Source organism: Chondromyces apiculatus DSM 436 (genome assembly GCF_000601485.1).
Classification (GTDB): domain Bacteria; phylum Myxococcota_A; class Polyangia; order Polyangiales; family Polyangiaceae; genus Chondromyces; species Chondromyces apiculatus.
Genome location: NZ_ASRX01000024.1, coordinates 57,672 through 113,302, shown reverse-complemented (window position 1 = coordinate 113,302; position 55,631 = coordinate 57,672). Strand labels below are relative to the sequence as shown.

General features: G+C 68.5%; 43 protein-coding genes, 34 tRNA genes and 1 pseudogene (2 of these 78 cut by a window edge). 22 read left to right on the top strand and 56 right to left on the bottom strand.

Annotated features, from left to right (window positions below):
* A protein-coding gene (locus CAP_RS17430) for a hypothetical protein (protein ID WP_044241934.1) crosses the window boundary here: on the top strand, positions 1-76 show its 3' end. 437 nt of this gene lie to the left of the window's left edge; the window shows 76 of its 513 coding nt (coding positions 438-513); its start codon lies beyond the left edge, outside the window; it ends in the stop codon at positions 74-76.
* A 395-nt stretch (positions 77-471) separates the two neighbouring features.
* Positions 472-2,523: a DsbA family protein gene (locus CAP_RS17425; protein WP_044241931.1), complete on the top strand. Its 2,052-nt coding sequence runs from the start codon at positions 472-474 to the stop codon at positions 2,521-2,523.
* A 167-nt stretch (positions 2,524-2,690) separates the two neighbouring features.
* Here the strand turns inward: CAP_RS17425 and CAP_RS48175 are convergent, their stop codons facing one another.
* Complete coding sequence (locus CAP_RS48175; RefSeq protein WP_197041218.1) at positions 2,691-5,732, bottom strand: GspE/PulE/PilB domain-containing protein; 3,042 nt, start codon at positions 5,730-5,732, stop codon at positions 2,691-2,693.
* Between the two features lie 148 nt (positions 5,733-5,880).
* Positions 5,881-6,720, bottom strand: coding sequence for a sensor histidine kinase (locus CAP_RS17410; protein ID WP_156040886.1), 840 nt, complete (start codon positions 6,718-6,720; stop codon positions 5,881-5,883).
* A gap of 285 nt (positions 6,721-7,005) precedes the next feature.
* Here CAP_RS17410 and CAP_RS17405 point away from each other — a divergent pair, with 285 nt between their 5' ends.
* The 3 genes from CAP_RS17405 to CAP_RS17395 all read left to right on the top strand — a co-directional run bounded on the left by CAP_RS17405 (position 7,006) and on the right by CAP_RS17395 (position 9,199).
* A complete protein-coding gene (locus tag CAP_RS17405; protein WP_044241925.1) occupies positions 7,006-7,470 on the top strand; it encodes a response regulator in 465 nt (154 codons plus the stop codon).
* A 298-nt stretch (positions 7,471-7,768) separates the two neighbouring features.
* Complete coding sequence (locus tag CAP_RS17400; RefSeq protein ID WP_044241924.1) at positions 7,769-8,182, top strand: response regulator; 414 nt, start codon at positions 7,769-7,771, stop codon at positions 8,180-8,182.
* Positions 8,183-8,341: 159 nt separating this feature from the next.
* On the top strand, positions 8,342-9,199 hold the full coding sequence (locus CAP_RS17395; protein WP_081864978.1) for a sensor histidine kinase: 858 nt from the start codon (positions 8,342-8,344) through the stop codon (positions 9,197-9,199).
* On the opposite strand, the gene dapE is transcribed toward CAP_RS17395, so the two are convergent.
* From dapE to ndk, 4 genes are all read right to left on the bottom strand, one after another.
* Positions 9,196-10,302, bottom strand: coding sequence for a succinyl-diaminopimelate desuccinylase (gene dapE, locus CAP_RS17390; RefSeq protein WP_044241922.1), 1,107 nt, complete (start codon positions 10,300-10,302; stop codon positions 9,196-9,198). The two genes, CAP_RS17395 and dapE, sit on opposite strands and share 4 nt — an antisense overlap.
* The gene (locus tag CAP_RS17385; protein ID WP_044241919.1) at positions 10,299-11,126 is read right to left on the bottom strand and encodes a 2,3,4,5-tetrahydropyridine-2,6-dicarboxylate N-succinyltransferase; all 828 of its coding nucleotides are present in this window, start codon (positions 11,124-11,126) and stop codon (positions 10,299-10,301) included. Before CAP_RS17385 ends, dapE begins: the two co-directional genes overlap by 4 nt.
* A 120-nt stretch (positions 11,127-11,246) precedes the next feature.
* Entirely contained in the window at positions 11,247-12,113 is an 867-nt protein-coding gene (locus CAP_RS17380; protein ID WP_044241916.1) for a hypothetical protein, read from the bottom strand.
* Positions 12,113-12,556, bottom strand: coding sequence for a nucleoside-diphosphate kinase (ndk, locus tag CAP_RS17375; protein ID WP_044241915.1), 444 nt, complete (start codon positions 12,554-12,556; stop codon positions 12,113-12,115). Before ndk ends, CAP_RS17380 begins: the two co-directional genes overlap by 1 nt.
* Before the next feature lie 162 nt (positions 12,557-12,718).
* On the opposite strand from ndk, the gene CAP_RS17370 reads away from it, so the two are divergent.
* From CAP_RS17370 to CAP_RS17335, 8 genes are all read left to right on the top strand, one after another.
* Positions 12,719-13,423, top strand: a complete 705-nt coding sequence (locus CAP_RS17370) for a response regulator (RefSeq protein WP_044241914.1) — start codon at positions 12,719-12,721, stop codon at positions 13,421-13,423.
* Positions 13,423-14,889 carry a HAMP domain-containing sensor histidine kinase gene (locus tag CAP_RS17365; protein ID WP_044241912.1) on the top strand — a complete coding sequence of 489 codons (1,467 nt, stop codon included), beginning with the start codon at positions 13,423-13,425 and terminating at the stop codon, positions 14,887-14,889. The genes CAP_RS17370 and CAP_RS17365 overlap by 1 nt, the downstream gene beginning before the upstream one ends.
* A 168-nt stretch (positions 14,890-15,057) precedes the next feature.
* A complete protein-coding gene (pstB, locus tag CAP_RS17360) occupies positions 15,058-15,852 on the top strand; it encodes a phosphate ABC transporter ATP-binding protein PstB (RefSeq protein ID WP_044241910.1) in 795 nt (264 codons plus the stop codon).
* Between the two features lie 11 nt (positions 15,853-15,863).
* Positions 15,864-16,592 (top strand): phosphate signaling complex protein PhoU, encoded by a 729-nt coding sequence (phoU, locus tag CAP_RS17355; protein ID WP_044241908.1) that lies wholly within the window; start codon positions 15,864-15,866, stop codon positions 16,590-16,592.
* A gap of 16 nt (positions 16,593-16,608) precedes the next feature.
* Positions 16,609-17,562, top strand: a complete 954-nt coding sequence (locus CAP_RS17350; protein WP_052375428.1) for a PstS family phosphate ABC transporter substrate-binding protein — start codon at positions 16,609-16,611, stop codon at positions 17,560-17,562.
* A gap of 4 nt (positions 17,563-17,566) precedes the next feature.
* Entirely contained in the window at positions 17,567-18,481 is a 915-nt protein-coding gene (gene pstC / locus CAP_RS17345) for a phosphate ABC transporter permease subunit PstC (protein WP_044241905.1), read from the top strand.
* Entirely contained in the window at positions 18,478-19,416 is a 939-nt protein-coding gene (gene pstA, locus CAP_RS17340; protein ID WP_231511534.1) for a phosphate ABC transporter permease PstA, read from the top strand. Before pstC ends, pstA begins: the two co-directional genes overlap by 4 nt.
* A gap of 67 nt (positions 19,417-19,483) precedes the next feature.
* Positions 19,484-20,008, top strand: coding sequence for a gamma-glutamylcyclotransferase (locus tag CAP_RS17335; RefSeq protein ID WP_044241904.1), 525 nt, complete (start codon positions 19,484-19,486; stop codon positions 20,006-20,008).
* A 531-nt stretch (positions 20,009-20,539) separates the two neighbouring features.
* On the opposite strand, the gene CAP_RS17330 is transcribed toward CAP_RS17335, so the two are convergent.
* The 39 genes from CAP_RS17330 to moaC form a co-directional block, all read right to left on the bottom strand.
* Complete coding sequence (locus CAP_RS17330) at positions 20,540-21,064, bottom strand: HNH endonuclease (RefSeq protein WP_044241901.1); 525 nt, start codon at positions 21,062-21,064, stop codon at positions 20,540-20,542.
* Positions 21,065-21,117: 53 nt separating this feature from the next.
* Positions 21,118-21,191, bottom strand: a tRNA-Leu gene (locus tag CAP_RS17325).
* 13 nt (positions 21,192-21,204) lie between these two features.
* A tRNA-Val gene (locus CAP_RS50525) sits at positions 21,205-21,276 on the bottom strand.
* 236 nt (positions 21,277-21,512) lie between these two features.
* Positions 21,513-21,599, bottom strand: a tRNA-Leu gene (locus CAP_RS17320).
* Positions 21,600-21,604: 5 nt separating this feature from the next.
* Positions 21,605-21,686, bottom strand: a tRNA-Leu gene (locus tag CAP_RS17315).
* 5 nt (positions 21,687-21,691) lie between these two features.
* Positions 21,692-21,764: transfer RNA gene (locus CAP_RS17310), tRNA-Val, on the bottom strand.
* 4 nt (positions 21,765-21,768) lie between these two features.
* Positions 21,769-21,843, bottom strand: a tRNA-Pro gene (locus CAP_RS17305).
* 19 nt (positions 21,844-21,862) lie between these two features.
* A tRNA-Pro gene (locus CAP_RS17300) sits at positions 21,863-21,939 on the bottom strand.
* An 18-nt stretch (positions 21,940-21,957) separates the two neighbouring features.
* Positions 21,958-22,031 (bottom strand) — tRNA-Pro (locus tag CAP_RS17295).
* An 82-nt stretch (positions 22,032-22,113) separates the two neighbouring features.
* Positions 22,114-22,184: transfer RNA gene (locus CAP_RS50520), tRNA-Arg, on the bottom strand.
* Between the two features lie 530 nt (positions 22,185-22,714).
* Positions 22,715-22,788, bottom strand: a tRNA-Gly gene (locus CAP_RS17290).
* A gap of 45 nt (positions 22,789-22,833) precedes the next feature.
* Positions 22,834-22,904: transfer RNA gene (locus tag CAP_RS17285), tRNA-Gly, on the bottom strand.
* A 2-nt stretch (positions 22,905-22,906) separates the two neighbouring features.
* Positions 22,907-22,979: transfer RNA gene (locus CAP_RS50515), tRNA-Thr, on the bottom strand.
* 23 nt (positions 22,980-23,002) lie between these two features.
* Positions 23,003-23,073 (bottom strand) — tRNA-Gly (locus CAP_RS17280).
* A gap of 4 nt (positions 23,074-23,077) precedes the next feature.
* Positions 23,078-23,152, bottom strand: a tRNA-Glu gene (locus CAP_RS50510).
* Positions 23,153-23,275: 123 nt separating this feature from the next.
* Positions 23,276-23,348: transfer RNA gene (locus CAP_RS17275), tRNA-Ala, on the bottom strand.
* A gap of 150 nt (positions 23,349-23,498) precedes the next feature.
* A tRNA-Ala gene (locus tag CAP_RS17270) sits at positions 23,499-23,569 on the bottom strand.
* A gap of 107 nt (positions 23,570-23,676) precedes the next feature.
* Positions 23,677-23,748 (bottom strand) — tRNA-Asp (locus tag CAP_RS17265).
* A gap of 17 nt (positions 23,749-23,765) precedes the next feature.
* Positions 23,766-23,888: transfer RNA gene (locus CAP_RS50505), tRNA-OTHER, on the bottom strand.
* Between the two features lie 70 nt (positions 23,889-23,958).
* A tRNA-Ala gene (locus CAP_RS17260) sits at positions 23,959-24,029 on the bottom strand.
* Positions 24,030-24,054: 25 nt separating this feature from the next.
* Positions 24,055-24,126: transfer RNA gene (locus CAP_RS17255), tRNA-Asp, on the bottom strand.
* Between the two features lie 247 nt (positions 24,127-24,373).
* Positions 24,374-24,445, bottom strand: a tRNA-Asp gene (locus tag CAP_RS17250).
* A gap of 8 nt (positions 24,446-24,453) precedes the next feature.
* Positions 24,454-24,578, bottom strand: a tRNA-Asn gene (locus tag CAP_RS50500).
* Between the two features lie 80 nt (positions 24,579-24,658).
* Positions 24,659-24,730: transfer RNA gene (locus CAP_RS50495), tRNA-Arg, on the bottom strand.
* 465 nt (positions 24,731-25,195) lie between these two features.
* The gene (locus CAP_RS17245) at positions 25,196-26,908 is read right to left on the bottom strand and encodes a TROVE domain-containing protein (RefSeq protein ID WP_044241899.1); all 1,713 of its coding nucleotides are present in this window, start codon (positions 26,906-26,908) and stop codon (positions 25,196-25,198) included.
* A gap of 108 nt (positions 26,909-27,016) precedes the next feature.
* Positions 27,017-27,088: transfer RNA gene (locus CAP_RS17240), tRNA-His, on the bottom strand.
* A 109-nt stretch (positions 27,089-27,197) separates the two neighbouring features.
* Positions 27,198-27,269, bottom strand: a tRNA-Glu gene (locus CAP_RS17235).
* 8 nt (positions 27,270-27,277) lie between these two features.
* Positions 27,278-27,348, bottom strand: a tRNA-Thr gene (locus CAP_RS17230).
* 43 nt (positions 27,349-27,391) lie between these two features.
* Positions 27,392-27,462: transfer RNA gene (locus tag CAP_RS17225), tRNA-Thr, on the bottom strand.
* A 39-nt stretch (positions 27,463-27,501) separates the two neighbouring features.
* Positions 27,502-27,576, bottom strand: a tRNA-Asn gene (locus tag CAP_RS17220).
* Between the two features lie 103 nt (positions 27,577-27,679).
* Positions 27,680-27,759, bottom strand: a tRNA-Tyr gene (locus CAP_RS17215).
* A 585-nt stretch (positions 27,760-28,344) separates the two neighbouring features.
* Positions 28,345-28,416 (bottom strand) — tRNA-Gln (locus CAP_RS17205).
* Between the two features lie 4 nt (positions 28,417-28,420).
* Positions 28,421-28,493, bottom strand: a tRNA-Lys gene (locus CAP_RS17200).
* Between the two features lie 176 nt (positions 28,494-28,669).
* Positions 28,670-28,825 (bottom strand): hypothetical protein, encoded by a 156-nt coding sequence (locus CAP_RS52365; protein WP_197041217.1) that lies wholly within the window; start codon positions 28,823-28,825, stop codon positions 28,670-28,672.
* 226 nt (positions 28,826-29,051) lie between these two features.
* A tRNA-Gln gene (locus CAP_RS17195) sits at positions 29,052-29,127 on the bottom strand.
* Positions 29,128-29,138: 11 nt separating this feature from the next.
* Positions 29,139-29,211: transfer RNA gene (locus CAP_RS17190), tRNA-Lys, on the bottom strand.
* A 678-nt stretch (positions 29,212-29,889) separates the two neighbouring features.
* A tRNA-Lys gene (locus CAP_RS17180) sits at positions 29,890-29,961 on the bottom strand.
* 790 nt (positions 29,962-30,751) lie between these two features.
* Positions 30,752-31,270 (bottom strand): GNAT family N-acetyltransferase, encoded by a 519-nt coding sequence (locus CAP_RS17175; RefSeq protein WP_044241895.1) that lies wholly within the window; start codon positions 31,268-31,270, stop codon positions 30,752-30,754.
* On the bottom strand, positions 31,267-32,520 hold the full coding sequence (gene moaC / locus CAP_RS55560) for a cyclic pyranopterin monophosphate synthase MoaC (RefSeq protein WP_275936516.1): 1,254 nt from the start codon (positions 32,518-32,520) through the stop codon (positions 31,267-31,269). The genes CAP_RS17175 and moaC overlap by 4 nt, the downstream gene beginning before the upstream one ends.
* A 644-nt stretch (positions 32,521-33,164) precedes the next feature.
* Here moaC and CAP_RS48165 point away from each other — a divergent pair.
* Positions 33,165-34,247 carry a type VI secretion system Vgr family protein gene (locus CAP_RS48165; RefSeq protein ID WP_081864977.1) on the top strand — a complete coding sequence of 361 codons (1,083 nt, stop codon included), beginning with the start codon at positions 33,165-33,167 and terminating at the stop codon, positions 34,245-34,247.
* 6 nt (positions 34,248-34,253) lie between these two features.
* Entirely contained in the window at positions 34,254-35,150 is an 897-nt protein-coding gene (locus CAP_RS48160; protein WP_052375426.1) for a type VI secretion system Vgr family protein, read from the top strand.
* 194 nt (positions 35,151-35,344) lie between these two features.
* Here the strand turns inward: CAP_RS48160 and CAP_RS44830 are convergent, their stop codons facing one another.
* Positions 35,345-36,913: a DUF2169 family type VI secretion system accessory protein gene (locus tag CAP_RS44830; protein ID WP_052375425.1), complete on the bottom strand. Its 1,569-nt coding sequence runs from the start codon at positions 36,911-36,913 to the stop codon at positions 35,345-35,347.
* 154 nt (positions 36,914-37,067) lie between these two features.
* On the opposite strand from CAP_RS44830, the gene CAP_RS44825 reads away from it, so the two are divergent.
* Both CAP_RS44825 and CAP_RS17145 read left to right on the top strand, forming a co-directional pair.
* Positions 37,068-39,152, top strand: coding sequence for a PAAR-like domain-containing protein (locus CAP_RS44825; RefSeq protein ID WP_052375424.1), 2,085 nt, complete (start codon positions 37,068-37,070; stop codon positions 39,150-39,152).
* A 139-nt stretch (positions 39,153-39,291) separates the two neighbouring features.
* Positions 39,292-40,044 carry an SDR family NAD(P)-dependent oxidoreductase gene (locus tag CAP_RS17145; RefSeq protein ID WP_052375423.1) on the top strand — a complete coding sequence of 251 codons (753 nt, stop codon included), beginning with the start codon at positions 39,292-39,294 and terminating at the stop codon, positions 40,042-40,044.
* Between the two features lie 24 nt (positions 40,045-40,068).
* Here the strand turns inward: CAP_RS17145 and CAP_RS17140 are convergent, their stop codons facing one another.
* On the bottom strand, positions 40,069-40,875 hold the full coding sequence (locus CAP_RS17140) for a beta-ketoacyl synthase N-terminal-like domain-containing protein (protein WP_197041216.1): 807 nt from the start codon (positions 40,873-40,875) through the stop codon (positions 40,069-40,071).
* 87 nt (positions 40,876-40,962) lie between these two features.
* Here CAP_RS17140 and CAP_RS52360 point away from each other — a divergent pair, with 87 nt between their 5' ends.
* Positions 40,963-41,253, top strand: coding sequence for a hypothetical protein (locus CAP_RS52360; protein WP_044241893.1), 291 nt, complete (start codon positions 40,963-40,965; stop codon positions 41,251-41,253).
* 168 nt (positions 41,254-41,421) lie between these two features.
* On the opposite strand, the gene CAP_RS17130 is transcribed toward CAP_RS52360, so the two are convergent.
* The 3 genes from CAP_RS17130 to CAP_RS44820 all read right to left on the bottom strand — a co-directional run bounded on the left by CAP_RS17130 (position 41,422) and on the right by CAP_RS44820 (position 46,635).
* Positions 41,422-43,695 (bottom strand): hybrid sensor histidine kinase/response regulator, encoded by a 2,274-nt coding sequence (locus CAP_RS17130; RefSeq protein WP_044241891.1) that lies wholly within the window; start codon positions 43,693-43,695, stop codon positions 41,422-41,424.
* 115 nt (positions 43,696-43,810) lie between these two features.
* Positions 43,811-44,368, bottom strand: coding sequence for a hypothetical protein (locus tag CAP_RS17125; protein WP_197041215.1), 558 nt, complete (start codon positions 44,366-44,368; stop codon positions 43,811-43,813).
* A 77-nt stretch (positions 44,369-44,445) separates the two neighbouring features.
* Positions 44,446-46,635, bottom strand: a complete 2,190-nt coding sequence (locus CAP_RS44820; protein WP_081864976.1) for a DUF2169 family type VI secretion system accessory protein — start codon at positions 46,633-46,635, stop codon at positions 44,446-44,448.
* 101 nt (positions 46,636-46,736) lie between these two features.
* Here CAP_RS44820 and CAP_RS17115 point away from each other — a divergent pair, with 101 nt between their 5' ends.
* The 4 genes from CAP_RS17115 to CAP_RS17100 all read left to right on the top strand — a co-directional run bounded on the left by CAP_RS17115 (position 46,737) and on the right by CAP_RS17100 (position 50,666).
* Positions 46,737-48,662: a type VI secretion system Vgr family protein gene (locus tag CAP_RS17115; protein WP_081864975.1), complete on the top strand. Its 1,926-nt coding sequence runs from the start codon at positions 46,737-46,739 to the stop codon at positions 48,660-48,662.
* A gap of 79 nt (positions 48,663-48,741) precedes the next feature.
* Positions 48,742-49,848 carry a DUF2169 family type VI secretion system accessory protein gene (locus CAP_RS17110; protein WP_044241889.1) on the top strand — a complete coding sequence of 369 codons (1,107 nt, stop codon included), beginning with the start codon at positions 48,742-48,744 and terminating at the stop codon, positions 49,846-49,848.
* The gene (locus CAP_RS17105; protein ID WP_044241886.1) at positions 49,845-50,192 is read left to right on the top strand and encodes a PAAR-like domain-containing protein; all 348 of its coding nucleotides are present in this window, start codon (positions 49,845-49,847) and stop codon (positions 50,190-50,192) included. The genes CAP_RS17110 and CAP_RS17105 overlap by 4 nt, the downstream gene beginning before the upstream one ends.
* Positions 50,193-50,249: 57 nt before the next feature.
* Positions 50,250-50,666, top strand: a complete 417-nt coding sequence (locus CAP_RS17100) for a hypothetical protein (protein WP_044241883.1) — start codon at positions 50,250-50,252, stop codon at positions 50,664-50,666.
* Between the two features lie 33 nt (positions 50,667-50,699).
* On the opposite strand, the gene CAP_RS17095 is transcribed toward CAP_RS17100, so the two are convergent.
* The 6 genes and pseudogenes from CAP_RS17095 to moaA form a co-directional block, all read right to left on the bottom strand.
* Positions 50,700-50,975, bottom strand: coding sequence for a hypothetical protein (locus CAP_RS17095; RefSeq protein ID WP_044241881.1), 276 nt, complete (start codon positions 50,973-50,975; stop codon positions 50,700-50,702).
* Positions 50,976-51,411: 436 nt separating this feature from the next.
* Positions 51,412-52,314, bottom strand: coding sequence for a hypothetical protein (locus CAP_RS17090; protein WP_044241879.1), 903 nt, complete (start codon positions 52,312-52,314; stop codon positions 51,412-51,414).
* A 420-nt stretch (positions 52,315-52,734) separates the two neighbouring features.
* Positions 52,735-53,772 (bottom strand): Rpn family recombination-promoting nuclease/putative transposase, encoded by a 1,038-nt coding sequence (locus CAP_RS17085; RefSeq protein ID WP_044241878.1) that lies wholly within the window; start codon positions 53,770-53,772, stop codon positions 52,735-52,737.
* Positions 53,773-53,902: 130 nt separating this feature from the next.
* Entirely contained in the window at positions 53,903-54,280 is a 378-nt protein-coding gene (locus CAP_RS52355; RefSeq protein WP_052375419.1) for a hypothetical protein, read from the bottom strand.
* A gap of 49 nt (positions 54,281-54,329) precedes the next feature.
* Positions 54,330-54,494, bottom strand: a pseudogene (locus CAP_RS53695) (contractile injection system protein, VgrG/Pvc8 family); the annotation flags it as partial.
* Between the two features lie 524 nt (positions 54,495-55,018).
* Positions 55,019-55,631: the 3' portion of a GTP 3',8-cyclase MoaA gene (gene moaA / locus CAP_RS17070; protein ID WP_231511533.1), read on the bottom strand. Its footprint extends 554 nt past the window's final position; only the last 613 of its 1,167 coding nucleotides appear in the window; the start codon falls outside the window, past its right edge; it ends in the stop codon at positions 55,019-55,021.

Below are 55,631 nucleotides of genomic sequence, written 5' to 3'. Positions count from 1 at the left end.
GCTCGTCCCATCGCCGCCTGTCACCGGCGCTGCGCTTCCGGGTTTCCGTCAAGGCATCTACCACCCGCCCCGCTGATTCCGGGCTCGCTGGACCACCCTTCCCGAGGAGAGAGAGGTCCGGCTGAGCCCCGAGGCACACCGTCAGGGTGGCATCGGGCGTCGAGGTTTCATGCCGCGCGCGCAGTCTCCCTGAGGCGTGTCTCCAGCGCTGGAGGACCGGGAGCCAACGCACCACGCGCTGATCCGCGGGGTGATTGCCAGCCTCGCAGGAACCACACCTCACCGGGCGTGCCTGCCACGGAGGGCGCCCCCGGAGGAGTGCACGGCAACGGCATACGGCTGCACCGACCACGAGGGAGGAGCAGCCCCTGAATGGGTTGAACAAGGACTTACCCTGGGGCGGCATGCCGCTCCGGGGCAGCAAGGAGCCCGGATTGGTCCGGGCGCCTTGCATGGAGAGGAACGAAGGACATGAACAAGGGAACAGCTATCGTCGGCTTCCTTCTCTGCTTCATTGCAGGGATGGGGCTGATGTTCAGCATCGACCGGAGTGCTGGCAGAAGCGCCAGCATCACGGCCGAAGCGTACTCGGATGGGGAGGCCTGGAGCGATGAGGACGGCTTCCCCGCCGTCACGTCGAAGGACCCGATGTGGGGGTCTCGAAACGCGCCGGTGACCATGGTGGTCTTCAGCGATTTCGAGTGCCCCTTCTGCTCGCGCGTCGAGGCGACGATCAACCAGCTCAAGGAGAAGTACGGCGCTGACAAGCTCCGGATCCTCTGGAAGAACAACCCCCTGCCGTTCCACAAGAACGCCCGCCCGGCCGCCGTGGCCGCGGAGACGGTGTTCCGGCTCGGCGGCTCGAAGGCGTTCTGGAAGTTCCACGATCGCGCCTTCGAGAACTTCAAGGGCGGGCTGACCCCCGAGAACTTCGAAGCGTGGGCCGCCGAGGCCGGCGTGGACCGCGCCAAGTTCAAGGCCGCCTACGACAAGCAGGAGTACGCCGCGAAGATCGACGCCGACATGGCAGTGGGCAAGACCGCTGGCGTGACCGGTACGCCGGCCGCGTTCATCAACGGCGTCTTCCTCAGCGGCGCGCAGCCGATCGACAAGTTCAGCGCAGCCATCGACGAGCAGCTCAAGGCAGCTCAGACCGCGGCGGCCTCCGGCACCAAGCCCGACAAGGTGTACGCGAAGGTCTCGCAGGAGAACAAGGCCAAGGCGCCGCCCCCGAAGGAGCGCGCGCAGAAGCCGGAGCAGGACGACAAGACCGTCTGGAAGGTGCCCGTCGGCGATTCACCGGCGAAGGGCCCCGAGACGGCGCTCGTGACCATCGTGGAGTGGTCGGACTTCCAGTGCCCCTTCTGCAGCAAGGTGGTCCCCACCCTCGACGAGATCAGCAAGACCTACGGCGACAAGGTCCGCATCGTGTGGAAGGACAACCCCCTTCCCTTCCACCAGCGCGCAGAGCCCGCCGCGGAGCTCGCGCGTGAGGCTCGCGCTCAGAAGGGCGACAAGGGCTTCTGGGCTGCGTACGACCTCCTCTGGAAGAACAACCAGAAGCTCGCCGACGAGGATCTCCTCGGTTACGCCAAGGAGCTGGGCCTCGACGTCGAGAAGGTGAAGGTTGCCATCGCCGAGAAGAAGTACGGCGCCGGCATCCAGGCCGACCAGGACCTCGCGGACGACCTTCAGGCGTCCGGCACCCCCCACTTCTTCATCAACGGCCGCCGGCTCGTCGGCGCGCAGCCGATGGAGAAGTTCAAGGCGCTCATCGATGAGGAGAGCAAGAAGGCCGAAGCGCTGCTCGCCAAGGGCGTCGCCGCGAAGGACCTCTACAACGAGATCGTCAAGGACGGGAAGACGCCGCCGCCGCCCGAGCGCAAGGAAGTGGCTGCTCCCGGCCCGAACAACGCCTGGAAGGGTGGTGAGAAGGCCAAGGTCGTGATGCAGGTCTTCTCGGACTTCGAGTGCCCCTTCTGCAAGCGCGTCGAGGACACGGTCACCCAGGTCGAGAAGGCCTACGGCGACAAGATCAAGATCGTGTGGCGCCACCGGCCGCTGCCGATGCACAAGAGCGCGCCGCTCGCGTCGGAAGCCGCTCAGGAGGCGTTCGTGCAGAAGGGCAACGCCGGCTTCTGGGCCTTCCACCAAGCGCTCTTCAAGAACGCAGGCACCGGCCCGGACGTGCTGCAGCGGCCCGCGCTGGAGAAGTACGCCGAGGAGCAGGGTCTCGACCTCGCCAAGTTCAAGAAGGCGCTCGACAGCAACGCCAACAAGGCAGCGGTCGACGCTGACAACGACGTCGCCGAGAAGGCCGGCATCAGCGGCACGCCGGCGTTCGTCATCAACGGCTACTTCATCAGCGGCGCTCAGCCCTTCTCGAAGTTCAAGAAGGTGGTCGACACCGCGCTCCGTGAGGCCGGCGACGCCCCCCCGAAGGGCGGTGCCGCAAAGGTCGAAGCGCCCAAGAAGCCTGCTGCCCCCGGGGCCGCCAAGCCGAAGGGCGACGACGCTTACTGAGCCACGTCTCGCGCACGGCGGGGGTGCACACCCCCGCCGCCCTGTCTAGCCAGGCGGGTCGGATTTCAGGCCCGCCTTCCCCTCCAGACACCCCCGGATGCGGCGCTCTTCATGTGAGAGCGAGAGGCCTTCGCCTCGATGAGCGCCCGAAACCCTGACAGCGCCTGTCAGGATCGGAACCCTTGCGCCCTGTCCTCCTGAGGGATCACCTTGAGCGCTCGCGCTGCCGCTTCGGCGAGAAAGGCGTGGGAATCCGTCAGGATGGCCTGCAGTGCCGGAACCAGCTCCCGGGCGCGAATGGCAGCAGCCGTCTCGATCGCCATCAGCTTGCGCGGTAGTGGCTCGTCCATGTCGAGCAGGATGTACTCCAGCCCCTGAAGGATGGGTGCACCCGGCGCCGCAGCACGTTTCGCTCCGTTCGCGGTGGGCGGCATCCACGAGGAGCCAGGAGTCGCCGAGGGTCCCCCGTCGTGCACGAGCGCTGCGGCTGCGCGGCGCGCGACGCGGCGGATCGCGGCGTCGTCATCGAAGAGGCGGGGCAGGATGGCATTCGCTGCCTCCGGGAAACGCAGCTCCCCGAGCACGTGCGTGGCCCAGAATCGTGTATCCGCATCAGGAGACGCGGCCCTCACCGTCATGAAGGGCAGCGAGAATCGCTGGACGGCGATGACCAGTGTCAGGAGCGGTCCACACTCCGACGCGGGCGGGAGCTTGTTGAACTCTTCCTGACCGCGTACACCGGCGAGCAGCTCGCGCATGCGCCGCTCGACCCGAAGTGGACCCGGGAAGCGAGCAGCAATCGCCTTCGCCGCGAGCTCTCCATCCCGTACCAGCTCGGCGAAAGCGCGCGGGGCGTCATCACCATCGTCGAGGACGAGTTGCACGAGCGCAGCATGGTCCCGGGCGAGCCCCTCTCTGCTCCGGTCACCGCGCCCAGCCCAGCGCTGCTCACTGCCTTGCAGCGAGATATGCTCCGGGAGCGAACCAGGATGCACCGCGGGAGACGACGAGCTGCTGTCCCCTGGGGTGTGAAGCGCATGCTCCGTGGGGTGCAACGCCTCAGGTCGCAGCAGCGCGCCCTGTTGAGGCGTGGGGCGGCCTGTGCTCTCGAACCGCGCGTCGGACGCTCCGTACTCTCCAGCGTCGACGCTCTCCCGGTAGCGGTACGGCGTGACCAGCTCCTGCGTCGGGGCCGTGGCAATGTCCCGCAGGCGCGGTGCGGATGCCGCGCTGGTTCCCGAAGCCGGCGCGCTGCCCCTGAAGGCCCCCGCCATCGATGCCATCGAGATCGGTTCGAGATCCTCGACACCGGTCCCCCTCAAGCCGAAGGCGCTCGCCACCGTGTCGAACGAGCTCAGATCTGTCTGGCTCTCCAAGGCACCGTCAGCTCCAGGAGTCCCCGCCGAAGGGGTCGTCGTGGGCGAATCGTCTCTTCCCGCGGGTCTGCCTCCTCCTCCTCGGGAAGCCGCGTCTCCCACGGCATCGCGCCATCCACGAAGCTCCTTGAGCAACATGGAGCGCGTGCGCTCGGAGAGCGGTCCCTGGCCAGTTTCATCAACCCTGGATGCCTCGGGTGCGTGCTGCTCTTCGCCGCCCGGCTCGGGCTTCACGCCACCCTCTGGCTTCACGTCCAGAGCTGCGACGGCCGGGAGCGAGCCTTGCTTGCTCTTCTTCTTGCGCAGAATCAGCCGCTCGAGCACCTGGCTCGCAAGCGCCGACAAGGCGATCAGATCACCGATTTCTGCGAGCTGAGCCGCTACATCTCCATCATCTCCGTAGATGAGCGCGACGACACGCCCGCGCACGGACAGAGGCAGGATGGCGGCCCCCGCCACGGCTGGTCGACCCAGCGCGTGCAGCAACGCCTGATCTGCATCGGTGCGTGGTAGCGAGGCCACCCGCACGACCGCAGAACGCCGAGCCTCCTCGAGCCCTCCTGGAGCATCGAGCGCAAACCGTAGAGACCCGATCTCGGCAGCGGTGGCCCCTGGTCCTGCGGCCCGACGACCGTGAGCCACGTCTGCTTGAACGGAGAAGAGGGCCGTGTACGTGAAGTACTGAAGCGCAAAGTCGAAGAGGACGTCGAGCACTGCCTCCGTGGTCTCGACCCGCGCGAGATCCTCCTCGGCCATCGCCAAGGTGAAGGGCCCGCGGCGACGTCCTCGCGGCGCCAGCGAGGAAAGGTGGGCCAGTGGGGCGCCTGAGGGATCCACCCCGTCGCGCTCCTCGCCCGCTGCCTCGGACAGCGCTGCCGGAGTCGCAGGGGTCCCAGGATCCTGGCCCGAGAGTGCCCGCTGAACCCAGCCATCGAACACACGCGCCGGGGGCAGCGCTGGTGGATGCACCGAGGTCTGCTCCTGAGCCGACGCAAGAGGCAGGTCCGAAGCGGCACTCTCGGCTGCCGGCGAGACATCAGGGTCCGGTGCCGGTGGCGTCGGAGTCGGCCATGCCGAGGGCACTGGCGTTGGGATCATGGAGGCCGTCGTCGACTGCGGAGGCAACGTGGGCCCCGCATGCTGCGCGGGCCCTTGAGCCATACCGGCCGGGTGCCCTGGCGACGTTTCCTCTCCGGTGAACGTTTCCTCTCCGGTGAACGTTTCCTCTCCGGTGAACGTTTCCTCTCCGGTGAACGTTTCCTCTCCGGTGAACGTTGCTTCCTCTTCATGCCAGGGAGGAATGGACAGACCGCGCAGCGTCGGTCGCGGCGGCGGGATCGCCGGCTCTGCAGCTACCTTCTCATCCGCCGCAGCGGGAGCAGACCCCACGGCAGCCTGTGCCTGCTGGTCCAGCCTTCCTGCGAGCCGTAGAAGCCGGCCCTCGATGGTTGCGCCGTAGTGCTGCGCCTGCGCTTGCCGGATCCGCACCAGCGGCGCAGCGACGAGCTCCAGCGCTGCCGCGAGCGCAAAACCCAGGTCCTCCTCGACCGCTGCCGGGAGCAGCTCCGATGTCGCGATGAGGAGCACATCCTGCTCACCGCGCCGGAGCTCCAGGGGGAAGAGGCGGTGCCGCACCGCGAGGTCGAAGGGCAAGGCGCGCAAGACCTCAGGAGAAGCGGGAGAGAGTGCGCCCACGGCCGGCGGCAGTCCCAGGCTCTCGGCGAAGAGGGGCGTCAGCTCCCGTTCGCTCGCAGCGCCGCCTTCGAGCAACGCCGTGGCGAGATCTCCACCGTGAAGCACCTGCCTCGCGATGGCTGCTTCGACTGCGCTCATCGAAGCCACACCGCGCTGCACCAAAAGTGAGCTGAGCGTCAACATCCGTATTCGCTCGTGGCAGGAGAGATCCGCACGCGGATTGAACGGTACCGGACCGGGTCCGTTCCCGTCGAGACTCTTCGTTTCACTCCTGGAGGCGACACGTTCAGAGAGAGGCTCCCCCAGCCGGTGGAGCATGGTCCTGGTCCGTGCTGCCCTCCTGCTGGTGAGGCGCCGATCCCAGGACGCAGGCGAAGCACAAGCCCGCCGTCTCGCGCTCGCCAGCGACCGTGACCAACAGAGTGCCGCAGTGCGCTTCAAGGATTCCACGTGCGATGCCGAGGCCCAGCCCCAGGCGCTCGCGACGGCGCGGCGGCGGCGGCTCACCGCTAGGGCTCGGGATCTTCACATCGAGCGCAACCCGCTCGACGAACGGCTCGAAGATGCGCTGGAGAACTTCCGGGGGCACTGGCCCTGCTTGATCCGAGATGGTGACCGTGGGCCGCCCATCCCCCCCCCAGGCCAGCCGCACCCGGACCGCTCTGCCACGCGATCTCATGAGGGCCAGTGATGCCACATATCCGAGCGCCACCTTCAGGAGCGGTGCGTCTGCCGCGAGGCTCACCTCACCCTCGCGCAGCTCGTTGTCCACGATCAAGCGCACCTGCCGGACCGCCGCAGCTTCGTACAGGTCGGCCGTGATATCCTGGATCAGCACCACTGGATCGCACGGGCCGACCAGCATCGCCCTCTGCGGGTTGGGATAGAGCCACACGGCGTGATTCAGCTCGTCGAGGAGGGTCGTGAGCCGGTCACCTGCCCCGCGAACCCGATCCAGCATCTCGCGGTGGGAGGGCTCGATTCGCTTGTTGTACCTCAGGAGAAAGTCGACGCCGGCCAGCATCGTCGCAAGCTCACCTCGCAGATCATGACCAACGCGGGCGAAGAACTCATCATCCAGGATGTTCATGAGGCTCCTACCAATGCATAGTCTCCTGATCTTCACCCGGGCAGGCACGATTCAGCCGCAAATCGTGTCAGGGCGGGCCGCAGTGCAGTGCTCTCTGCAGTCGGCTCACGCACCTGGTCCCTCCCCCGATGCGCCCGTGATGCCTCAGGGAAAGCCGCTTCCCCTCACCGGTGGACGACCGGGCTGCAACCTCGAGGCGGTGCTGAGCCGTCGACCTCCCCGTGCCGAGGGGGGACATATCCGCCCGCTGCCAACAATCCCACCCTCCACGGGTGGTGGTTGCGGCCAAGTCGCCACACACTGAACCATGAATAGAGGATCATGGCCACAGCGAAGCAGAGCGAGATTCCTCCGCCTGAACGCCACATGAGGGGAGACGACGGGGTGAGCGAGCAACAGCGGCGTGTCCTCATCGTGGACGATGATCCTGATTTCCTCGCGATTGCAGAGGCTCACCTCGCCGAGCACGGTTTCGCGGTGGAGCGCGCCTCTGGAGGACTGCGGGGTGTCTTCCTGGCGACTCAGGTGGTGCCGGACGTGATCCTCTGCGACCTGCGGATGCCTGGCATCGATGGCTTCGTCGTGGCCGATGCGTTGCGCGCGGACCCCGCCACCCAGAACACCGTCATCTTCGCGTGCACAGGTCGCCGCGACCTTGAAGCCAGGGCAGCCCTGCACTCTTCGTCGTTCGATGGCGTGCTGGTGAAGCCCGTGGACTGGGACGCTGCCGCTGGCCTCATCGGAGAAGCCATCACCCTGCGTGGCAAACCACGCTCGCTCTTCTGACGAGCGCCGCGACGAGCACCGCGACGAGCGCCGCGATGAGCGCCGCGACGAGCGCCGCGACGAGCGCCGCGGGGGCGGGTAAGGGCTATCCCGAAGAGAGTACGGGAAGCATAGGACGCGGCATCTCACCTGAATCCTGCGGCATCACCCTGAGGACTCGGGTATACACGTCAACGACTGCCAGTGCTCTCGCAACGGCCTCGCGGAGTCGACCAGCCTTCCGAGGTCGACCGACTCCTCCCGGAGCAGCGCGCTGGATCATCCCTCAGAGAGACCCAAGCCGAGAAGAAGTGATCTGATGGACCCCACAGGCAACCACGACAACGCGCCGCTCGTGTTGGTGGTCGACGACTTTCAGGACAACCGCGAGATGTTCGCGGAGTACCTCTCGTTCTCGGGATTTCGCGTGGCGGAAGCCGCCACCGGTCGTGAGGCGCTCGATCGGGCTTTCGAGCTGATCCCTGATCTCATCCTCATGGATCTTTCACTCCCCGAGATCGATGGCTGGAAAGCGACCCGCCTCCTCAAGGGCGATCCTCGAACCAAGGACATCCCCATCGTCGCGCTCACCGGACACGCGCTGGCGGGTCATTCACGCGAAGCCAAGGACGCCGGCTGCGATGCCTTCCTCACCAAGCCCTGCCTGCCCGACACCCTGGTGGCGGAGATCCGACGCGTGCTCGCCACCCGTGGTGGTACGAGCGCGACGTGATCGAGCCATGCTCTCCGGCTCGCTGACGTACCTCAGCATTGTGCCCTCGGCAGGTACGCTTACGCGGGGGGACGGGGGACGTCGGGCACAGGACTCCGGCCGCGCCTGACTTCCACGCTGGGCTCTCCTCTGGCTAACTCGGGGACGAGGTCGAGCAAGATGGCGCGGGTCACACGCAAGAAGGTCACCACCAAGCGAGACAAGCCGAGCGCGCGCTCTTCGACATCGCTCGAGAGTGAATGCGAGCGGCTCGAGCAACTCTGTCATGCGCTGGAAGAGCGCGCGGAGGCGATGGAGGTCGCGCACCGACAGACCGTCTCCACGGTCTCTCATGATCTGTGCAACGCCCTGAGCGTCATCGTCATGAGCGCGCGGCTGCTGCTCCGCACCGTTGCCCCTGATGCCCCGGGGCGCAAGCAACTCGACGCCATCCTGCGAGCCTGCGATGAGATCGAGCAGCTCGCGCGAGACCTCGTCGATGCCAACCATGTCGAGGCAGGCACCCTGCGCGTGGATCATCACCCGCAGGACATCGCCCCGCTCGTGGAGCAAGCTCTGGAGATGGCGGGCCCTGCAGCGGCAGCAAAGCCCGTCACGCTGTCCAGCGACGTGGCCCCCGGGCTCAGCGCGGTGGCAGCAGATCGCGAGCGGCTGCTCCAGGTCCTCCTCACGCTGATCACCAACGCGGTACGGTTCACACCGCGAGGCGGCCGCATCACGCTCCGGGCCGAGGCTGCAGCGCCGTCGAGCGGGCGTGGAGTCCAGTTCTCCATCGTCGATACGGGCCCCGGTATCCCGGTCGACCAGCAGGACCGCCTCTTCGCGCGCTTCTCGCAGAGCCGCCGGCCTCCCTGTCAGGTCGTCGGACTCGGGCCGTACGTCGCCAAGGGCATCGTCGAAGCCCACGGTGGTACCATCTGGGTCGACAGTCAGGTGGGCGTCGGCACGACCGTGCGCTTCACCATGCCCCCCGCCGACTCCGTCCAGCCCCCTGCCGCCATCGCGGCCGCAGTTTAGCCGCGCAGAGCCAGCCCCGACAGCCACCGGCGCAGGATGTGGCGCCCCTCGACAAGGTGGGCGAGGGACGTCCATTCATTCCGCTGGTGCGCCTGCTCGTTCACGCCCGGACCGAAGTTCACGGCTGGCACACCGAGCGCTGCAAACCGTGCCACGTCGGTCCATGCCTGCTTCGGCTCCACGGCCGTGACCCCAGCATCCCGCAGACGAACGACCAGCGGATGAGAGGCGTGCGGAAGCGCGGAAGGGCTGAGATCCATCCAGGCGATGTCGCCGCGACCTCCGACGAGCGCTTCCACATCACGCTGCGCCTCCTCGATCGACGTGCCCGGAGGAAAGCGGTGGTTCAGGTTCAGGCTGAACTCGTCAGGGATCACGTTGCGCCCTCGTCCTCCCTGCGCCAGGGTCGCCGAGGTCACCGAACGATAGAGCAATCCGTCCACGACCACTTCCCGCGGAGCGAGCGCTGAGAGGGCGGTGAGCAGCCCTCCCGCCTTGTGGATGGCATTCTCTCCCTGCCAGGGTCGCGCACTGTGTGCCGTCCGACCACGGAATGTCACGGCTGCGTGCAGCGACCCGCTCGCCCCCAGGCTCAGCCGGTTGTCACTCGGCTCGAGGCATACCGCGAGGTCGACAGAAGCGAGGTCCGGTTCCCGCTGGAGAACCAGCCCGAGTTCATTGTCCTGAAAGGGCCCCTCCTCGCGCGCATAGAAGACCAGGGTGAGGTCGAGCCTGTCGAGGTCCACCGGCGCGTTCAAGGCGACGTCGAGCATCAGCGCCAGGCCGGACTTCATGTCGCTCGCACCGGGCCCGTACAGGCGGTCGCCTTCGATGCGCGGCGGCCCATCGTGCGCTGTACGCACCACGTCGAGGTGCCCGGCGAGCACGATCTTCGGCCCACCAGAGCTTCGCGTCACCGGCACGACGAGGGAGTCGCCGTGCCTCCGGGGCGGCTCGGCCAGCCGAGCGCCCTGCAAGCGCTCAGCGACCGCCCCGCAGAGCGCGCTCTCTTCACCCGTGGGAGACGGAATCTCGCAGAGCCACAGCAGCAGCCTGGACAGCCACTCGGCACGGTCCTCGTCGTGCCCTCCTTGCGTCGTCATACCGCCACACCGAAATCACGCAGCGCCGCGTTCAGAGACACCTTGCGGTCGGTCGCCTCCGAGCGCTGACCGATGATCAGGGCGCAGGGCACGCCAAACTCGCCTGCGGGGAACCGCTTCGGCCGGGTGCCCGGGATGACCACGCTGCGGGGCGGCACGTAACCGCGGCGCTCGACGACCTCACTCCCGCTCACGTCGAGGATTGCCGTCGACGACGTGAGCACCACCCCTGCACCGAGCACTGCTTCTTCACCCACCACCACGCCCTCCACCACGATGGCGCGTGATCCGACGAAGACCCCATCTTCGATGATCACCGGCTGGGCCCCCGGAGGCTCGAGCACGCCACCGATGCCAACGCCTCCCGACAGGTGGCAGCCACGCCCGATCTGCGCGCAGCTCCCCACCGTGGCCCAGGTATCGACCATCGTCCCACCACCGACCCACGCCCCGATGTTCACGTAGCCCGGCATCACGATCACCCCCGGCTCGAGGAACGCACCGTAGCGAACCGCTCCGGGAGGGACGAGGCGCACCCCTGCCCTGTCGAGGCCATGCTTGAGCGGGATCTTGTCATGGAACTCGAAGGGGCCAACCTCCATCACCTCCATCTTGCGCAGCGCGAAGTAGAGGAGCACGGCCTGCTTCAGCCACGCATGGGTCACCCACGCGCCGCCCACCCCGCCGCGCTCGGCGACGCGCAGCTTTCCCTGGTCCAGCCCCTCGATCGTGCGCAACACGGCCTCCTCGTGCGTCGCCGATCGGAGCAACCCCCGGTCTTGATAGGCCTCTTCGACGAGTGGTTTCAGCGCGTCGATATCCATGCTGTTCGGCCTTTATCACGTTCCTCCGGACGCACGTGCGCCCGTTCTCAAGATCGGCCGCACCGGCACGGAACGCGTGCCCGAAACAGATCTCGCGCCGTCAGGAGAGACGTCTCGCGGTCACGCGACCAGCGTGACCACGGGTGCCTCGGGCTCCGGCAACGTCAGCTCGATCCGCGCCCGCTTCGCCGTCGCACAGGCGACGGAGCGCGCGAGCATGCCGCTTTCACGCAGCGGCACCTTCAGCTCCACCGGGCTCCCGGACGGCCTCGTCGCCTTGAGGCTGTGGGCCGCAAGCACCGTCATCACCGCCCGCCCATCGGGGCGGCGATGCACCTGGATCTGCGGGCTGGTCACGCCCGCAGCCCCCAGGATCCCCATGGCGATCTCGAGCAACCCGCCCACGAGCCGCGGATCGGCATCGATGTTGTCGCAGTCCTGCCCGCAGGCGATGGTGACCTTCACGGCGGGCTCCCCCTCGGAGAGGCCGGAGCCACGCTCTCGCAGGAGATCCGTCAGGTTCAGGGGAGTGGGCCTCAGATCCAGCGAGGCGACCACGAGATCCAGCAAGGGAAAGGTGCTCTCCAGCGCGCGCGAAGCCCGACGGACCTGCGACTCGAGTGTCAGCCGTTGCCGGGCGTCGATGCCTCGCTCCGCGGCCCCCTTCCCCTTGCCGCTCTTCCCCCCCTCGTCCGCGCCTTGCGCAAGCTCTGCTTCGAGCCTGGTGACCTCGGCGACGGCATGCTGGATCACGGCTTGCGCCGCGGCGATCCCCTCGGCATCTCCGGCAAGCTCGTCTTGAAGTGCGGCGTCGAGCTCCTTCAGGTCGACCCGCAGCGTCGCGCAGCCCTCCCGCACTTCGGGCAGGGCCCGCAGGATCCCCCGCGGCCCCACCCGGCGTGAGCCGAGGAGCTGCACGAAACTCTCCACCGCAGCGACGCCATCACACACCGCGCCGCGCGCGGCACCGAGGCGCTCGCGGGGCATCAGGACGCCGAGGCGGACGCGACAGGCGACACCTCGTAACCCGCGAAGAAGTACGCGATTTCCCGCGCCGCGGTCGAGGTTTTGTCCGAGCCGTGGGCCGCATTCTCGCCGACGCTCGCCCCGTACAGCTTGCGGATCGTACCCTCCGCCGCCTTCCCCGGGTCCGTCGCGCCGATCACCTCGCGGTAACGCGCGACCGCATCCTCGCGCTCCAGGGCGAGGACGATGATCGGGCTGCGCGACATGAACGCGCAGAGCTCGTCGAAGAACCCGCGCCCCCGGTGCTCCTCGTAGAAGCCCTCCGCTTCATTGCGCGTGAGATGGATGCGCTTCATCGCTTTGACGGTGAATCCCTCCGCCTCCAGCCGGGCGAGGATCGCACCGGCATGGTTCTTCTCAACGGCGTCAGGCTTGATGATGGAAAGGGTTCGCTCCAGGGCCATGATGGGGGCCGGGATAGGCGAATCTTCACGCCTTTGCAAGCATTTCTGCGCCCGACGGCTGGCCCGGTCCAGATGCTCGCCTGGCTCCCCGGGGCGGGTCAGCGACACCCGCGGCCAGGCCACGCCATGAATCTGTAACATTGGCCTGCTAGAAACGAAGCCATGCCCAGCCACGTGCTCATCGTCGAGGACGAGAGCGATCTGCAGCGCGTCCTCGCCTACAACTTCCGTCAGGCCGGGTTCGATGTCGTCTCGGCCATCAACGGGGAGACCGCCCTCCGCGCCCTCAAGGAGGAACGCTTCGATCTGATCATCCTCGATCTCATGCTGCCCGATGTGTCCGGAACCGAGCTCTGCCGCCGCATCAAACAGAACCCCCAGACGGCCCAGACCCCCATCGTCATGGTCACCGCCAAAGGGGAGGAGGTCGACCGGGTGGTCGGTTTCGAGCTCGGCGCCGACGACTACGTGGTCAAGCCGTTCAGCGTCCGTGAGCTCATTCTCCGCGCCCGCGCCGTGCTGCGCCGCTCGGAGGGCACCAGCACCGCACCCGAGCGGTTCGACTTCGGCGGGCTCCGGATCGACCGCGCCGCGCACCGCGCCTGGGTGGAGGGACAGGAGGTGGCGCTCACGGCGCTCGAGTTCCGGCTCCTCATGATGCTCTACGACCGGCGTGGCCGCGTCCTCTCGCGCGACCTGCTCCTCGACGAGGTGTGGGGCTCCCACGCCGACGTGACCGCGCGCAACGTCGACACCCACGTGAAGCGGGTGCGCGAAAAGCTGGGCTCTGCAGGGGAGTACATCGAGACGGTCCGCGGCGTCGGCTACCGGTTCCGCTCCGACGCCAGCGAGGAAAGCGACGGCTGATGTGGCAGCGACTCGGCATCGGCGGCAGGCTGGTGCTCGCAACCGCGGTCGTCCTCCTCGTCGCCGGCGTCATGCTCGAGCGGCTGAGCTCTCGTGAGCTCGCCTCCATCCTGGACGCCCACGCCGCTCCCCCTGCCGCCATCGAGGCGGCCCTGGACCGCTCGCGCCAGCTCGTGCTCGTTGGCGTCGGAGCTGCCATCCTGGTCGCCGCGATCGTCGGAGCGGCTGCCGTGTTCCTGGTCACCCGCCCGGTCCGGCGCCTCACCCGGGTTGCGCTCGCCATGGCCGAAGGGAACCTCTCGGCCCGTGCCCCTGACCGCGGCTCCGGCGAGGTCGAGCAGCTCGCCCAGGCCCTGAACCAGCTCACTGGCAAGCTCTCCCGCTCCATCCGCGAGCTGCGCGCCGAGCGCGACGTGCTCGCGGGCATCCTCGACGGCATGCGCGAAGGCGTCCTCGTGCTCGACGGTGGTGCCCTCATCGTCCTCGCGAACCGCGCCGTGCGGGGGATGGTCTCCGTCGGGGAAGAGTCGGTGGGCAAGACCGTGCTCGAAGCGTTCCGGAACGCCCGCCTCGCGGAGGCCGTCGAGCGCGCCCAGAACCAGGGCGAACCGGTCGACATCGAGGTCGAGCTCGGGCACCTGTTCGGCCTCGGCCGGAGCACCGCCTTTGCCATCCCCGCGCCGCGCCGCATCCTGGTCCGGGTCTCCCGCCTCCAGGGAGACGGGGCCCGCCCGGGCGTCATCGCCGTCTTCCACGACGTCACCGACCTGCGGCGTCTCGAGACCATCCGCACCGATTTCGTGGCCAACGTCTCCCACGAGCTGCGCACCCCGGTGACGGCGATCAGCACCGCCGTCGAAACCCTGCAGCTCGGCGCGCTCTCCGATCCTCACGACGCGCCCGAGTTCGTGGCGATGATCGACCGCAACGCCCGGCGCCTTCGCCAGCTCGTGGACGACCTCCTCGACCTGTCGAAGATCGAGTCCAGGACCCACAAGCTGGACCTCCAGGACCTCGACGTCACCAGCGCGGTGGAGCACGCCGAGCACCTCTGCGCAGAGCCGGCACGCCGCCGGCGAGTCACGGTCACCCTCGATCTCCCCCCTGAGCTTCCCCTCGCCCACTTCGACCAGCGCGCGCTCGAACAGGTTCTCACCAACCTGCTCGACAACGCCATCAAGTACGCCGGCGAGGGCGCGCACGTCACCATCTCCGCCCGCGTGGAGGAGCGGCTCGTGGCGCTGACCGTGGCCGACGACGGCCCTGGCATCCCCGCCCAGCACCTCGGCCGCATCTTCGAGCGTTTCTACCGCGTCGACGCCGGACGCTCCCGTGACCTCGGGGGCACCGGCCTCGGCCTGTCGATCGTGAAACACCTGGTCGAGCTGATGAACGGCACCGTGGATGTGGAGAGCGCCCTCGGAAAGGGCACCAGGTTCACCGTGCGCCTCCCGCAGGCGAAATGATCCCCTGTCCTGACCCACCCCTCCGCCCCCCATCCACCCACCTGTCACGTTCCCGTCACCGGGCACCGGTAAGCATGAAACCTCGGATGAGGGGGCTTCCGTGACGACGTTCCGGGGTACGCTCCCTGCCCGCCCGAGCGACCCCGAGCCACGACCATTCCCCTGCAGATGAGTGCCCTGGAGAGCGAGATCGATCCCGACGCGACGCCCGAACCCAAGCTCCAGATCTCTCACCTGGATGCCTACTTCAACGATCGGCACGTCGTCCGCGACATCACCCTGAGCGTTCCCCAGCGCCGGGTCACTGCCATCATCGGCCCCTCGGGGTGCGGCAAGTCCACCTTCCTGCGCTGCCTCAACCGCATGCACGAGCACGTCCCCGGGGCCCGGGCCAGGGGCGCCGTCATGCTCGATGGGGTGGACGTCTACCACCCCTCGATCAACCCCGCCCGGCTCCGACGTCACGTGGGCATGGTCTTCCAGAAGCCCAACCCGTTCCCCACCATGTCGATCCGCGACAACGTCCTCGCTGGCCACCGCCTGAACGGGACCCACGTCGACGCGCCCGGAGAGCTCGTGGAGCGATGCCTCCGCCAGGTGGCCCTCTGGGACGAGGTGAAGGACAGGCTCGGACGGCCCGGCGTCTCCCTCTCCAGCGGACAGCAACAGCGGCTTTGCATGGCCCGGGTGCTCGCCGTCGAGCCGGAGGTCATCCTGCTCGATGAGCCCTCCTCCGCGCTCGATCCCATCGCCACGGCGCACATCGAGGAGCTGATCGAGGAGCTGAAGGAGAGGTATACTCTCGTCCTCGTCACCCACAACCTCCAGCAGGCGGCTCGCGTCTCCGACTACATGGCCTTCTTCTACCTGGGGAACCTCGTGGAGTTCGACCGGACCGACGTCATCTTCACCAATCCCAAGGAAAGCCGGACCGAAGACTACCTGACCGGCAAGTTCGGTTGAGAACCAGCCCGATGCCCACGCACACCAGCAAGGTCTACGAGCACGAGCTGCGAACACTGCGCGACAAGCTCCTCCTCATGGGGAGCCTCGTCGAGGAGATGATCCACAAGGGCCAGGCGGCGCTCTCCACGCGCGACTCCGGGCTCGCCAAGGCCACCATCCGCCTCGACCGGCGGTGTAACCGCCTCGAGTGCGAGGTCGACGAGCTGTGCATGCGCATCCTGGCGACCCGCCAGCCGGTCGCCTCGGATCTGCGCTTCGTCACGGCAGCCCTGAAGATCGTCACCGATCTCGAGCGCATCGGCGATCTCGTGGTGAACATCTGCGAGCGGGTCGAGGAGCTGAACGAGGAGTCCCCTCTCCAGGTCACCGAGGAGCTCACCAGCCTCTCCGAGGAAGCCGCCGCCGTGGTCCGTGAAGCGCTCGATGCGCTGGTCTCTCGCGACGTCGAGCGCGCTCAGAAGCTCCTGTCCCACGACGACCACATCGACGACCACTACGCGCGGATCTTCCAGGACGTCCTCGCCCTCATGAGCCGCGACCCCTCGACCGTGTACCGGGCCACCCGCGTCCAGTCGGTCGCGAAGTACCTGGAGCGCATCGCGGACCACGCGATGAACATCGCCGAATCGGTGGTCTTCCTGGTCAACGGACGGGACATCCGCCACTACAACCGCCTCAAGGAGAGCGACCCGCTCGAGGTCGATCACGACGTGAGGCCTCCCCAGCGCAGCCGCTGAGGACGAGGAGCCCTCCATGCGCGGCCTGACCCCCCCTGCGGCCCTCGTGGCCCAGGTCGCAGCCGGCACGCTCGCCTGCGCCCTCGCCGGCTGTGGCAGGCCCGGAGGCGGCGCAGTGGTCACCGCCGACGGCTCCAGCACCCTCTACCCCCTCAGCGAAGCCGTCGCGGAAGATCTCCAGCGCGCACACCCCACCACGCGCGTCACCGTGGGCATCTCGGGCACCGACGGCGGCCTGCAGAAGCTCTGCGCGGGCGACGTGGACATCTGCGCGGCCTCTCGCACCATCCGCCCCACCGAGGCCCAGGCCTGCGACCGCGCCGGGATCACGTACGTCGAGCTCCCGGTGGCCTTCGACGGCATCGCCCTCGTCGCCAACAGGAAGAACACCTGGGCCGATCACCTCACCACCGCCGAACTCCGTCGGATCTGGGAGCCTGCCGCAGAGGGACGGGTCTCCCGGTGGAGCGACGTGCGCCCCGGCTGGCCAGAACGACCGCTGCGCCTCTTCGGCGCAGGTGTCGACTCCGGGACCTACGATCACTTCACCCACGCCATCGTGGGCCGCATGCACGCCAGCAGGAGCGATTACACCTCGAGCGAGGACGACAACCTCCTCGTCACCGGCGTGACCGGCGACGAGCTCGCCCTCGGGTTCGTCGGCTATGCCTACCACGAGCAGAACCGTGACCGGCTCAAGCTCATCCCCATCGATGACGGCGACCCCTCGAACGGCGCAGGAGCCATCTCCCCCACGCCCGACACCATCACCCGCGGCACCTATCAGCCGCTCTCCCGCCTGCTGTTTCTCTACGTCTCCCGCCGGTCCCTGGCGCGTCCGGAAGTGGACAGCTTCGTCACCTTCTACCTGCAACACGCTGCCGACCTCGCCAGGGAGGTCGGCCTCATTCCTCTTCCCGAGAGCGCCTACACGCGCGCACGAGCGCGGGTGACGAGCCCCACCGAATGATCTCATGAAGAGAGATCTCGCTGCCGAGCTGCGTCGACCGAGCGCCCTCTCCGAACGCGCGGGAAAGCTGGTGTTCTCCCTCTGTGCGGCCGCGTCCCTCGTGACCACGGGGGGCATCGTCGCGGTCCTGCTCCACCAGACCATCGGCTTCCTCCAGGCAGTCCCCTTCACCCGGCTCCTCACCGACACGCACTGGACCCCGCTGTTCGCCGAGCCTCGCTTCGGGCTCTGGCCCCTCCTGTGCGGCACCCTGCTCACCACGGGGATCGCCATGATGGTGGCCATCCCCTGCGGCGTGCTCGCGGCCATCTACCTGAGCGAGCTCGCCGGCGAACGTCAGCGCCGCATCGTCAAACCCCTCGTCGAGCTCCTCGCCGGCATCCCCACCCTGATCTACGGCTACTTTGCCCTGAGCCTGGTCACTCCGGCGCTGCAGCAGATCATCCCCGGCCTGAGCGGCTTCAACGCCCTCAGCGCCGGCTCCGTGATGGGCCTGATGCTCCTCCCCGTGGTGGCGTCGCTCAGCGAGGACGCCCTCTCCGCAGTTCCCACCGGGCTGCGTGAAGCTTCCCACGCGCTTGGCGTGCGCCGGACCGCCACCATCTTCCGGGTGGTCATCCCTTCCGCCTCGCCAGGCATCGCAGCGGCCGTGCTCCTCGCCGCCTCCCGCGCCCTCGGCGCCACGATGATCGTGGCCATCGCCGCCGGCCAGCAGCCGCAGCTCACGCTCGACCCGCGCGACTCCGTGGAGACCATGACCACCTACATCGCGCAGGTCAGCCTGGGCGACATCCCCACCGGCACCCTCGAATACCGGACCATCTTCGCCGTAGGCCTTTGCCTGTTCATGATGACCCTCGTCCTCAACGTCATCGCCCACAGGCTCCGCCGCCGCATCCACAGGCAGGAGCGTCCGTGAGCGCTCCCGTCTCCGGCCTCCCCCCCGATCTCCCCTCCGCGCCCGCTTCCGGGCGTTCCTCCGCGAGCTCGGACGACCTCCGCGCGCCCACCGCTGGCGCCCCGGTGGAGCAAGCCTTTCACGCCATCGGCTTCCTGGCGCTCCTCCTTCCCCTGCTCGCCTTCCTCGTGCTGTTCGTGAGCGTGCTCGCCGACGCCTGGCCCAGGCTCGGCTGGGGTTTCCTCAGCGGCATCCCCTCGCGTAAGCCGCAGCTCGCAGGCATCCTGCCCGCGCTCGTGGGCAGCGCCTCGCTCATGGGGCTCACCGCGCTCATCGCCGTCCCCGTCGGCATCGGCGCCGCCATCTACCTCGAAGAGTACGCGCGCCGGAGCCGCCTCACCTCGCTCATCGAGCTCAACATCTCGAACCTCGCCGGCGTCCCCTCCATCATCTACGGCCTGCTCGGCCTGGAGGTCTTCGTGCGCGCCATGCACCTCGGCCGCAGTCTGCTCGCCGGAGCGCTGACGCTCTCGCTCCTGCTCCTGCCCATGGTGATCATGACCTCGCGCGAGGCGCTGCGCTCCGTCCCCCTCTCGGTCCGCGAAGCCTGTCACGGCCTCGGCGCCGATCGCTTCTGCATGCTCCGCCTGGTGATCCTGCCGATGTGCTTCCCCCGCATGCTCACCGGCATCATCCTCGCGCTGGCCCGCGCCATCGGTGAGACCGCGCCCCTGCTCACCATCGGCGCCCTCACCTACGTCGCCTTTCTCCCCGACTCGGTCCACAGCGCGTTCTCGACGCTCCCGCTCCAGATCTTCGCCTGGATCAGCCGCCCCCAGACGTCCTTCCACGAGAACGCCGCGGCCGGCATCGTGGTCCTGCTCGCGGTGATGCTGCTCATGAACGGGTTCGCCCTCTGGCTCCGTGCCCGCCTCCAGCGCCGCCTCCCTGGCTGAGCGCGGATCGCCCCGGCGCGCCTCACTTCCGGGCCGCAGCCCAGCGCGCTACGCTGGCCCGTCCTCCATGGACCGCGAGATCTGGATCTTCGGCTACGGCTCGCTGGTGTGGCGCCCGGCGTTCACCTTCAAGCGCCGCCACCCCGCCTACGTGGTCGGCTGGGCGCGCCGTTTCTGGCAAGGCTCCACCGACCACCGCGGTATCCCCGGCGCCCCCGGGCGGGTCGTCACGCTCGTCGAGGAGCCTGGCCACCGCTGCTGGGGCATGGCCTACGAGGTCGCCCCCAAGGACCTCGACGAGGTGCTCGCCGCCCTCGACCTGCGCGAACAGGGCGGCTACGCGCGCCTCGATCTCCCCCTCTACCTCGCTGGCGACGAGCACCCGACGCGCACGGCCACGGTCTACATCGCCACCGCCGACAACCCCGCCTACCTCGGCCCGGCCCCGGTCTCCGACATCGCCCGGCAGGTGCTCGCCTCCCACGGCCCGAGTGGCCCCAACATCGAGTACGTCCTCCGCCTCGCCGAGGCCCTCGCAGCCATGGAGGCCGAGGACGAGCACGTCAACGAGCTGCTGCGCCTGGTCCGCTGAGCCAGGGCACCGGGTGTCACCGCGCGCCATGCTGGCGTCGAGGAGGTGATCGCGCCCATGGCGCGTGGCATAGCGTGGCGGAAACTGGGTGAGTCGAACACCATGCCCGAAGGGCACGCACCGGGTAGCAACCGGGCTCGGCACCGCTGCCGATTCTAGCTTCCATGTACTGGCGGAAGTCGGAGGTCTCGATCCCCACACCCCTTCTGGAGGTGCGCACTGCTTTCGAGGCAGGCCCGGTCCCCGACCGGTTCGGCTTCCAGAAACCCGATCTCACGCACGGAAGAGCGCAGAGGAGTCGAACCCCGCACCTGTCGGTGCCCTCCGCTTTCAAGGCGGCGCCGGGTCCACACCCGGGATGCACTCCATGCCATCTCTGCGGAAGAAGGAGGTCTCGATCCCCACACCCCTTCTGGAGGTGCGCACTGTCTTCCAAACAGTCCCGGTCCCCGACCGGATCATCTTCCTCGACACTCCGACGCACGCCCGCTCCCTCCCCTGCCCGCAGGTCCAGGAGGGAGCGGTCCCACGTCATGCAGCCGTGACGTCACCGCAGTAGCCGGACCACACCTCCGGGATGCGTCGCTGTCCGAGCTGCACCACCGGCACCTGGGGGAGCCACTTGGGCTTCACCGGCAAGCGGAGCAGCTTCATGCCCGCCTGCTCCGGGGTCCGTCCGCGCTTCTGGCCATTGCAGCCATAGCAAGAGGTGACGATGTTCTCCCACACCGTCTTGCCGCCCTGCACGCGCGGGATCACGTGGTCGTAATTCAGCTCGTGGGCCGACTTCCGCGCGCCACAGTACTGGCAGCGAAAGTCATCCCTGACGAACACGTTCCGGCGCGAGAACTTCACGCCGCGCTTGATGTGCCCCGGAGTCCGCTTCAACCGGACCACCGCCGGCGCCCGGATCGTCAGCGATGGCGAGCGAATCTCGTCGTCATACGTCTCGAGCACGTCAACCTTGCCCAGAAAGCTCAAGGTCACAGCGTCCTGCCAGGGAATGATCTGATGGGGAACCATCCACGGTGTCAGCATCAGGGTAAGCGCGGTCATGAGCCACCTCTCTATCTCCTCTTCTTCATGGTCTTCTCCGAAGGTACATCCGGTGCTCGGAGAGGGATTCGAACCCTCAATCAACCAGGTTTGAGCCGGCCACGTTTGCCAGTTACGTCACCCGAGCCACGGGCAATCAGTACGGGGCGTGGGAATCGAACCCACCTCGACCGGCCTGTCGAACCGGCACTCTCCCAGAGAGCGAGCCCCGCATCACGCAGCACGCCAGGCACTCCCGGCACGCGGTGGGGTATCCGTGAGTTGAACACGGCACAGGCTCCATATCAGGGAGCCCAGATCGACCGGATCGTCCTACCCCATACTGCGGTACTGCGTACCCTGGAGCAGGGGCCTCGCAGCCCCTACGCTCCCGTTGGTCGCTACCCTTCTCTTCGCCACCGAGGGAGCGAAGACCAGGAACGACCGAGAGAGCCGAAGTGCGCAGTCATGGTGTCGCCGGTGGGAATCGAACCCACAGTGCCCTTGCGGGCCCAGGTTCTCAGCCTGGTACGTTTGCCATTTTCGTCACGGCGACAGGAGTGTCCACGGAGGGAATCGAACCCTCATTGCCTCAAGGCACGGTTTCTGAGACCGCTGCGTTTGCCAGTTTCGCCACGTGGACAGGAATGCGGGGTCAGGGGATCGAACCCTGCGAGATCGGTGTGTGAGACCGGTGCGTTCACCAGCTCGCTCACCCCGCACAGTCTGGGTGGAGGGATTTGAACCCCCAATCTTCGGTTCCCCGAACCGACGCTCTGACCAGATTGAGCCACACCCAGAGGAGATTCACGTTCATAATGGTCTGGGTGGAGGGACTCGAACCCCCAATCCCCGGCTCCCGACGCCGGTGCTCTGCCAGATTGAGCCACACCCAGAAGTGACACGTGCCGCAGTCTGGGTGGAGGGATTCGAACCCCCAGTCCCCGGCGCCCAAGGCCGGTGCTCTACCAGGTTGAGCCACACCCAGAAAAACCGAAACGCGGCGGAGGGAGTCGAACCCTCTCGGACAGCCTCATGAGGACCACCGCCCGCACCACGGGCCACCGCGGCGCCCCTGCCAGGAGTCGAACCTGGGCGTCAAGCTTCGGACGCTTGCGTCTGGCACCGCCAGAACAGGGGCAACACTCACCCATCAGCCTCCCTGCGAGGAATCGAACCTCGACACCCGGGTTAGAAGCCCGGCCCCTGGCCCACCAAGACAGGGAGGTACTACGGTACTGCGTACCCTGAAACAGGGGCCTTGCAGCCCCCACGCTCACGTTGGTCGCTACCCCGCGGAGACGCGGAGAGGGCCGCGCCGAGGAGCAGTGACCGAGAGGGAGTGGCCTCCCTGCGAGGAGTCGAACCTCGCCAATCGGCTTCGCTGACCGATGCCTGATCCACCAGGACAGGGAGGTACTACGTACCTTGAATCAGGGGCCTCGCGACCCCTACGCTCCCGTTGGTCGCTACCCTGCAGAGAGGCGGTTGCCGCCGCGCCGAGGAGCAGTGACCGAGAAGGAGCAGCCTCCCTGCGAGGAGTCGAACCTCGCCGGTCGGGGTCGAAGCCCGACGCCTGGGCCGCCAGGACAGGGAGAGAAAGAGCCGGCCGGGAATCGGACCCGGAACCGCGGTTTTGCAGACCACGTTCCTCGCCAGAGATCCGGCTCATGGTGCGGTGGAGGAGAATCGAACTCCCATCACGAGCTTGGCAGCCTCGCACTCTACCGTTGAGCTACCACCGCAATCGATCGCCCCCCCTTTCAGGGCGACGACCTACTGGAGAACGGAGCGGACAGCGGGACTCGAACCCGCACATACGGTTTGGAAGACCGTGGTCCTACCATTGGACGATGCCCGCATAGCTGCTCGCGAGAATCGCACTCGCCATCTTCTGTTTACCAAACAGGTGCCCCGCTATCTGGGCCTGAGCAGCATCACGCACACACACGTCACGAGAGCGGTGAAGAAGAATCGAACTCCCGTCTCGAGCTTGGCACGCTCGGGCTCTACCATTGAGCTACCACCGCAAAGTGCCCCCAGCGGGATTCGAACCCGCGTTTCCGGAGTGAGGGTCCGGCTGCCTGGGCCATCTAGCAAGATGGGGGCGTACTGCGTACCCTGAAGCAGGGGCCTTGCGGCCCCTACGCTCCCGTTGGTCGCTACCCTGGTTCTTCGTCGCCGGAGCGCGAAGGGCTGGAGCGCGAGACGCAGGGATCCTTCAGAATACGGTGGAGTCGGCCGGGATCGAACCGGCGACCTTCTGACTGCCAGTCAGATGCTCTCCCAACTGAGCTACGACCCCAGAATGGAGTGGGCCCCAGGTGCGCGGCTTTCCCTTGAAGAAAACGGAGGCCCTGGACCCACCCCGGCAACGACACGGAGGACGGGCAAGCAACGTTCGTGGGATGGGTTCAGTTACGAGCTGATAACCCACGATCTCCGGCCCGACCAGTGGAGTGACGAGGACTCGAACCCCGATGTCTGCTGTGCAAGAGCAGCGTTCTTCCTTTGAACCATCACCCCGAAACGCGGACGAGGGTCTAGCCTGGGCGAATGCGGGAGTTGAACCCGCGCCCCGCCCACCTGGGGCAGTGCTCTACCAGCGATAACCCAGACCTTTCGGCCCGCAGCGCCCCCGAGGAGGATCGAACTCCCCTCACCTGATCGACAATCAGGCTGCTTCACCAGATGCATACGAGGGCACACAGAGAGACAACCGTGCCGCCGGCGGGACTCGAACCCGCATCTTCACCGTTCGAGGGTGGTAACCGTCCTCTTCCGGCCCGTGACCGGGCAAAGGTGCGAAGACGGGCTGTTGCTCTGCCAGTTAAGCTACAGCGGCATGACGGGCAAAGATTGCTCGTGGGACGTTCAGTTTGCAGTTGATAACCCACGAGCCACGGCCCGATCAGTGGAGTGGCGGGGAATCGAACCCCGATCTCTGCCTTGCGAAGGCAGCGTTCTCCCGTTGAACCATCACCCCGAAACGCGGACGAGAAGGTCCGCAGCGCCCCCGAGGAGGATCGAACTCCCCTCACCTGATCGACAATCAGGCTGCTTCACCAGATGCATACGAGGGCACACAGAGACAACGGAGCCACCGACGGGATTCGAACCCGTGACCACCTCGTGGGAAACGATAACCGTCCTCTTCCGGCCCGGATCGGGCAATTGATTTGAAGACGGGTTTTTAGGTGCTCTACCAGACTGAGCTACAGCGGCACGTCGGCCCGGCGCGCGCCGGACCTGGCGGGGCGTGAAGGAATCGAACCCTCTCGCAGGAGTTTTGGAGGCTCCGCGGTCACCATGACTCTACTCCCCAATGAGCGCCCCCGAGGAGGATCGAACTCCCCTCACCTGATCGACAATCAGGCTGCTTCACCAGATGCATACGAGGGCAAAAAAGGCGCCGCCGGCGGGACTTGAACCCGCGCCTCCACCTTAACAGGGTGATAACCATCCTCTTCCGGCCCGTGACCGGGCAAAGATGCGAAGACGGATAATGTTGCTCTGCCAGTTGAGCTACAGCGGCATGGTCGGAGCTTGCGATAACCATCGGCCCTCGGCCCGGAGCGGGCAAGGCGCGGCAGATGGAGAAGTCAAAAGCTCCGGAGCCCCCGGCGGGAGTCGAACCCACCTGTACCGGTTTAGGAAACCGGCCCCTCTCCGATCGGGATCGGGGGCAAAGAGCGGGGTATTGGAGTCGAACCAAGATAACCGTCCCTCGGCGGCCCGCGCGCGGGCAAAGGGTGAAGAACGGACACGCCACCCATTGTGGCAACACCCCGCAGAAGAGAGCCCCATCGCTGGAGCCCCCACACGACACACGTCCCTCCCGGAGACCGCTCCCCCTCACCAGGAAAGCGGTCCCCGGAAGTCTCGACATCGCGCCCCTAGCCCCCTCCTGTCGTCTACACCTCACGGGGTAGCGACCATCGGAAGCTCAGGACCACACTCCCCGGTCCCCATTGCCACTGCCCCTCACGGGGTAGCGACCATCGGGAGCGTAGGAGGCGCAGCCCCCTAGCCCCTTGCCACTGCCCCTCACGGGGTAGCGACCATCGGGAGCGTAGGAGGCGCAGCCCCCTAGCCCCTTGCCACTGCCCCTCACGGGGTAGCGACCATCGGGAGCGTAGGGGGCGCAGCCCCCTAATTGGCAGCCGGCCCTGCCGGCGCCGGCCCTGCCGGCGTCGGCCTTGAGAAGTCGGCCATGACCCGGGGGGCGGCGGCGTCGAAGCCCACCACGTCGAGCATGCCGGGGTCGGACGGGTCGGCGATCGTGAACTTCGTCGCCGTCATACCCACCACGATCAGCCGCGCGGGGCGGCCCATCGCCTGTCGGTAGTCACGGAGTGCCTGGAAGGGGTGCACGTTGCCCGCCCAGGTCTCGTTGTCCGTGTAGACCACGAAGGTGTCCACCTCGATCCGGTTCTTCTGGGCCCAGATCATCGGCAGCGCGCAGTCCGTTCCGCCGAACGGCAGCCCGTCCACCGCCTTGAGCACATCGTCGAGCCGCTGCTTCGGCGAGATCGCGAGCGGCCGCAGCCCCTCGACGCCCTGCGAAGAAAACGGTCCCGACAGACCCTGACCCGAGGCGAACCCCACCGCGGTGAACGCCGGCTCGAGCCGCGCCGTGGCCATGGCCATAGCAGCGCTCGCCACCCGAGGGTTGAGCCCGGGGACGCCAGCGATCGTACCGCAGGTCATCGACCCCGACACGTCGAGCGCCAGGAGGTGCTTCTTCCCGGTGGGCTCCATGGCCTGGAACGCCAGGTAGAAGGCCTCGTTCAGCGCGTCGACGATCTCCCGCGCAGGTGCCCAGGAGAGCGCGTTGGCGCGCTTCTGCGCCCGCTCACCGTGGCCCTGCTCGTAGACCTTCAGCGCCGACAGGAGCGCCACCGGGTGGACCCGCGCCTTCCGCAGCCGGTCCTTGTCGACGAGCTGCTGCGCCACCTTGCGGCACGCAGCGCTCCCCGGCACGAGCAGGCCGACGGCAGTCATCTTCCCGAGGTTCCGGACGAGCGCCGTCTGGGGCATGTGCTCCAGGAGCGCCTCCCAGACCGCGGGATCGTTCTTCCACTCGGAGAGCAGCATCTCGTGCGTGAAGCGGTGCTGCCGGATGAGGGCCACCACCTGCTTCCGGTTCGTCGACGCGCGCAGCGCCTCGAACCCCCGCACCAGCTCCGGCAGCGACGCCGGGCTCAGCGCCCCGCCCTTGGCCGACGGGTTGACCATGCCTTCCATGCCCTGGGTGATCCAGCGGAAGAGCGCAGCCTGCTCCGGCGTCCGGGCCACCGGGTGCGACAGCCGCAGCATGTCGCGGTGGCTCCAGCCGTCACGCTGCTGGTACTTGATCGCCTGGTACGCCAGCGCCTCGGCAGGCTTGTCGAGGTACCAGCCGGCGACCGCGTTGCGCAGCCCGCGGCCCCACCGGCGGAAGCCCTCCACCGCGCGAGCGAAGTGGAAGAGGTCCGTACCGGTGCGGCAGACGAGCGGCAGCGCCTGCAGGGCCGCCTTGCGCGTCTCGGGCTTCGCGTCGCCCGCGGCCATCGCCAGGGCGAACAGCGCCGGCTCGTTCTTGGGCGCCCGGCCCGAGGTGCTGATCTCGACGATCCGCTTCACGGTCCGCGCCCCATCCGCGACGAGGCACGCCTGCACCGCCCGCGCATTGTCGACGGTCAGCGCCTGCTCGGAGGCGTAGTACGTGCCGCCGTCCGCGCCGAGGACGAGCCAGCGGTCGAGCCGCGACCAGTCATCGAGCGCGAAGACGAACCCGCCCGCGCTGTTCTGCACCTGCTCGGGCCGGGCCTTCTCCCCCTGACGGGTGAAGAGCGAAGCGAAATGCTGAAGATAATTTGCCATGACGAACCTCCGGCCCATCCTTGCGGACAGGGCGAAACAGGGACGGATGAATGCATGGCCTCGGGTTTAGCCACCCAAAGGATAACCGAGGCCTCACGACCCGTCCGGGTGGACGTACGGGAATCGAACCCGCCTTCGCAGGGTCACAACCTGCCCTCTTCACCAGATGAGTAACGCCCACATAACCATTCACACCACGCAGTGGGTCGTCCTGGAATCGAACCAGGTTCACGGGATTTTCACCCCCGCGCAATCACCAGACCTGCTCACGACCCATGAGAACATGCGGTGACCCGTGGGGGAGTCGAACCCCCCTTGCCGGCTTGAAAGACCAGCATCCTGACCGCTGGATGAACGGGCCTCGAACGGAGCCCCCCTCCGGACTCGAACCGGAATCGACCGCTTACAAGGCGGGTGCTCTACCCTTGAGCTACGGAGGCGCGCTCTCCCCCGCACGCCAGAGGCGCCAGGGGGCGTTCGCGGAGCCCTCTCTCGGAATCGAACCGGGATCACCTGCTTACGGGGCAGACGCTCTACCATTGAGCTACGAGGGCATGGAGCCTGTTCCCGGGAGGCCTCCCGGGGCAGGCTCTTGGCTTCAACGGGGGGAGTCGAACCCCCAACCTTCCGCTTAACAGGCGGTCGCTCTGCCATTGAGCTACGTTGAAACGAGGGGGGCGCACGGTGCGCCCCCTTCAATCGCGTGAGATCAGGTTGTCAGAGATCAGGGCGGAGACGAGTCTCCGCAATGGCCCACCAGAGGCAGGCCGGTGTGGACGGGAGGATTCGAACCTCCACAGCCGAAGCGGGCGGGTTACAGCCGCTTGAGCTCACCAGTGCTCAGCATCCACGTACTAGGGTACTGCGGTACTACGTACCTTGAATCAGGGGCCTGCCGGCCCCTACGCTCCCGATGGTCGCTACCCCCATTGACGACCGTGAGCAGTGAGCGAGGGACCCGGCACGATGGCCGGTATTCGAGTGCGCTTTTCGACGGGCTTCGAGGTCCAGGCGCGAGCCTGAAACGACAGAGGCCACCTCGGGTCTCCCCGGGCGGCCTCTGCAGACGTCTCGAAAGACGCCGGCCTATGCCGTTCGGGGACTTCTCTTCTTCTCGACCAGGCTCCGCTCCGAGCCCGCAAGCCGCATGAACCGATGAGGTTCGGGGCGCACGTCGCCGTCACAGGTGCCGCTCGCCGTCGCTCCCTGGAGAGTTCCGGTCCGCCGCGCGTCGAGCTGCGCAAAGAACAGCTCGCTCCACCTCTGCCGGCCATCGATTCGCCCGTTCATTCTCGGTTCCTCTTCATTCTATCTATCTCATTCGCTGTCGAAGTCAATCTAAATTCTTTCGACCAACCGATTTCGTTTCCTTCGTCAATCGGTCGAACCGCAATCACACGTCACCCACGCACCCTTCTCCAGGAGGAGGAGGGCAGTACCGGGAGCAGGGTTCGAACCTGCCAGGGCGGCTTCAGAGACCGCTGTCTTGCCGACTAGACGATCCCGGTAGGGTGGATCCGGGAGGACTCGAACCTCCACACTTCCGCTTAAGAGGCGGTTGCTCTGACCATTGAGCCACGGATCCAGGCGCGGAGATCCATCTCCGCCTTGCCTGCCAAGAGCAGGCCGGGAATGCCCGCCATGAGCGGGGCAAGGGTGGGTGCCCCGAAGTCTCCGTGGCCCAGGCGTGAGCCCGAAACAACGGAGGCCACCTCGGGTCTCCCCGGGCGGCCTCTGCCAACACCCGCACTGGATGTCGGCCTACGCCGTCCGGAACTCCTGCTTCCCCGGGAGATCCTTCTCGCCCGGGAACACCTCGAACCGATGACCGCCAGAGACACTTGCCTCGCCACCGCGAACCAGACCCGCCGTTGCCCCCTCGGGCGCCCCGGCGCGCTGCACATCGGACCACCTCAAGGGCGACCCGCTTCGCGACTGGCGATTGTCTCTCCGTTCGCTCATCATCTCTTCCTGCCCATTCTATCTATCTCATCTTTTCTCCGGAGTCAATCGAGTTTTCATTCGCTCAGCGCATTTCAATCAACCTCAGTCAATCGTTGCGCGCCTTCGATCCGCGGGTGTCCGCGGGTGGACGACACACGTCGACCGCGTGGCCTCGAGGGTCACGCGCAGACGAAGCGAATGGTTCCGGGGGCAGGACTCGAACCTGCCTCTGCGACTTCAAAGGTCGCGGTCCTGACCAGATGAACGACCCCGGAGCGGGTAGCTGTGGATCCGGGAGGATTCGAACCTCCACACTTCCGCTTAAGAGGCGGTTGCTCTGACCATTGAGCCACGGATCCAGGCGCGGAGATCCATCTCCGCCTTGCCTGCCAAGAGCAGGCCGGGAATTGCCCGCCACGAGCGGGGCATGGGTGGGTGGAGGGACCTCGCGGTCCAGGCGTGCGCCTGAAACGACAGAGGCCGCCTCGGGTCTCCCCGGGCGGCCTCTGCCAACATCCGTGCTGGATGCAGGCCTATGCCGTCCGGATCTCTTTCTTTCCAGGGAGAAACTTCGCTCCCGGGATCACATCGAACGCTTGCGAAGCCGTGAGAGAGACCTCGACACCGCAGCTCCGGCCCGACACCGCCCCCTGGAGAGGGAGAGCGCCGGAGCGCCGCACGTCGGACCGCTTCGAGGGCGACCCGTGCTGCGTCTGACGATTGTCTTCGCGAATGCCTTCGCGGAGGTTCTCTCGGCCGCTCATCATCATCTCGTGTCCAGTCTATTTACATCAACCACCACCAGAGTCAATCTCGAATCATCATCGCTCACATTTATTTTAATCGATCATTCAAGGCTTCGACGATTGAAAGATACACCTCGGCCGGCCAGCATTCCTCGTCGGGTAATGCGCCAGAGGAGCGTTTCGTTCACGCCGCAGGACGCAACTTCGGCCCTGCGAGCGAGAATGACGCCCTGTTCCGGTGAAGGCTCTGAACAATGCCTGCCTCTGTCCCCTTTCTCTGTCGTTCACCCGTGGATCCGGGAGGGCTCGAACCTCCACACTTCCGCTTAAAAGGCGGTTGCTCTACCATTGAGCTACGAATCCGCAGTGCACCGCGCGACCTGACCCCGCGCTCAGGCCGCAAGGCACACCTCTCCCCTGCCAGGGCGTACGCCGCGGCGTACACCCTTCCCCATTGCGGCAACCCCGCCAGGCGAATGCCCGGCCGGATCACCGCCCGCTCTCGGGCCCCCACCCCCGCCCCTGGTCCCCCCCTCGCCGCCCCTCGCCCCCGTCGCCACCCCTCACCCGTCACCAGGAGGAGGGCAGATACAGGGCCCAGAAACGCCGAAGGCCGCCTGGGTTACCCGAGGCGGCCTTCTTCAAACGTCGTTCAGACGCTGGATTCCGCCGCCTCTAGGAGCCCTTCCCCAGATTCCCGAGATCTTTCGAGTCGCCCCGACGAAGATGCTCTGGCTGACTGGCTGCGGGCGTTCCCGGCTCGCTACCGACCAGGCAAATGACCGCCACACCTTCCGGACGGAAGGCTGAGGCAAACATCGGCTCGGTCGAATAGCGGGTCATGATGCTGTGCTCGATTGAGTACCCTGTTTCAGATGCACCGAGCAACAAAATAGTTCCCCGCTTCATCACTTTCTTCTTGGATCTGCGATTGCAACGTCTGCAGGGGGGGACCCCCTCCGTCGAGCCCCCCGGGCTACCCTGGAGGACCGGAGGCGCTTGGGTGTCCGTTGATGTGGGCATGCCCGGCACTCCGGCCGCTCCGGTTCAAACGCCGGCTGCATCGCCCAGATCCGGACGTCCGTCCCAGGGTCGAGGCCCCCCGCAGGTGCTACCTGGACCGGAGCCGAGGTCGCGGTGCACGGGACCTGCCTCAGGGCGCAGCGTCCGGGGGTCCATCCGCCTCGAATGCGGCGTGGTAGGTGACCGCTCCGTGCCGCACGGCGCCGCGGAACGACAGCGCCTGGAAGTATACGGCTGGCGCTCCGGCAAACGTGAGGCGACCGTCCGCCGCGAAGCCAAAACGACCGTAGTACGCCGGGTCGCCGAGGACGACGCACCCCTCGGCCCCCTGCGCTTCGAGTCGTGCCAGTCCTTCCTGGATCAGCGCCCTGCCAATCCCGCGTCGCTGCCACGTCGGATGCACTGCGACCGGTCCAAGACCGAACCAGCCGCAACGCTCACGGTCGATGGCGACCTCGGAGAAGGCGACGTGACCCGCGATCTCGCCGTCTTCAACCGCCACGAGAGAGATCGACAGTGCACCCGAAGCGCGGAGCGCGTCGACGATGAACGGCTCCGTGTGACTGCTGTGCGCGGCCTCCGCGAACGCGGAGGTCACGAGGGAGAAGATGGCCGCCTCGTCTCCTGGATGCTCGTCTCGAAGGATCATTCGTCCGGTCCCCCACTCCCCTGCCCATGCGCGTGCCCGTGACCGTGCCCGTGCTCATGCCCGTGCTCATGCCCGTGCCCATGCGCGTGGCCGTGCCCCTCGGGGCTGCAGCGCGCGTCCTCCCAGCCCACCCAGTACGGTCCCTGGGGGCCATGCTCGCGCTTCCAGATGGGGAGGCGCTCCTTGATGCGGTCGATGAGCAACCGGCACGCCTTGAAGGCTTCCCCTCGGTGCGGGGCGCTCGCGGCGCAGATCACCGCCGCATCCCCCACCTTCAGCGCGCCCACCCGGTGGGCCGCCGCGACCCGCACCCCCGGGATCTCCGCCGGCAACTCGGCGAGGATGCGCGCGAGCTCCGCCTCCGCCATGGAGGCATAGGCCTCGTACTCGAGCAGCGTCACTGTGCGACCCTCGTTGTGGTCGCGCACCAGCCCCAGGAACGTGGCCACGGCCCCTGCCCCCGCGTGCGCCACCTCGGCCGCAATCGCGTCCGCATCCAGAGGCTCGGCCCGGATGCGCCCCTGCACCGCCGCCATTCCCTGGTCCCCCGCGGCCCCTCCATGCGGCACCACGCCCTGCCGCTCCTCGGTCCCTCTTCCTCCACCCGGAGTGCTCGCCGCTCCTCCTGACCTCTCCCCGGTCTGCGGGGCGTCCTCCCTGGCGGGCCGCCCCTCCGGCTTCCCCTCCGCCTCCTCGCGACGGAAGTGGCCGGAGCGGCCGCCGCTCTTCTCGATCAGGCGGATGTCGGTGATCACCATCGCGCGGTCGATGCCCTTGAGCATGTCGTAGAGGGTGAGGCATGCGACGTTGACGGCGACCATGGCCTCCATCTCGACGCCGGTCCGATCCAGGGCCTCGGCGGTGGCGGTCACGTGGACGGCGGCCGCGGGCTCGTCGACGGCGAGGTCGATGGAGACGTGGGTGAGGGCAATGCCGTGGCAGAGGGGGATCAGCTCCGGGGTGCGCTTTGCGGCCATGATGCCGGCAATGCGCGCAGTCGCCAGGACCTCTCCCTTGGGGGTGTCTCCGCGGGCGAGGCGCGCGGCGGTCTCGGGATGCATGCGGATCGTGGCGCCCGCGATGGCCCTGCGGCGGGTGGTGGGCTTCGCATCCACAGGCACCATGTGGACCTCACCGCGTTCGCTGAGGTGGGTCGAGAGGGAGGCAGCCTCGGAGGGGGACGGCACGTTCCTGGGGTCCGCGCTCCCGGCAGGGGCGGGTACGGAAGGGTCGGGGTCGGGGCACGGCATGGCGAAGATCTGGCACGTCGGCCCGCTCCTTGTACAGGGAGGGGAAAAGCGGGGAGAGAGGGGGGTCGACGGGAAATGGGCGAGGGAGGGGGTAGGAGCGAGGGAGGGGGGAGGCATGTAGGGGGGTACGGTAGAGAGGGAAGAGCGGCGGAAGGGGTGGATTCAGAGGGTGGGGGACGCCGGAGAAGAGGTGGGGGACGCCGGAGAAGAGGTTGGGGCCGGACGAGAAGAGGGGGGTGCGGCGATGGCGGGCGGTGCCGACGCTGCATACAGGTCTTTCTTTGCTGCACGTCGGAGGCGCGATGACGCGGCTGCGGGGTCGGATCCGGCCCGGCAGGAGCGCTTGATCCATGCCGAGGGGGGGGGATGCGATGGGCGTTCACGCAAGGGAGTGCTCGCATGAGGGAAGGTGTTCGGGCGCATGAGGCGGTGGCTCCCGAGGCGACGGGGAGAGGCGTCGTGAGCGCTGCGCCAGCGCAGGAGGGGGCGGCGAGGTTCACCTTCGTGGTGGAGGGGTCGGGGCCGCGGCTCCACGTGACGAGGTTCGAAGGACGGAAGGGGCTCTCGGAGCTTTTCCGGTTCGAGATCGATCTCGTCGGCGAAGGCAGCGCGTTCACGATGGACGACCTGGTGGGGGCCTCGACGTGCCTCACCCTCCAGGCTCACGGGACCCAGCGCCACGTGCACGGGATGATCAGCCGCTTCGAGCTGGGCATCAGCACCGAGCAGCACACCGCGTACCGGGTCACGCTCGTCCCCTCGTGTGGCGCCTCAAGCTCCGGCAGGGCTGCCGGATCTTCCAGCAGCAGCGCACCCCCGAGATCCTCGCGAGCCTCCTCGAAGAGGCGGGCGTTCCGCGCGACCGGTACCGCTTCAAGCTCAGCCGAAAGGCCTACCCGCCGCGCGAGCACCGGGTGCAGTACCGGGAGTCGGACTGGGCGTTCCTCTGCCGCCTCATGGAGGAAGAGGGGCTCTTTTACTACTTCGAGCACACCGCGGAGGAGCACACGCTGATCGTCGCTGATGCTCCCTACGCCCATGAGCCCCTCCCCGAAGGCGACACGCTGCTGCTCCGGCCTCCGACGGGTGCGCTCGCGACCGGGGAGCATGCGTCGAGCTTCACCTTCGCCCAGGAGATGCAGGCGGGCCGGGTGACCCTGCGCAACTACAGCTTCAAGACGCCGGCGGTCCTCCTGGAGAGCGAAGCGCGCGCGGGGGGCGCCTCGGAGGACCTGGAGGTGTACGACTTCCCGGGCGAGTCCGAGGACCCCAGGGCCACCGACGAGATGGCGAAGCTGCTGCTCGAGGAGCGCCAGGCGTCGGCGCGGGTCGGCACGGCCGAGAGCAACGTGATGCGCGCTTGCCCCGGCTACGTCGTCGCCCTCCAGGGGCACCCGCACGATGACCTCAACCGGCGCTACCTCCTCACCGCGGTCGACCACCAGGGCGCGCAGGCCCTGTTCGAGGCGGTGTCACCCGAGAGCCGCTACACGAACCGCCTGCGCTGCATCGGCGCCGAGATCCCCTTCCGGGCGCCGCGCCAGACGCCGAGGCCGGCGATCCACGGCGTGCAGACGGCGGTCGTGGTCGGCCCGGAGGGGGAGGAGATCCACACCGACAAGCATGGGCGGGTCCGGGTGCGGTTCCACTGGGATCGGGTGAAGTGGCGGGACGGCCACGATTCGTGCTGGATCCGGGTGAGCCAGTCCTGGGCCGGGCAGGGGTAGGGCAGCATGGTCATTCCGCGCGTCGGGCAGGAGGTGGTGGTCGACTTCCTCGACGGGGATCCGGACCGGCCCCTCGGCACCGGCTGCGTCTACCACGGCACGAACCCCACGCCCTACCAGCTCCCGGCCGACAAGACGAAGACCACGCTCCGCACCCGCTCCTCTCCCGGCGGGGAGGGCTTCAACGAGCTCACCTTCGAGGACAAGAAGGGCGAGGAGGAGGTCTACCTGCGCGGTCACTGCGACTGGACCATCGCGGTGGGGCGCGACAAGGAGGAGGCGGTGGGCCGCGATCAGGGCCTCGACGTGGAGCGGCACCGCACGAAGGCCGTGGGCGGGAACCAGAGCGAGACCGTGGGCGGTGACAAGACCATCGCCGTCGCCGGCGCGCACACCGAGACCATCGGTCAGGACGAGACCATCCTGGTGACCGCCGCGAGCACCCTCACCGTCGGCACCGACCGCAGCGAGACCATCGGCGCGGACCACATCGTCACGGTGGGCGCGAACCACACGGAGATCATCGGCTCCAACATGGCGCTCACGGTCGGCGGCAGGCGCACGGAGACCGTCACCGGCGACGACGATCTCGCCATCCACGGCCAGTACGAGGTGGTGGTGGCCCAGGGCATGAGCACCCGGGTGGGGGCCGATCACGCCGAGGAGATCGCCGGGGAGAAGACCGTCTCCGCGGGGACGAGGCTCCTCCACCAGAGCGGCCGCGGCAGGATCCTCATCGACGAGAAAGGTCGCATTGTCATCGAGGGCAGCGACATCACCGTGCGCTCCTCCGCCCCGGTGAAGGTGGTGGGCAGCCGCCTCACCGTGAAGTCGAAGGGCGCCGTCAGCGTCAAGGCCGACGGAGACGTGAAGGTCCGCGGCAAGATCGTCGACATTAATTGACGGCAGGGGCTCGCGCCCCCGCCCCCCGCCGAGCGAAGCTCGTCGGGGCCCCCCACTCCGCGATCCACCTGCGGTTTCCAGTGCGTTCTGCCGCTTCGGGACTGATGCCCGTCGCATCGGGAGGCGGACGATGTCCCCGACCCGCATCCATGAGAGCGTTCTCCAGTGGCGCGCGCCCCCGCCCCCGCGAAGGCCTACCGCTTTCCCCGCAGGCTGGCGAACCGCGCCGCTGCCTCTTTCCCGAGCTTGGGATCCGCCGCCAGCCGCTTCGTCCAGACCCGCACCAGGGGCAACAGCGCGGCACGCTGGATCCACAGCTCACGCAGCACCGCCTCCCCCTTGCCGCGCTCCACGCCCACGGTGAGGCGCGCGTACTCCGGGAGCAGGATCGGCCCGCGCATCGCTTCCACCGCCGCGACGTAGGCGACGTCGCTTTCGCCCCGCAGCTTGCCCGAACCGCTGGTGACGTCGCTGTCGATGGCCGCGCGCCAGTGCTTCTCGACCAGCGCCCAGCGGTGACGATCCAGTCCGTGCGCGCGCAGCACTTCGCCCCGCGGTGCCTTCGCTCCATCGATCTCGGCGGCGATGGTGGCATAGCGCGCGACGGGCACGTCCTCTGGACGCCACGGCGGCTCCGGCCGGGCCTCCGTTGCTTCGCGCGTTTCCTCGCGCCCCTCGGGCTCCCCTGCCCTCACCGACGGCAGGACGGCGGGCGGCGCCACGAGCGGAGGCTGGACGGGGAAGCCCTCGCCCTCCGCACGAAAAGCCGGATACCCCGGACCCTGGCTCCCCGCGAGCGCTTCCGCGTGAAGGGGCCCCCGCAGAGCCTCCCGTTCACCCCCGGCAGCCTGGAATGGCAGCGGGGCCTCGGCGGGCACGAGCTGCGCCGCCAGCGTGCCGGTGCCCACGGGCGCCCGGAAGGCACTGCCGGGAGCGCCGGGAGCGCCGGGAGCGCCGGGAGCGCCGGGAGCGCCGGGAGCGCCGGATGCGGACGATGGAACCGACGACGGAGACGGCGCGTCCTGAGGCACGAAGGGCAGCGTCGGCCTCGTGACCGCGGCCGGGAGGGGGCGCGCGTACCACGCCAGGTGGTTCCAGCCCACGGCATGCCGGCGCAACCGCGCGAACCGCTCGGGCCACGTGGACGCGATGGGGCCGAGATGAACCGGCGGGATTGGCCCCCGCGACAGGGAGAACCCGGGCGGCAGCAGGGTGGGCGCTGGCCGGAAGCCCGGCGCCTCCCCCGGTCCAGGCGGCGAGACCCCCACCGGGTTCGAGGTCCCCAGGCCCCCGGCAGCGCGCTCCCAGCGGAGCGGCATCTGCACGAACGGCGTGCCCGATCCCTTCTCTCCCTGCGCGCTCCAGGCGCGGTCGCCGTGCACCTCCACCGACTTGTCCACCTGCCCCACCGCGAGGCGCGCCACGAGCGACCGCACCGGCCGGCCCTGGGGCGCATGGGCGCTCCCGACGAGCAGCACATCCATGTACCGCCGGTAGGGGACCAGATCGGCCGCGACGCGCAGGCTTTGCCGCGCGTCGTCGTTCCAGAAGTGGTCGAACACGTACAGTTCGTCCTGCTCCGGGGCCAGCGGCGAGCTGCCCGGGGACAGCAGGAACGTCGCTTTGCAGGCCACCGTGAGCGTGAACGCCTCCGGCCTGGGCTGCCACACGACGGACGCGACGCGGAGCGGGCAGTTCGAGACGACGCGCACGCGCCCATCGTACCAGCGCCCCGCGCTCGGGGTGTCTCCCCCGAGGGCCATCCCAGCGCGACCCCATCCGGCCGGCAGTGGACCTCACTTCGAGGTGCCCTGACGCGCCGGGCTCGGCGTACGATCGCGGCCTTCAGCCCGGGGTGATCACCGCGCTCTCCAGTGCAGCCAGGCCCGGCGTGGCCCTCACGAAAGGCGTCCTCGAGTGCCGACCGAACAGCGCCATGGCACGAACGTCACCATCAATGTCAATGGCCTGTCGCTCGTGCACCAGGCCAGCGACGGTGTCTCCACGGCGACCCTGCCGAATCCGTGCCTCACCCCGCCCACCGGCGCCCTCGTCCCCTACCCCAGCGTCGCGTTCTCCCGCGACCTGGCCCGGGGGACGCGCTCCGTGAGGGTGGACGGTGGCCATTCCGCCGCCACCGCGCAGGCCGTCTTCGCGACGAGCACGGGCGACGAGCCCGGCACGCTGGGAGGCGTCGTGAGCGGTACCCACGGCGCCGAGGCGAGCTTTCTGACGTTCTCGCCCAACGTCTGCCTCGAAGGCGTCTCCGCGACCCGGCTCACCGACAAGATGCTCCACAACCGGGGCAACACCATCGACGCCACCGGCGAGACCCAGCCCACGGTCAAGCGGGCCCGCGGAGATGCTGGGGCGCGCAACAAAGACGAGGTGAAGAAGCTGTTCGTGAAGGTGGTGAACGAAGCCGGAAAGCCCGTACACAAGCCCGTCAAGGTCGTGCTCAAGGGCAAGGGCAAGCGGTACACCTCGACGCATCTCGACGACAAAGAGCGCGTCGTCTTCCGCAACGTCAAGAAAGGCAAGTACCGCGTCATCGCCATTCACGGCTGCTATCCCGAGGGATTCCGGGACGACTACAAGGTCAGCCAGAACAAGCAGGAGGTCGAGATCAGGCTCCTGCGCGGGAAGCTCCGTGACGTCGCGAACATCCCGGTGGGCGTGAGCATCCCCGGCAATCCCGGCAATGCAGCAGACACGCGCGGCCCGCAGCGATGGGACGCCGCGAAGGAGGAGTTCGACGACGTGGTGATCCGCGCTTTCTGGGCGAGCAACCATGGGGAGAAGTTTCTGGACTCCCCTCGGCCGGAAATGGCGAAGCACGTCTCGGAGATGCTGGATGTAAACGTCCGGCCCGCCATCGCGTGGGCCACAGCGCGGGGGCTGAACATGGAGCTGACGCCGCTCTTCTGGCCCCTCGCCACACCAAAGCCAGACTGGCAGCCCAACCCGCGCTGGGAAGACCGGCTCAAGACCCGGGACGAGGCGCTCACCGCCGTGAAGGATTACATCGCGTCCGTCGCCCTCAAAGTCAGCGAACTCAAAGCGATGGATCAGGTGAAGGGCGACAAGAAGCCGAAGGGCGGCAAGGCGAAAAAGCAGCACTTCTACGCCTTCGAGCCCGGAGCGATCCAGACGATGCTCGAGATCTTGCGGTACGCCGGCAAGGCCTTTCCGAATGCGCTCCTCATCGTGAACGACTACGGCGTCGAGGGCTACGACGGCAAGAGGAGCGCCCTGGGAGCGCGGGGATACCGCTTCCTGGAGCTGATGCGCACCCTGCGAAGGCGCCTGCTCAAGAAGGAGACCCCGGACGACGCGAAGATCCTCCCTCGATTGCGCGCCGGTTTCCAGGCCCACCTGCGCTCGGGCGGGGAGCTGGGATCCACCAGGGCGAAGAGCGATCGCCTCGACTTCCGCCCCAGATCCATCCGCAGGCAGGTGGCAGCGCTCAAGAAGCTCAAGCTGCATGTCTGCGTCACTGAATGCGATCTGGAGCTGCCCGCCTATTCGGTGTGCAAGAACGGGAAGAAGCAGACCGTGGATCTCCCGGCGATGCCCTTCGAGGCGGCGACGGAGACGGTGGAGGTGCAGGACGCCAGTGGCAACAAGCAGCAGGTACGCAGGCTCCGCTCGACCGACATCGAGCGGCAGTACTTCCAGAAGGAACGGGCGAAGTACCTGAAGGTATTCGCCATCCAGCGCGACCTCTCGCGCGACATCCTCGCGGCCATTCTCTGGCACGGCACGGTCGACTCATTCATCTGGTGGGACTTCGAGGACTGCCTCCCGGACGGGAAATGCGGCTCCACCTTCCGCTACCACGGCTACCTGTTCCACCGGCACCTGGTCTGCACCAAGTGCAAGGACGATCCGGCGATGAAGGTCCCTTACGGCGCGAAGCCGGAGGAGGTCTTCTACAAGAAGCCCAAGTACTGGGGTGCCGTTGCTGCCTTCAAATCCCCGCGGAGAGCAGGCCTGAGCTGAGACCTGGGCACTCCGGCATCGGGCGCTGCCAACTCCGGAGGACATGTCCGCACGCGGGACGGTATCGTCACGCGCTCACGCGGCCCATGGCCACACGCCACACGCCACACGCCACACGCCACACGCCACAAGGAGAAGCATGCTGCTCAAGGACAAAGTCGTCATCGTCACGGGAGCGACCTCGGGGATCGGCGCAGCGACCGCCGTGGAGGCGGCACGCCAGGGGGCCAAGGTGGTCGCCGCCAGCCGCCGCACGGATCGGGGCGAGGAGCTCGTCGCCCGCATCCGGGCGGAGGGAGGGCAGGCGCTGTTCGTGCGCACCGACGTCACCCAGGACGAGAGCCTCGCGGCCCTCGTGGACCGCGCCGTCCACGAATACGGCCGGCTGGACGGCGCGTTCAACAATGCCGGGATCGCGGGGCCCGTCCAGCGCTTCGACGAGGTGCCCCACCAGGAGTACATGGACCTCATCACGGTCAACCTGCACGCCGTCTTCGTCAGCATGAAGTACCAGATCCAGGCGATGCAGAAGACCGGGGGAGGCGCGATCGTGAACTGCGCGTCAGTCCTGAGCATGGTGGGGGCGCCGATGCTGGCCGCGTACGTGACGTCCAAGCACGGGATGCTCGGCATGACCAAGGGGGCGGCCATCGACGCGGCCGCGAGCAACATCCGGGTGAATGCGGTGCTGCCAGGGCCGATAGAGACGGAGATCTGGGACACCATCAAGGAGGGGCAGTCGCTCTACGCCGGGTTCATCGGCGGGACGCTCCTGGGCCGTGCGGGGCGACAGGAGGAGGTCGCGCGCCCCGTGCTGTTCCTGCTGTCGGACTGGGCGTCCTACATCACGGGGGCGTCGCTGGTGATCGACGGTGGCTACACGCTCCGGTAAGAGCCTGAAGACAGGGGCTCCTGTCTACGCGGTCGTCGCCTGACCGGGCACGAAGACCACGGCGGCCCCCCGCAATCCTCCCTCCGACCCAGCCCACAGGAGCGAGCACGGTCCCCGCGGAGCTCCGCGCCGCGCCACCTCCACCGCGAGCCCGGCGAACAGCGGCCCCGACGCTGCGCCGACGTCCCCCCAGGACGTGGACGGCGCGAGGAGCCGCGGCGGGTCCGCCAGGCGCTTGCGCAGGCGCACCACCGTGAAACCCACCTCGTCGGCCCGGCAAGGCTCGCCATTGAGATCGCCAATGAGCTGGTCCACCAGCATCCCCTCCGGCAGCGACGCCAGCGCGCCCCGGAAAGCCACGGAGAGTCCCTCTCCGGTGCACACCATGGCGGTCTTGATCCGCTTCGGCTCGTGCCCCACGCCGACGCCCAGCACCTGGCCGAGCAGAGGCCTCCCCAGCCGCGTCGCCATTCCCTCCGAGGCCAGCAAGCAGAACCCTGCCCCCTCGCCGGGGATGAACCCCCGCGGGTTGCCCCGGCGAAAGAGCTGCCCCTCCGCGTCGAGCCAGTCGAGCATTTCCTCGTCCAGGTAACCCTCCACGCCGCCCACCAGACAGAACTCCGCCGTGCCCTTCCGGAGCGCCTCCGCACCCTGCGCCAGCGCCGCGAAGCCGGCAGCGTGGCCCTGCGGCAACGCCACCACCTCCGGCGAGAATCCCCACCCCCGCAGCGCGCGCGTGACGCTCTCCACGAGCTTCTGCCCGACCTCCTTCGACCAGCCAGGCCGCTCCTCGGGCAGGCCGATCCACACGGGCAGCGTCCTGCGCCCCACCGCCGGGACGAGCCCCCGCGCCCCGGATCCCGCCAGTGTGCCACCAGCGCCGCGAGCCCGACCCAGCGCAGGACCGCCGCCTCCGAGGTGAGCAGCTCCCGCGCCGCGCCCTCGATCTGGGCCCACGGGAGCCACGCCAGCGCCGCGCCGACCCCGCGCACCCGCCCTGGCTCCTCCAGCATGGCGTCGAGCACCTGCGCGATGGCCCTCCTGTCCTCCCCCGCGAAGGCCAGCACCGCCGCCACGAACACCTCCCCCGCGTCTCCCAGGACCAGCGCCGCCTTGCAGATCGACCACCCCCCGCGCCCCGCGATCCTCAGCCCATCGAGGTGGGCCTCCAGCCGCTCGTCGAGCTGCGTCAGCGCCTCCAGATCGTAGCGCGACGAGCGCACCGCCGTGTCGCGGAGCGCCCAGAGCATGGCCGCATCCTCTGCATGTTGCTCGACGATGGCGCGGATCATCGGTGCGTGGCTCTGGCGTTCCCCCTGGTCATCCGGATCGTACCACGACCCCTGGGCCAGCACGCCCCATGCCCTGCCCGCGCGCTCAGCGCCTCGTGGCCAGGCTCGCGACCACCGCGGTGAGCTCCGTCGGCTCGACGGGCTTGGTGACGTGCGACTGGTAGCCGGCGCGCAGCGCGCGGGTCCGGTCCTCGGGCCTCGCGAAGGCCGTGAGCGCCGCGGCAGGCGTCCTCCCGCCCTGCTCGGGCTTGAGCAGGCGCACCTGCCGGATGAACTCGTACCCGTCGACGACCGGCATCCCGATGTCGCTCACGATCATGTCCGGCCGCTCGCGCCGCAAGAGCTCCAGCCCTTCGGACGCCGACGCCGCGATGAACACCCGCGCCCCGCACTCTTCGAGCACCCGCTTCAGCAGCGTCCTCGCGTCCGGCTCGTCGTCCACGGCCAGCACGGTGATCCCTTCCAGGGAGGGATGCTCCAGCGGAGAGCTCCCCTCCACGTATGCCTCGGCGTGCTCCCGCCGCGAGGCCGGTGCGGCCTCGTGCACCGCCACGATGGGCAGCTCGATGGTGAAGGCCGCCCCCTGCCCCTCCCCGGCGCTCACCGCGTGAATGGCGCCCCCGTGCAGCTCCACCAGGTGCTTCACGATCGACAGCCCCAGCCCGAGCCCCCCGTGCCGCCGCGTCGTCGACGCATCGGCCTGCCGGAACCGCTCGAACATGTGCGGCAGGAACTCCGGCTTGATCCCCTGCCCGCTGTCGACCACGCACACCTCCACGTGGCTGTTCACCCGCTGGAGGCCCACCAGGATGTGCCCCCCCTTCGGCGTGAACTTGATGGCGTTCGAGAGCAGGTTCCAGAAGCACTGCTGCAGCCGGTTCGGATCTCCGCGCACCGCCCCCGCCGCAGCATCCAGCGTCATCTCCAGCCGGATGTCCTTCGCCTCTGCGGAGTGGCTGACCGACGCCACCGCCGCCCGCACCACCTCCTCCACCTCCACCCGCTGCACGTCCAGCAGAATCTTGCCGGAGATGATCCGGCTCATGTCGAGCAGATCCTCGATGAGCTGCACCTGGATCTTGCTGTTCCGCTCGATGACGGTGAGCCCCTCCCGGAACTGCTCGTGCTCCCGGCTCCGCGCCCGCAGGATGTGCGACCAGCCGAGGATCGCGTTGAGCGGCGTGCGCAGCTCGTGCGACAGGGTGGCCAGGAACTGGTCCTTCAGCAGGCTCACCCGCTCCGCCTCCGAGCGCGCGGCGCGCTCCGCGTCGAGCAGGTGCTCCCGCTCCTCCGCCGCCTGCTTCACGCTGTCGTAGAGGCGCGCGTTGTCGATCGCCACCGCGGCCTGCGCGGCCACCCCCACCAGCACCCGCTCGCTCCGCTCCGTGAACACGCCGCACTGGGAGTGCCCGAAGAACAGGCCGCCGATCACCTCCCCCGAGCGCGACACCACCGAGACCGCCAGGTAGCTCCGCACGGGCAGGTGCCCCGGCGGCATTCCATGGTGGGGACCCCAGTGTCCGTAGCGGGGATCGGCGCGCACGTCGGCGCAGCGGATCGGCCCCGCCCCCTGGAAGGTCGGCGCAAACAGCGGCGTCGCGCGGGGGTGCCCGAGCTTCGCGAAGGCTTCCCAGGGCGCCCCCGAGAGCACGTAGAGCAGGTAGGCGTCCCCTTTCTCGTCGGTCGTGTTGTAGAAGAACGCCCCGAACTCCGCCCCGCAGATCTCCGTGGTGGCGTCGGTGATCGACTGCAGCAGGCTCCGCAGATCGAGCTGCGACGCGATGGTGCTCCCGGTCCGGTTGAGCAGCTCCAGGAACTGCGCCTCATCCCGCAGCGCCGCCTCCGCCAGCTTGCGCTCCGTGACGTCCCGGAAGCTCCACACCCGCCCTGCGTGCTGCGCGTCGATGCGCTGCACCGTCGACGACCGCTCGAACACCCTGCCATCGACGAGCTCCACCCGATCGAACGTCTCCGGCGAGGACGCCGCCTCGATGGCCTCGATGGCGGCCAGAAACGTCCCGGGGTCCGCGACCTGGCGGCTGCAGACCTCCAGCAGATCCTGGTGGCGCCGCCCCTCCATGACCTCGCGCGGGATCTGCCACATCCGCACGTACCGCTGGTTGTACTCCGCCACCCTGCCGGCGCTGTCCGTCACCAGGATCCCGTCGGTCGTGGCCTCCAGCGTCGCCCGCATCAGCGCGACAGACTGGGCGAGCGTCTCGTTCTCCCGCGCGAGCGCCTCGTTCTCCCGCGCGAGCGCTCCCTGCTCCTGGCCGACACGCACCCCCTCCGGCGCCTTCGCCACGATCTGCACTGGAGTTTCTGGGTCCACCTTCGGCGGGGCCGGGGGAGTGATCATGAATCGCGACCAGCATAGCCGGCCTCCCGGAGCGGGCAATTCCTCGTCCCTGCCTCAGCCGGTTCGCGCGCTCGTCACCCCTGGCGGCAGGAGGATCGCGCCCCCGTTGCCCCGCCTACCCCAGCATGTCCAGATACCGCCCCCCGCGGTCGTCGCCCCCCTCGAAGTCGTTGTGCCCGTAGATGGCCTCCCTGTCGTGGCCCAGGTAGTTCGAGTGCACCCGCACCTCGGTCCCCGCCGGCAGGATGGGCGCGGGCAGCGGGGGAACGTTCGCCGCCTCCCAGTCGACGATCACCTCGGAGGGGCGGATCGCGTCGCCGAACAGCTTGTAGCTCAGCGTCTCCTCCTCCTCGTGCGCGGCCTCGTCCTCCTCGAAGTCGAAGCTGCACTCACCGTCCTCGAAGGTGAGGACGGGATAGCCCGGGATGACGAGGCGGATGAACGGCAAGAGGTCGATGGTGCGCCTGGCCTCTCCTGGCACGTACACGCTGAGGAGGATGGACTCGCCATACCAGCCCACCAGGTACACGCCGGAGCCACTCCCGAGGTCGCGGGAGAGGATCTCCTTCACCGCGGCGAGATCGTTGACCACGAAGCAGTCTCCCCGCCGCGCCCCGCCCGGGCTGACATGAAGCTCGAGGGTGTAGAAGCTGCCCTGGTTCTCCTTCGACATCGCGTCCTCCGGGCTCAGCACGCTACACCATGCGGGCAGCGCCCGCCCTGCGCCATCGCCTCGCGTCATCGCCGCGCTCAGCGCTCCGAGGCCGTCTGCAAGGCCGCCCTCACCTCCGCGGCCACCTTCGGTTCTTTCACCACCTTCGCCAGCCACACCCGGCGGATGCGCATCATCGCGTCCTCCGGCAGGCCCAGCTCGGAGAGATCCGCCTCGACGTGGCCTCGCTCGGCAGCGATCACCAGGCGCGCATACTCGCGCGCGGTGATGGGCCCCCGCGTCGCCTCCAGCGCCGCCACGTAGGCCGCGTCGTACGCCGCGAGCTGCTGCTTCTTCCCGCGCCGCATCTCGTCCTGGATCTCGCTCAGCCGCTCGTCGTGGACCAGCTCCCACCGCTCCGAGGTGAGGCCCTCCTCGTCGAGGATCGTCGCGCGCATCGAGGGTCGCTGGGCGAGCCGCGCCGCGATCGCCCCGCAGCGCTCCGTGGAAAAGCGCTCTTCCTCCGGCGGGGGCGCCGGCTCCTCGGTGGAGGCCGAGGGCGCTGGCGGGGGCTCCTCGGGCGCGCTCGCGGGCGTGGCTTGCGTCACCGGGACGGCAGCGGCCGCCATGGACTGCTCCCACGTCGCCAGGGGACCGATCAGCGGGGGAGGCGCCGGTGCCTCGGCGGGAGGAGGCACGGCCGGAGGAGGCACGCTGGAGGGCGCCGTGGGAGGCGGCACAGCGGACCCCTCGGGGCGCAGCGTGGCGGACGTCCGGGCAGGCGTCACAGGGAGGGCCATGTCCGGGGGCTGTGGGGCCCCCGGAGGGCGCCACGCAGGAGCGTCGAGCCGCGCTGCAGCTCCCAGCGGCGCCGCCCCGAGCGGCACGGCGGCTCCGAGCGGCACGGCGGCTCCGAACGACACGGCGGCTCCGAACGGCACGGCGGCTCCGGGCGAGACGGCGGCTCCGAGCGGCACGGCGGCTCCGGGCGAGACGGCGGGGCCGGGTGAGACGGCGGGGCTGGACGGCACGGCAGCTCCCAGCGACATGGGTGTTCCCGACCGCGACGTCGGCGGTCCGGACTGGAACGGCAGCACCGGCTTCGCGGGCACCAGGCCTGCGGTCAGCGTGTCCGCAGGCTTCGACTTCGGTGGCGCCGGAGTGCTCTCCACCACGGCCCCTCCCACGGCCCCTCCCACGGCCCCTCCCACGGCCCTCCCCGCAGCCGCCTCGCTGGGAAGCCTGATCCCGGCGCTGCGCGCCAGCCGCTGCACCTCCTCCCACGAGACGGACTCATGGCGCCCCTCCAGCGCCACGAGCACGCTCCCGGCCTCCTCGGGCTCGTAGAGCGGCACCTGGCCCCGGAAGGTCAGCGTGCAGATCCCCCGGTCCGTGTCGATCCACAGCACGTCCGGCACCATCGGCACCGCCTGCGGGCTCTCGTCGGGCCGATCGACGTACGCGCGCGGATGGATGCCAGGCAGGCTCGTGACCAGGTGCGCGTGCGCCGGGTGGAGGTGATCGAGGACGATGCGCTCGTCGTCGCGCAGCGCCTCGACCTGCTGATCACGCGGCGCCGCGTTGAAGTAGGTTGCGTCGAAATCCGCTGGCAGCGGGTGCCGGTGCCAGTCGTTCACCGCCCACGCGCCCGCGCGGCGCCCGAGCTTCTGCAGCCGGCTCGGCCACCTCGGCGCGATGGGGCCGAAGCCCACCGGCTCCAGGATGCCGTCCAGCACCCCGACGGAAGCGCCGGGGGGCTGCAGGTTGGGCAGCCGGCGCTTGCCGTACATGTCGCGCCGCCCGGGCTCGATCCCCACCGGGTTCGAGGTCTCGGGCCCCCCCGCCGCGCGCTCCCAGACGAGCGGCATCCTGGTGAACCGTGGCCCCTCCTCCAGGATGCCGTCCTGCCGCCACGTACGATCCGCGTGCACCTTGATCACCTTGTCGACCTCGCCGACGACGATCCGCGCCTCGATCGCGCGGGCAGGCATGCCCTCCGGCGCGTGGGCGTGCCCGATCAGCAGCACATCTGCACGCACCCGGTGCGGGACGAGATCGCAGGGCGCATAGACGCTGCGGCCCGGGTCATCGTTCCAGTGCTGGTCGACGGGATGGACAGGCTCCTGCACGCCCGCGAGCCGGGATTCGAGGGGGTACAGCTCGAACGTCGCTTTGCAGGCCACCGTGAGCATCCACGACCCCGGGCGCGGCTGCCACAGCAAGGAGCCCACGGCGAGCGGCGAGAGCGAGAAGACCTCCACCCTGCCGAGCATACAACGCCCGGGCATGCCATCGCCGTGCCTCCAGCGGCTATTGTGGCGCTCGACCCCCGGACGCTAGCATGGCTCACCCGCCCTGCTGGCGCAGGACGGCCCCGCAGGGAGCTCCCATGGCAGACGCCTCCTCGACCCCTCAGCAGTCCCCGAGCAACCCGGCCCCGCACCTCCCCGCGGACAAAGTCTTCCACGTGGAGATGAAGGTCGCCTCGGGCGACATGCTCGACGTCCGGCACTTCCAGGTCTCCGAGCGCCTCTCCTCGCTGTTCGAGGTCCAGCTCAGGGCCGTGTCGGACAACCCCGACATCGATTTCGAGGCCGTCATCGGCCAGACCATGAGCTTCTCCGCGAATGCCCAGCAGCAGCGCGCCTGGTCGGGCATCTGCAGCGATCTCCGGCAGGTGGCCTCCGAGGAGCAAGGCCTCTCCACCTACGAGCTGACCCTCGTCCCCCGCCTCTGGCTGCTCACCCAGCGCCGGAACCACCGCATGTTCCAGCACAAGTCGGAGATCGACATCGTGCTCCAGATCCTCGGCGAGTGGAAGATCACCCCCACCCTGCGGCTCACCGGCGTCTACCGGAAGCGCAAGTACCGGGTCCAGTACGGCGAGAGCGACTTCACCTTCATCTCGCGCATGCTCGAGGACGCGGGGGTCAGCTTCTACTTCGACAACAGCGGCGAGAGCGTCCTCGTCCTCGACGACGGCCCGCAAGGCAACACCCTGCGCAAGCCCATCGCCTTCCGTGACCACCCCACCGACGCCGACATCGAGCACGTCACCAAGGTCAACGTCGGCCGCCGCCTGCGCCCCGGCAAGTACACCGTCCGCGACCACGATTACCGCCGGCCCGCCAGCTACCCCCTCGTCGCCACCGCCGCCGGGAACGGCCCCATCGAGGACCAGCTCGAACGATTCCACTACGTGCCTGGCGCCTTTCTCTTCGAGAGCAGCCGCTCCGAGAGCACGCCGAACGCCGACGACAAGGGGAAGTACCGCGCCGAGGAGTCCGAGGGAGAGGCCCTCGCCCAGCGCCGGCTCGACGCCAAGCGCGCCATCACCCGCGAGATCGACTTCGAGACCAACACCATCGACCTCGCCCCCGGCACCGTGGTCTCGTTCTTCGATCACCCGAAGAGCGAGCTCGGCGCCGACAAGCGCCTGCTCATCCTCGAATCCCGGTTCTCGGGCGAGGTCCCCGACCTCTGGAGGTACACCTCCACCGCCGTCAGCGCCGACGCGCAGTACCGGCCCGCCCTGCAGACCCCGAAGCCCACCACCCGCGGCGTGGAGAGCGCCACCGTGGTCGGCCCCGCCGGCGAGGAGATCCACGTCGACGAGTTCGGCCGCGTCCGCGTCCACTTCCACTGGGACCGCGAGAGCCAGATGAACGACGACTCCTCGTGCTGGATCCACGTCAGCCAGCCCTGGGGCGGCAGCGGCTTCGGGGGCACGAACCTCCCCCGCATCGGCCAGGAAGTCATCGTCGACTTCCTCGGCGGCGACCCCGACCGCCCCATCATCACCGGACGGGTCTACACCAACCTGGAGAAGACCCCCTACAAGCTCCCCGACAACAAGACCCAGAGCGGCTGGAAGAGCAACTCCACCCAGAACACCGGCGGCTACAACGAGATCATGTTCGAGGACCAGGCCGGGCGCGAGCTGCTGCGCATGCAGGCCGAGAAGGACCTCAACAAGCTCGTCAAGAACGACGAGCAGCGCAACATCGGCAACGACCGCACCACTTCCATCGGCCACAACGAGGACAAGACCATCGGCAACGACCTGATGAAGCAGGTCATGAACAACGCCCGCGAGATGGTCGGCATGAACCGCTCCCGCGCCGTCGGCGCCAACGAGAACGTGGACATCGGCGGCTCCCAGAAGATCCAGGTCGCCGAGAAGATCGAGATCATCTGCGGCAAGTCCAAGCTGGAGATGGACAAGAACGGGGTCATCAAGCTGACCGGCTCCGACATCACCATCGCCGCCACCGGCCACGTGCAGGTGACCGGCGACCCCATCGATCTGAACTGACCTCGATGCGACCCTCCCGCGTGCCAGCCGTGGCCATGCTGCAGCGCAGGTGTGATCCACCGCCCCTCGGAGCCTGGACATGACGTCTCCGCCCATCCCCGCGCCGCGCCTGGAGGAACTCTACAACCGGACGCCCCTCGCGCTGTTCCAGTGCGACAAGATGGGGGTCGGGCGGCGGTTCTACGATACGGTCGTGGCCAAGGGGACCTTCACCCTCGCCCCAGGGAGGCTGGAGCTCGCCGAGGAGCAGGCCCCCGTCGCGCTCGCCGACGAGCCCTGGGACGATGCCCCGCCCGAGCGCGCGAGCCTCCGGCACGCGGGCGAGGCGCTGCTCCTCAAGCCCAGCACCGATGTCCTCGTCACCGGCACCCTGCGCCCCGCCACGGGCGAGCCGCTGGCGCTCTGGGAGGCAGCGCTCACCATCCGGCGCAGCAGCGCGACGGTGCTCGATCACCGCGCCCAGGTGACCGGCCGCCGGTGGTGGCGTCGCCGCGGGGGCGAGTGGACCTTGACGGACCCAGAGCCGACCGCCGAGGTGCCCATCCGGTACGAGCTGGCCTATGGCGGCGCCTACCTGGAGCCCGACGCCCCCGCCGACGCAGATGGCCCGCGGTGGGTGGTCCACCCCCCGAACCCGAGCGGCACGGGGTTCGTCGACGAGCGCGCCCTCGCGTCGGACAGCGAGGTGCGCGCTCCCCAGTGGCAGCTCCCGGACCACCCCGTGACGGCCCCGAACCGTGAGATCCCCCTCGCCGGCTTCGGCCCCGTCGCCCGCCCCTGGAGCTCGCGCCTCAAGCACGCAGGAACGTACGACGACGCCTGGGAGCGACGCACCCGCGAGGACGTCGCCCGCGGGCTGCCCGCGGACTACCCGGAGGACTTCGATCCCCGCTTCTTCCAGTGCGCGCACCCGGGCCTGATCACGCCGGAGCACCTGCGCGGCGACGAGGCGTTCACCCTCGCCGGCATGGTCCCGGGCGAGGCGCCGCTCGACTTCCGCCTGCCCTGCCGCCGCGTCGAGGCCCGCTTGCTCGACGGCCAGGGTGAGGTGCAGCTCGTGCGCATGCCCCTCGACACCGTTCACATCGACCTCGACCGCGCGGTCGTCCACCTGTGCTGGCGCCTCACGCTGGATCAGGCCAGGGACATCCGCGCCGCCCTCGTCTTCGCCACGGAGGAACCATGAGCGAGCGCCACATCGCCGACGCCGAGCCGGCCTTCAAGGTCGTCAACATCACCCCCGACTTCTGCAAGGTCAACGGGCAGGTCGTCCCCTTCGACATCTTCCAGATCCTTCCCCCCGAGCGCTCGAACTACGCGAAGAAGGTCCGGGCCCGGAAGGAGAAGGTGCTCCACGTGGCCAGCATCGTCTCCGGCGTGGTCGGCAACGCGGGCTCGGGCGTGATCTCCGGCGTCTCGCAGGGCAGCGGCGACGTCGTCGTCCTCGAGGGCGCGACGAAGGTCCGCGTCGAGGGCCAGCTCTGCGCAAGGCACCGCGATCTCTGCCTGATGAACGTCAAGTCGGGTTGAGCGAAGAGACGCGTGCAGGCTCACTTCCACCCTCTCTCCCCCCCCTGAAGGTGCACGATGGCCGCCAAGCCGCCCGGTGACTTCACCCCGATCGACACCAGCGCCTCGGTTCGCGACGCGCTGAAGGGCCCCATCCTCACGCCCCTGCCCTACCAGCCACCGAGCTACACCACCAACGGGACCTACGGCCGCATGTGCACCCTGCAGCATCCCTACGGGGAGCCCAACCCGAACCAGACCTACCTCTCGCAGGGCCTGAGCCCTGCAGAGGAGCGCAGGCAGCGCGAGGAGCGACGCAAGCAGATGAACACCATCGGGCTCTGGATCGGCGGCATCACCACCGCCCCCGGCGCGCTGGTGCGGCTCCTCGGCGGCTCCGAAGACTCCGTGGAGAAAGCCGCCGAGATGGGCTTCAACTATTTCTCGCCGACCCCCGGCGCCCCCGGCACCCCCCTGGCGACGAGGTACTGGTGAGCGGCTCACCCGCCCACGCCGCCGCCGGGGACCTCACGCGAACGTCACTCTGACGTCCGAGCAGGGCGTCGTGGCATAGCCCCCCCCCCGCCCCGCACAGGTGGTGACCACGGCGACGAGCTGCTCGATCGCCATCCGCTTGTCCGTGTCCGTGCGCTGCATCTTCAGCGTCGCCGGCACCTCCAGGTCAGGCTGCACCGCGGCCACCGCCGAGCGCCCGATCCGGAAGTGCCAGTCCATCGCCTCCATGCCCTCGTCCACCTGCACCACTGCTCTGTTGAGCCGGTTCAGCGCCTCCTCGACCCTCACCTCCGCCGCCAGACACGCCTGAAGCGGCCCGCGCCCCGAAGACGTTGGAAGGTGATGTGGGGATGGCCGGGGATGACGAGGCGCACGAAGGGCAGCAGATCGAGAGGCGCCGCACCTTGCCAGGTCCGTACGCGCTGAGGAGGATCGACTCGTCAGCGAGGGAATGCGCGTCCCCTCGCCCTGCCGGCGCCGCCGGCCTGGGCTACCACCAGAGGATGCTTGGGGGTGCCACATCAGATACAGGCGCTGCGCACCCGGGCCTCGTCCGCCGCGACCATCCTCCGCGATGTTCGCGCGGCGAAGATATCGACTGAAGTTCCTGAGGAGCAACGCCTCCGGATGGCCCGAGCCCCCCCCGAGCCTCGTGCCGCTTCGGGCCCGCCCCCCCTCACTGCCCGGAGCGGGCAACGCCCCTGGCCGCGCGAATCAGCCCAGGTCAGGCCCGCGCACTCGCCGGCCGTTCACCGCCTGGCCGACGTCGCCGTGGCGCCTTGCCGCTCTTTCCTGGCGTCACCGCCGCGACCTCCACCGGCGCCACCTTTTCCTGGCCCCGCACAGCCTTCGTCCCCTGCGCCGCCGTTTCCTGCTCCTCCGCCTCCTCCGCCACCTCCGCCGGCGCCACTTCCTCCTCCGCCTCCGCGAGCACCGCCCCCACGGTCCGCTCAGGCGCCGCATTCTTCACGTCCACCGTCGCCGTCTTCGGGTCCTCGACCTTCCCCGGCTCCTCCTCGTCGTCCTCCAGGGGCTTGCCACTGCGCAGGTGCAGCCGGCGGTACTGCCGCGAGGTCGATTTCAGCGTCTCGCGCACCAGCCGTTTGAACCGCATGTACGCCTCCCACGCCGGCTCCGCGGCCGCCAGGCGGTCATTGCGCGCCTTCTGCAGTGCATTCGCCGCCTCGGCACACTCGGTGAACTGTGCCACGGCCACCTCGGCCATGTCCCCGAACTCTCCTTGCAGAAGCCCATCGGCCCAGGGCTGACCCGCACAGGTGGTGACCACGGCGACGAGCTGTTCGATCGCCATCCGCTTGTCCGTGTCCGTGCGCTGCATCTTCAGCGTCACCGGCACCTCCAGGTCAGGCTGCACCGCGGTCACCGCGGAGCGCACCACCCGAAACTGCTGATCGATGCCCTCGATGCGCTCGTTCATCTGCGACTCCGCCCGGTTGAGCCGGTTCATCGCCGCCTCGACCCCGGCCTCCGCCGCCAGGTAAGCCTGGAGCGGCCCCGCCACCGACGCCGCATACACCGTGACGAGCACCGCAGGCGCTCCCGGCTCGTTCGCGACCTCGGCACAGCGCAACGCAACCCGACGGAACTTGTTGAATTCAGCGTTCATGATCTCCTCCCTGACAATGGGGTGCCGGAGAAGCCTCGGCGCGCGCCCCGTCGGGCAGCACCCAGCTCTTCCCCTCGTGAATGTAGAGATCCCTGGTCCCCGCCAATGGTCGGCGGTGCGCGACGTCGCGCTTCCCCGGGCACCGTGCGTGAATGGATAACACCCCCGCAGCACACGCCGCGAAGGTGCGCCGCCAAGCTGCGTCAGCAATTGCATTCGCGCAAGGGTGACCAGCACGATTTTGAAGCAACGGATGCTGATTCCGCAGCGCAAGAACCGAACCGCGCAGCACAGGAAACTAACGGGGTTTTGGCAGTTCCACGGCGCAAGAACCGGTCCGCGATTCACGCAGAGGCGCGCAGGGTGCCCTCTCACAGTGTGGGACTCAGTGCGCGCAGCGGTCGCGCCGAGGGGCTCACCTCAGGACAGCACCTCGGCGACAGTGCGCGCTCCGAAGACGTTCTCCAGCCAGCGATCGAGGATCGCCGGGTCCGAGCACCCCTGAACGCGGGCACGCTCCTCCTCCGTGAGGGAGAGCCCGGCGCGTCCGAGGAGCCGGAGCAACGTCTCTCGCTTCGCGTCGATCCTGCCCGCGCGCTCGCCTTCGAGTTTCCCCTCAAGCATCCCCTCGCGCTTCCCCTCAAGCATCCCCTCGCGCTTCCCCTCAAGCATCCCCTCGCGCTTCCCCTCAGCGTGGCCAGCCCGGTGTCCCAGCTCCACGCCCTCCCGCCGCGCCAGTACCAGCGCTCCCCGGGCGTCCTGCTCGGCCATCTTCGCGCGCTCGTAGGCCTCCCAGGCCGCCGGCTCGAACGTCGCCCTCCGCGCCACCTCCAGCGCCTCTCGGAACGGACCCTCCGCGAGCGCAGGAGGCACCGCGTTCAGGTACTTTGCTTCCCGGAAGAAGTACGCCCACTTCTCCACCAGCGTCTGCGGCTCCGCCCCGGCCTCGTACTTGGGCAGCTCCAGGAAGGCGTACTGCACCTGAGGCAACCCCACCTCTCCGGTGTGCTGCTCCTGCATGCGCCAGCGGCTCAGCAGAGGGACCTTGTACGCGCCGTCGCTGCCCTTCTCGGGCCACAGCATGAAGTCGCAGATCGTCACGCCGACGACGTTGCACAGCGTGTGGTACTCCTCCGCGCCGCGCAGTTGCATGACGTACGCCTTGCTTGCGTTGTAGACGACCCGCTTCTCGAACCCCTCCACGTTGAGCACCTGCATCTCCACCACGAACCGCCGTCCGGTGGCGTCGGTGCACTTCACGTCCACGATGGAGAGCTTCAGCTCCGGGACGTCGATGTGCTGCTCCCCCGAGAGGTGCTGCACGTCGAGGATGCAACGGTCTCCCGTGAGTTCGAGGAGGTGGTTGAGCAGGGCGATCAGCAGCGGCTTGCGCGCCTCGGCGCCGAAGATCCGCTTGAAGACGAAGTCGGTCTTGGGGTCTGCGAAGACAGCCAGCACTCCGAGGTTCTACGCCGGTACAGCGCACCGGGCAACGAAGGAGGGGCTACTTTAGCGGGGTTTTTGAGGGCGGTACTGCGTGATTACGGAGAGCTGCGCAGGACTATTTCGGTTCGCAGCAGCGGCTTGATCAGAGGGTCGTTGCGAAGACGGCCTCAACCACGCTCGCGGTGGTGGCGCGCCCGATCCACTGGTCGAGCGTGCCGGCATCCGTACACGCCAGAATGCGCGCCTGGCTCTTATCGTCCACCGCAATGCCGCGCGCGGCGAGGACGGCGAGCACCGCCTCGGCCTTGCCCGCCGCCTGGCCCTTCTCGAACCCCGCCGCCTCCCCTTCGGTGCGCTTGGCCTCTCCGTACTCGCGCAACTGCTGGATCTCGTCCATCACCTTCCGGTATGCGTCCAGCTCCTGCGGCGAGAACGTCGCCTCGTTTGCCAGCTCCAGTGCCGCCCGGTGCGGCCCCGGGGGTAGCTCGGCCGGCACCTCGGTCAGGTCCGGCGTGTGCACGAAGAGCCACGCCCACAGGTCCGCTCCGGTCTCGGGCCGCCGCTCCGGACTCGACCTGCTCGGCGTGGCCGCAGAGGCCCGTCCAGGTGCGGGTGGCGTGGCCCTCCAGGCCGTGGTTGAGGGTGAAGGTCATCGGCTGGCCGACGATGGCCTCGAAGTCGAGGTCCGGGTTGTCGCAGAGGGCCACGAGGGTGACCTCGAAGAGGTGGCTCATGCGCTCCGAGACATGGAACTGGCGAACATCCAGCCGGTCCCCGGAGGCGATGGTGGCCTCGACCCGGTTCAATGCGCCGCGCGGAGAGGATGTGGCCATCAGGCGATGATCCACGAAATCGGGGTCCGAGGTAGGGAGGATCGTAGGTCATCGCACAGGAGCTAACGCCGTTCCGTCGGATCTATATGCCGTTCCGTCGGAGCTACATGCCCTCTCGCCAGAGCCACATGGCTTCCCGCCAGGACCCACGAGCCTCCCCGCAGGAGCCACAAGCCTCCCCGCAGTTGCTACGAGCCTCCCCGCAGGAGCCACACGCCTTCCCCGCAGTTGCTACGAGCCTCCCCGCAGTTGCTACGAGCCTCCCCGCAGTTGCTACGAGCCTCCCCGCAGCAGCTACACGCCTTGCCCCAGCCGCTACGGACCCCGCCGCACCAGCGACGACGCTCCCCCCCCACGCCTCCCGGCCTCCCCCGCCCTCTCCCCTGCCCTCCCCTACCGCATCCCGCCCCGCTCCCGAGCCGCCCTCATCCCCCGATCGCCCGCATCGACACTCCCGCCGCGGTGTCCTCGGTGCAGCCCTTCCAGATCGTCCCGTCCGGCTTCAGGCGCCATGCCTCGTCCAGCCGCGCCAGGATCCCGGCCAGGTCTCCTGCCCGCGCTTCCTGCGAGGCATCCACGCCGTCATCCGTGGCCAGACACGGCCGCAGCACGCCGGTCGACGACACCCTCAGCCGGTCGCACGTCGCGCAGTACGTGTCGCTCGTCCCGCTGATGAACCCCACCCTGAGCCCCGGATCGCGCCGCGCCCGCACGTACCGCGCAGGCCCCAGCCCCGGCTCCACCACTGCTTCTTCCTCCACCAGATGCCCAGCCAGCCGCTCGCGCATCTCGGCGGCGGTGACCAGGTGGTCCTTCGCAAGTTTGGCGCCCTCAGCGATGGGCATCACTTCCAGGAAGCGCGGCACCATCCGCCGCTCCCAGGCCCACAGGGTCAGCTTCTCGATCTCGTCGTCGTTCTCTCCCCGCAGCACCACCGTGTTCAGCTTGATGGGCGCGAAGCCCACGCGCAGGGCCGCATCGATCCCGCGCAGCACCTGGGCCAGGTCTCCTCCCCGCGTCATGGCGCGGAAGCGCTCC

Excerpts from the sequence above, each read along its gene's own strand:
- CAP_RS17100 (WP_044241883.1), top strand. The coding sequence starts at position 50,250 with ATGGCCGCCAAGCCGCCCGGTGACTTCACCCCGATCGACACCAGCGCC.
- CAP_RS48175 (WP_197041218.1), bottom strand. The coding sequence starts at position 5,732 with ATGAGCGCAGTCGAAGCAGCCATCGCGAGGCAGGTGCTTCACGGTGGA.
- CAP_RS17105 (WP_044241886.1), top strand. The coding sequence starts at position 49,845 with ATGAGCGAGCGCCACATCGCCGACGCCGAGCCGGCCTTCAAGGTCGTC.
- CAP_RS17335 (WP_044241904.1), top strand. The coding sequence starts at position 19,484 with ATGGACCGCGAGATCTGGATCTTCGGCTACGGCTCGCTGGTGTGGCGC.
- CAP_RS17130 (WP_044241891.1), bottom strand. The coding sequence starts at position 43,695 with ATGATCACTCCCCCGGCCCCGCCGAAGGTGGACCCAGAAACTCCAGTG.
- CAP_RS17405 (WP_044241925.1), top strand. The coding sequence starts at position 7,006 with ATGGCCACAGCGAAGCAGAGCGAGATTCCTCCGCCTGAACGCCACATG.
- CAP_RS17145 (WP_052375423.1), top strand. The coding sequence starts at position 39,292 with ATGCTGCTCAAGGACAAAGTCGTCATCGTCACGGGAGCGACCTCGGGG.
- CAP_RS17380 (WP_044241916.1), bottom strand. The coding sequence starts at position 12,113 with ATGCCCCGCGAGCGCCTCGGTGCCGCGCGCGGCGCGGTGTGTGATGGC.
- moaC (WP_275936516.1), bottom strand. The coding sequence starts at position 32,520 with ATGCCGTGCCCCGACCCCGACCCTTCCGTACCCGCCCCTGCCGGGAGC.
- CAP_RS17110 (WP_044241889.1), top strand. The coding sequence starts at position 48,742 with ATGACGTCTCCGCCCATCCCCGCGCCGCGCCTGGAGGAACTCTACAAC.
- CAP_RS48160 (WP_052375426.1), top strand. The coding sequence starts at position 34,254 with ATGGTCATTCCGCGCGTCGGGCAGGAGGTGGTGGTCGACTTCCTCGAC.
- CAP_RS17245 (WP_044241899.1), bottom strand. The coding sequence starts at position 26,908 with ATGGCAAATTATCTTCAGCATTTCGCTTCGCTCTTCACCCGTCAGGGG.
- CAP_RS44830 (WP_052375425.1), bottom strand. The coding sequence starts at position 36,913 with ATGGCCCTCGGGGGAGACACCCCGAGCGCGGGGCGCTGGTACGATGGG.
- CAP_RS17350 (WP_052375428.1), top strand. The coding sequence starts at position 16,609 with ATGCGCGGCCTGACCCCCCCTGCGGCCCTCGTGGCCCAGGTCGCAGCC.
- CAP_RS17090 (WP_044241879.1), bottom strand. The coding sequence starts at position 52,314 with ATGAACGCTGAATTCAACAAGTTCCGTCGGGTTGCGTTGCGCTGTGCC.
- CAP_RS17425 (WP_044241931.1), top strand. The coding sequence starts at position 472 with ATGAACAAGGGAACAGCTATCGTCGGCTTCCTTCTCTGCTTCATTGCA.
- CAP_RS17115 (WP_081864975.1), top strand. The coding sequence starts at position 46,737 with ATGGCAGACGCCTCCTCGACCCCTCAGCAGTCCCCGAGCAACCCGGCC.
- CAP_RS17370 (WP_044241914.1), top strand. The coding sequence starts at position 12,719 with ATGCCCAGCCACGTGCTCATCGTCGAGGACGAGAGCGATCTGCAGCGC.
- pstB (WP_044241910.1), top strand. The coding sequence starts at position 15,058 with ATGAGTGCCCTGGAGAGCGAGATCGATCCCGACGCGACGCCCGAACCC.
- pstC (WP_044241905.1), top strand. The coding sequence starts at position 17,567 with ATGAAGAGAGATCTCGCTGCCGAGCTGCGTCGACCGAGCGCCCTCTCC.
- CAP_RS17400 (WP_044241924.1), top strand. The coding sequence starts at position 7,769 with ATGGACCCCACAGGCAACCACGACAACGCGCCGCTCGTGTTGGTGGTC.
- CAP_RS44820 (WP_081864976.1), bottom strand. The coding sequence starts at position 46,635 with ATGCCCGGGCGTTGTATGCTCGGCAGGGTGGAGGTCTTCTCGCTCTCG.
- CAP_RS17330 (WP_044241901.1), bottom strand. The coding sequence starts at position 21,064 with ATGACCGCGCTTACCCTGATGCTGACACCGTGGATGGTTCCCCATCAG.
- phoU (WP_044241908.1), top strand. The coding sequence starts at position 15,864 with ATGCCCACGCACACCAGCAAGGTCTACGAGCACGAGCTGCGAACACTG.
- ndk (WP_044241915.1), bottom strand. The coding sequence starts at position 12,556 with ATGGCCCTGGAGCGAACCCTTTCCATCATCAAGCCTGACGCCGTTGAG.
- dapE (WP_044241922.1), bottom strand. The coding sequence starts at position 10,302 with ATGACGACGCAAGGAGGGCACGACGAGGACCGTGCCGAGTGGCTGTCC.
- CAP_RS17175 (WP_044241895.1), bottom strand. The coding sequence starts at position 31,270 with ATGATCCTTCGAGACGAGCATCCAGGAGACGAGGCGGCCATCTTCTCC.
- CAP_RS17385 (WP_044241919.1), bottom strand. The coding sequence starts at position 11,126 with ATGGATATCGACGCGCTGAAACCACTCGTCGAAGAGGCCTATCAAGAC.
- CAP_RS17125 (WP_197041215.1), bottom strand. The coding sequence starts at position 44,368 with ATGTCGAAGGAGAACCAGGGCAGCTTCTACACCCTCGAGCTTCATGTC.
- CAP_RS17365 (WP_044241912.1), top strand. The coding sequence starts at position 13,423 with ATGTGGCAGCGACTCGGCATCGGCGGCAGGCTGGTGCTCGCAACCGCG.
- CAP_RS17395 (WP_081864978.1), top strand. The coding sequence starts at position 8,342 with ATGGCGCGGGTCACACGCAAGAAGGTCACCACCAAGCGAGACAAGCCG.